Genomic DNA, 57249 nt, shown 5'->3' on the forward strand with positions numbered 1-57249 from the left:
ATGGTACTTACAATCCCACCTCGTATGACTCAAACTTTGATACTCTTTCATCTTGAAACTCCTTCTTTTGGTAGAGATAGAAGTTTCAAACCGACCGCCGTATAGGTCAAACCTTGAGGAGTCCCCCCGGCAGAGCCGGGGGATTACCTTATTTATTTAATGAAGCGATCAGCAATTTCTTGAAAACCGTGGAATAAGCTGCCATCATAAAAAATCCCTTACATTTTTTGTGTAAGGGATTTTTTTGCAATGAAAACAGCTTAGTGATGGTGCCCGGTCTCTGCTTTTTCCTGCACCTCCAACACTGGCGCCGGTGTTTTCAAGCCCTTGGCAGTCTGGCCATCTGCCGGGATTTCCACCCAGTCCAGCCTGCCTTTTTCACATAACTGCGTGACCTTGAAATACACCTTGCCTGCTTTCTCTGGCAATTTCACCTGTATCGAAAACTCATCGTAATAAGCATCAGGCAAGGGGCCGCCTGTCCAGCTTACTTCACGCACATCTTGAGTGATGGTCTTGCCGTGCGAGTTATAAGGCACGCTAAGCACTTGTATACTGGTATCGATTTTCCAGCCCGCCTTGGGCATGGGTTTGGCACCACTGACGTTTTCAGGGATGCTGACCCTGACCGCATTAGTAGCACTGCCCTCACAACCATGGCCGATTTTGAATGTCAGCTTATGGTAGGCGCCTGCGGCGGCAGTAGCCTGCTCCAGTGTGACATGGGCATGAGCAGCCTGTGCCAGCAGGCTGCTTGCGGTGAACATGCTGATAAACATAAATTTTTTCATGTGATTATCCTCGGGGTAGTTTGCTGATGTTCAGGCAATGGCAAAAACTCTATCACGGCTGGTCTGGCTACGCGCGACATGGCCTGATGCAAATAAAATGCATAGGCATGCCACACTGCCAGCGCGCAGATTGCCGCAACATTAAAGCACTGCAGCAATTGGATAAAACTGTTACGCCCTGCTCTTCTGCTTGTACTCATATTGCCTCCATCAATGTTGCGTTGCCTGGTTCAGGGGCTTGGCGATAGCCTTGATCTCCAGGGTTTCACGCTTCTTGTCCTTGCCCTCGACGACCAGGGTCACAGGCACCATATCCCCTTCCTTGACCTGTGCCTTCAAATCCAGCAGCATGATGTGGTAAGAACCGGGTTTGAGTTCCACCAGCTTGCCTGCAGGCAGGTCCAGGCCATCGACGGGGCGCATCTTCATCATATTGTCGGTCATTTCCATTTTATGGAGTTCTGCCACACCTGCGACCGGCGAGCGCACTTCCAGCAGACGTGCATCTTTGACGGACTTGATCTGCATGAAAGCACCTGTCGCCTTTTGCTGCGCAACAGTCGCACGCACCCAGGCATCACTGACTGTGACCTGTGCCTGTGCAGAGATTGCAATTACAGTAGTAGCTACCGCCATCATGATTTGATTGATTTTGTTCATCGTGTTTTTCCTTTAATGTAGTTCAGGCAGTCATCAGTGCGCGCAAATCTGCTGCACATTGCTCTGCGGTTTGTTCGTGCTTCAATGCCAGGCGTATCTTGCCTTTGTCATCAAACACATAGCTGATTGCGGTATGGTCCATGGTATAAGAGCTGCCGCTGGGCACCTTCTGGTAAAACACCTTGAAGGCTGCTGCTGCTTCCTGCGTCTCTTTCATGTCGCCATACAGGCCCAAAAAGCTGGGGTCAAATGCTTTCATGTATTGTGCCAGCAATTCAGGGGTATCTCTTTCCGGGTCTATGGTAATGAAAATAACCTGCAATTGCTCAGCCTTGTCTGCCAGCAATTTGCGTATATGCACCGCACGGCTCAGGGCCGTTGGGCAAATATCCGGGCACTGGGTAAAACCAAAGAATATCAGCAGATGCTTACCCTTGAAACTGGCAAGGCTGTAGTCCTTGCCATCATGCCCGCGCAGATGAAAATCATTGGCATAATTGGCACCCGTAATATCAATGCCGGTAAAAGTCACAGGCGTGCGGCTGCAAGCCAGCAAAGACAGGCTGCCCAGCAGCGTCAGTACAGAACGACGTTTCATGTTGATGTCTTTTCTTCATTCATCGCCATTAATCATAATGAGATGATGGATTGATATCGTCTTACCTGCTCACGAACAAAGCCGGTGAACAAAAGGTAAAACAGCAGAGAGAATCAAACCAGATCGAGAGGTGGGCCACGCGGCTGCGCCGCCGTCCAGATGAATAAAACGTGAGGAGATTGATAAAACAACAAAGGCGCTGCCTCTGCCAGCTTACCCTCTGGCAGACAGGACAAAGCACCAGGCAAAACAAAATCATGGCCTGCATGCGGCACACAATAAGCACAATGCGCCGCCATATGCTGCTTGTCTTGCGCAGACTTGCCCGCAATCAGTTTGATCAGCTTGCCCGTGACGGCATCCACCAGCTTGACACCCTCGACACTACAAACCTCGACAACCCCAGGCGCAACGACAACAGGCACGCCCGCCCCCATCCCGCCAGCCATGGCTGGCAGCAAACCATTGAACAACAGGGCAAAACATGCAAGCCATATCGTCAGGTGCCGGAATGAGGAAGAAATGCGCATGGGCAGATTATAACCAATGCAGAGCTGATTAACCATGCATGAGAATTCTTGCTCTCATGTCTATAAAAAAATAATTTCAGAAAAACTGTAAATTTCTCTTATCCCCTGCGAATAACAGAGCAAGGGTTTAGCGAAGCTGTGCATCAAGCTCGCTAGACATGAACTCATTATTTCTGGGAGATATCATGTACGGTTTGATTTTAATGCGCAGTTTTATACTTGTCTTATTTTATGCATGCGGGTCTTGCAGCGCACTTGCGCAGCCTGCAAAAACCAGCTTGCCAGCGACTGTCGATATGACGCTGGAGCGCGTCATGCAAGCGCATCTGGCGGCGCTGGGGGATGTGAGCAAGTTGCAGTCGCGCCGCGTTAAATTGCGCATCATAGGGATGGCACCATTTGACATACCGGTAACAGTAGAAGCAAAGCGCCCGAACCTGTTACGACGGGATGTGCTAGTGCAAGGGCAAACACAGGTATCGGCTTATGATGGTAAGGATACGTGGAAGATAGACCCCTTTCTGACTAGCGGCAAAAAGGCGGTTGATTTATCAGCCGAAGAATTACCTGCCATGCTGGAAGAAAGTTATTTCGACGGCATACTGGTGGCGGCGCAAAAGCTCGGGTTCCCCTTGCAATATGCGGGTATAGAGAAGCTTGATGGTCGGCGTGTGCATGTGCTGAAGGTCAGCATTCCTGCTACGGGTGAATCGACTATCTATCTGGATGCCGACAGTTTTCTGGAAATCAAGCGTCTGCAAAAGCGCCCTGTCATGGGCCGCATGACTGAGCTGGAAGTCTATACCAGTGATTATCGCCTGCATGATGGCCTGATGGTGGCTTATCGTTTTGAGATAGGCACCAAAGGTTCTGCGCAGCGCATGAGCATGGTGGTGGATGCGGTGGAAAATAATCCGGCAATTGCTGCCAGCCGGTTTCAACGCGCTGCGAATTTGGCGAACTGAGCCATCATGCAAAACGATGTCACTATTAATGCAGGTAATGCAGGCATTCCTGCAATCTCACTCACGCATGCCCAAGCCACGCAAACCGCAGTAACTAGCGAACGCCTGCATGGCCTGGATGCCTTGCGTGCCGGGGCTTTGCTGCTGGGCGTGCTTTTGCATGCGAGCATTTCTTTTTTGCCTGGCGCCAAATTCTTTTGGATGGTCAGCGACAATCAAAAAACCGCATTGCTGGGGCCGGTATTTTTTGTCATCCATATGTTCAGGATGCCTTTGTTCTTCATGCTGGCTGGTTATTTTGCCCACCTGGTTTTGCAAAAGAAAGGCTGGGCGGGTTTTATCAAGGACAGGTTCAAACGCATCACCCTGCCCTTGCTACTTGGCTGGCCTGTGATATTTGCAGCGATCGTTGCCGCCATCGTGCTGGCTGCCTGGGTGCGCAATGGCGGCAGCCTGCCGCAAAAGTCACCGCCCCCACCGGCTTTTACGGCTGACAGTTTCCCGCTTGCGCACTTGTGGTTTTTGTATATGCTGACACTGCTGTATGTGGTCTATCTGAGTCTTTGGGCTGTCTGCAGGCAACTGGGTATCTTGCCGCAAATGAGGCGCTGTGCAGACTGGCTCATGCCCGTAATATCAGGCTCGTTTGGCCCCATGTTGCTGGCACTGCCGGTGGCGCTGGCCTTGTTTTATACGTCTTACTGGGTGAGCTGGTTTGGCGTGCCTACACCAGATCAGTCGCTCTACCCTGGGCGAGCAGCCTGGCTCAGTTTTGGCATGGCGTTTGGCTTTGGCTGGATGTTGCAGCAATCAACTGCTACATTGCCACAGTGGCAGCAACGCTGGGCCTGGCATCTGGGCATTGCACTATTGATGACGGCTATCTGCCTGTATCTGGGAGGGCTGGTACCAAGACTGGTTCCGGCAGTGCATGATGAAAGCAAATTGATTTTTGCCTGGCTATATGCGGCGGCTGCCTGGCATTTTTGTTTTGGCCTGACTGGTCTGGCCTTAAGCTGCATGAGGCAGGCAAACACCAGGGTACGCTATCTGGCTGATGCATCTTACTGGATTTATCTGGTACACCTGCCCTTGGTGATGGCTTTGCAGGCTTTGGTATCGCGCAGTGAGTGGCATTGGGCCATCAAACTGGCAGCGGTCTTGCTGGGGACGCTGGCTGTGGCTTTACTCAGCTATCACTATCTGGTCAGGTTTACCTGGATAGGCAAGCTCTTGAATGGCCAGCGGCCTGCGCGGGCCCGGGGTGTATGAACGAGTATATGAACGGGCATATGGACGAAGAACTCTTCTTGCAGCAACTCGCCGCACATAAACGCCTGCTGTATAAGCTCGCTTATAGCTATTGCCGCCAGGCAGAAGACAGGCGTGACCTGGTGCAGGACATGGTCATGCAGTTATGGCGATCTTTTCGCAGCTTTGATCAGCGGGTACTGTTTTCTACCTGGATGTACCGCATCGCCATGAATGTCGCTATCTCACACTACCGCAGTGAAACGCGACAGGTACGCGATACCCTGCCGCTGGAAGAGTTTGGTCTCGACATTGCCGAGGCAGACCAGCTCTACAACGCCCAGAGCGACAATATGCGCACGCTTGATAAACTCATCAGCGAGCTTGATGAGCTTAACCGCGCCCTGATCCTGTTGTTCATGGATGGCCACAGCAATGACGAAATCGCCAGCATCATGGGGCTAAGTGCCGCCAATGTTGCCACGCGCATGACGCGCATCAAACAGAAATTGCAAACCCGCTTTGCAGAAAGTAACTGACATGAATCTCGATCTCTTGAAAGCCGAATGGCAAGCCCGCGACCAGCGCCTGGAACAAGCCGTCAGAATGAATACCCAGATGCTGCGCCTATCCTTGCTGGAGCAGCACAGGCGCGATATCGCCAAATGGAGCTGGACCGATAAATATGAAATCATCGCTGGCACACCAGTCTTGATTTACCTGATCTGGTTTCTATCGCACCACATCAGTCACTGGCAATTTGCCTTGCCTGCGTTTGCCCTGCTGGCATGGACCATCGCCATGCCGATATGCAATCACCGCTTGCGGCATGCCTTGCAGGACATGGATTTTGGTCAGCCCGTCACTGTCGTGCAAAAGCAGCTGGCAGAACACAAGGCCAGGCGCCTGAGCCTGCTGAAGTGGGCATTTTTACTGGGACAGATAGTCTGGTTCATTCCTTTCATACTGGTGCTGTTCAAGGGTGTGTTTGGCGTGGATCTGTACCTTAAAACCTCTAACTTCATCGGCCCCAGCCTGTTAGGTGGTTTCTTGTTCATCCCGCTGGCGATAGGCATGTCCAAATTGTTGTCGGGCCGCTTGCAACACTCTGCCCGCTTCCAGGCTTTTACCGATATGTTGGCAGGCAATGACATTATCCGGACACGCCAGTTCCTGGCCAGGATTGCGCAGTTTGAAGAAATGCCTGAAGAATTCAGCACACACGCCAGCAATCAAGGCAGCTGATTTTTAAAGTCAGTTTCGATAAATTATGTCACAACAGTGATGAGACGATTGCCGATGCAGGCCAGCCGTTTGAATTGCAATTAATCAGTGACAGTTATATCCGTGTGCCTTTGGGGCAGGCTGGCAAATAAATTAGTCGCATTAATGTGCTGAAATATGCTGAGTAATTAATTTAATGTATTTCACCAGAATTTTTTCTGTACTCTGCTATCAGCCTGAATGTATCAGGCAAGTTATCCATCCCCGCGAGTGCATTAATCGCTTCTTCATAAGCGGGATTAATCTGTAGTGCACTTTTAAAACAGTCGATTGCCTGTTCATACCTGCCTTGTGCGCGGTAAGCCAGACCCAAATTGAAATAGGCTTCATCTTTCAAGTCATGGTCTTCACGCAAGGCTGTCTCGAAGCAGATGATCGCTGCATCAAATTCCTCCATGTACATGAGGTTTGCTCCCTTGAGTATCCAGGGCCAGCCATTATCAATATCGGCATGCTTGCAACCAGCCTCAAACCAGGCACATGCATCTTTGGGGGACTGAAAATCCTGCACCAGTATGGCAATCTGCATTGCGACGAACCCCTTGTAAGTTTCGGGTGCCAGTTCATAGGCGGTGATCAGGGCCTGAAAACTCTCCTTATTCCGGCTCAGATCCTTGAGAGCCACACCATAGAGTGACCAAGCCCTGCCATGCTGCGGTCGTGATTTTACATATACTTCCAAAAGCTCTACCACATGGCTGGGATGAATATCTGTCTTTGACAGATATTCTGCACGTTTATAAATCTCATCGAGGAGCTCACTGGTCATGATAGTCATTGTCCTTTTTGACCTTGGTATGTGTACCGCAAATTAATAATCAATTTAGCGCAATATGCAAAAGCAAATGCACCCGATCTGATCAGGCACTGCCATGCACTTTAGGTATATGAGTACTGGGTAAGAGCAGGCTATGCAAGAACTTGTTCTTTTTGACCAGCATCAATAACAACAGGGGTAGCAATAGTCCAGCCACAAATGCCAGGCTGGCGTTCAGGTAGGCATACGTGCTCACCCGCGACAGCAGGCCAAATATTTTCCATTCTATCCATGAATGAAAAATCATGATGAATAAACTGCTGATACCCAGATATGCCAGTGCCCTGCCCGGCTTGCCAGCATATTGCAGGCAGCTTGAGAACGACAGCACCAGGTAAATGCCCAGCAAGGCCTGGGCAGTTGAAACCCACCAGTTGCCATACAGGCGCATGTTGAGGTCTATGGTTTCATCAAAAAAGAAATGGAGAGCAGCGAACAGGAGCAAGGTAATCGCAAAAACCCAGGGCTGGAAACGAAAGCGCATGACATGCTCATGCATGACATAACCAAGCAAGATGAAAGCCGTACTGATACCCGCCAGATCCAGACTCCACGGCCAGCCGGGGAAATTATGCTGCTGGTTACCCAGTACAAGATTGAGGCCTTCAAATTTCTGGGCATCCATCCCGGCAAATTGCTGAGTCATGATGATGCCCACGGCTAACAGGATGGCAATACTAAGAGTGGGCAGCAACATGCCGGGCCGCAGACGGTGCATCAGGCGCAAAAGTATCCAGGCCAATATGATGGCCAGAAACAGATGGGGTAAATACCATAGCGGCACCCATTCTATGGTATTGCCTGTGCCATACAACATACCCAGAAAATAGCTGCGGGCATCGATACCCGACCAAAGTATGCGCGCCAGGCCCCAGGCTGACAGCACGACGAAAAAGGGTTTTAACAGCGCATCAATCTTGAAGGCCAGGAAGTCTTTGAAACCAGTATCCTGATGCAGGACAGCCCCGGACAAAAAGAAAAACAGGGGCATGTGAAAAGAAAAAATAATCCGGAACAGCTCGCCATGATCATGCGCGATGATCCAGTTATGTCCAAAGACAACCAGGATGATGCCTATGCCTTTGGCAATATCAATGCTGGTGTTGCGCTCTGACATGGATCTCCATAGATGGAAGCAAGCGGGCTGCGGCCTGTAAGCTGCTGCCCGCAAGCTTTTATTTTTGTACCAGATAATTCAAGTCGGCCTGCCAGTCTTGCGGCAATAATGCATGTACGGCAGCAGTCACTGGTACACCACCGACCACCAGGCGGTTACGTGCCATGCATTCCAGTTGCGCACCAATTTTTTTTGCAACGGCAATGCTGGCGACATTGCCTTCGGCAGCGACAATCTCTATGCGGTGAAAACCCAGTTGCTTAAAGCCTGCATCGGCCAGTAATATCGCCGCCTGACTGGCAATGCCCCGCCCTTGCTCAGACTGCCTGACCCAGTAACCAAGATTGCAGTAATTATGCAGCTTGCTGATCATGTTCAGGCCTGCACCACCGAGCAATTCCTTACCATCTTCATTGAAGATACCAAATTCATAGGCTGTGCCTTCTTCCCGCGCTTTGTCGCATACCGCAAACCAGTCACGTGCGTGGTCACTATTGAAGTCAGCATGACACCAGCTCATCCAGCGACCAACGCTCGCTACCGATTCACGTACTACGGCAGCAAACATGTCCGCATCGTCAGCTTCATAAGCACGCAGGCAGATACCGGGGGCAGTGATTTTTTTCATTATAAATCGTTAATACGTACACAGCACGAGTATAGCCTGAGCAATACAGCCGGTAGTCAACTGGATCAATGAAAAAAGCCCTGTTGTTCAACAGGGCGTTAATTTATATCCAGACGGCGAAAGAAAGTAGTAGTAGCAGCAGCATCCACAGCAACAGCGCCCGCCACACCAGGCCGACTGCACTTTGCAAGGCGCGGGGTGAGGCTTCTGCACCTGGCTGGCTTTCCAGTTCCAGACTATCGATATCAACGGCGGTGGCATCTGCCTGCAAGACCATGGCTTTTTCTTCTGGCTCGCCCAGGCGCACGCCAAGGGCACCGCCTCCGGCAGACAGGATAATACCGACCAGTTCATCCGACCAGCGGTCAGCATAATTACGCCAGGAGTAAACCGCATCTTCAAAATTGCCGACCACGGCAAAGGCGACAGCGGTCAGGCGGGCTGGCACCCAGTCTATCCAGTAAAAGACTTTGGCTGCATAGATACCAAACTCTTCGTTTTTCATGTGTTCAGGCTCGTTCCAGGCGCGTGACAGATATTCAGCCGCACGATACATGACAGCACAAGCGGGGCCGACAGGCATGAGAAACCAGAAGAACACGCCAAATACATTGCGGTGGGTGGCGATCAATGAACGTTCGACGGCAAGGCGGGAAATTTCTGAGACCTCCATGCCGGTGGTATCCAGATGGGTCCATTCAGCCAGGTAACGTCTGGCGGTATCTTCATCGCCTGAGCTCAAGGCCAGTTGTATCGAAGTGAAATAATGGCTATAGCGACGGAAACCCAGGGTCAGATAGACGATGAGCACATTCCACAGCAAGGCGGCAATCGGGTTCAGGCGCAGACACAGCCAGTAGATAAGTGCGGTTGGCAGCGTCAGCGAGCCGATGACTATCCACCAGCCCAGGCGGCCATGCTTGACCTTGCCTGCATTGAAGGAGGCTTCGATTTTGTCAGCCAGCGTCTGGATTTGCGTATAGATGGGGTTATCTGCCCGCAAGGGCTTGAGCTGCTCAATCAACAGCGCTAACAGGATGGAAATAAAGGTCATGGTAGACTGGGCTTATGTTGCAGCGCAATGCTGCAAACAATCAATTTGCAAATGCGGCAAGTGTAAACCGATTTGCCCAGATTATGAAGCTTTGTTCTTCAAGGCAAGAACTTAAGACTCATGCACGCAGGAAATGAAACAGATTGCGCAGCATGCCCGCCGTTGCGCCCCAGATAAAATGCTGCTCGTATGGCATAGCATAAAAATGCCGTTTGCCTGCATTGTCAGGTAAATCAAAGCTGCGGCGCTGGTGATTTTTGCCATCCATCAAAAAATCCAGCGGCACTTCAAAAACCGAGGCGACTTCTGAGGGATCGCTACGCACCGGAAAACCAGGCATGATCAATGAAACGATGGGACTAACCTGATAGCCAGTACCTGTCTTATAGTCTGGCAGGCGTCCCAGAATTTCAACATATTCGCGTTGCAGGCCTATCTCTTCTTCTGCCTCACGCAGAGCTGTAGTCACCGGATCAATATCCTCCTCCTCAAAACGCCCTCCAGGAAAGCTGATTTGCCCGGGATGATGGTTCAGGTGTGCAGCTCGTTCAGTGAGAAGCACAGTCAAGCCGTCATCATGCATGACGATGGGTATCAAGACCGAGGCCAGCCGGAAAGGCAGGTTTTTGGAGAAAAAACTTTCATCGACAACTTCTGGCGTCCATTCATGCTGTTGCGAAAAATGCTGACGCAACCAGGCTGGTGACAGATGTGCCGCAGGCACAGCCGTTTCTTCACCCAAGGAATGGATAGGAAAAGTCTGAGGGTCAAAAACCGGTTTACTCACAATGACAATTAACTTTATTGTTGGTCTGGCTATTTTTTGCTGGCATTGCAAAAAGCATTTGTCGCCTATTTTCCAATAAAAAAAGGATGCCGGAGCATCCTTTTTCAATACGGCTAGAACAGATATTACTCTGCTTTTGCTGCAACAACTTTACGTGCTGGCAATTTCTCTTTGATACGAGCAGATTTACCAGAGCGTTCACGCAGATAGTACAGTTTTGCACGACGTACATCACCGCGACGTTTCACTTCGATAGAAGCGATCAGTGGGGAGTACAACTGGAATGTACGCTCAACGCCTTCGCCGGAAGAAATCTTACGGACGATGAAGTTGGAATTCAAACCACGGTTACGACGGGAGATAACTACACCTTCGTAAGCCTGTGCACGTTTGCGAGTACCCTCAACAACGTTGACGCTCACAACTACTGTATCACCTGGCGCAAAGTCAGGGATGTTCTTGCCGAGGCGAGCAATTTCTTCTTGCTCTAATTTTTGGATCAGATCCATTTTTTACTCCTATGACCATCTTGCCGACGCTGCAGAATCTGGTTCTGGCTGATGCCCGGTAGAGGATGGGGTTTAACATGTGAATCATTGAAGATTCACGCTTATTAATTCCCGCCCGAGAGCAGGAAGATACTACAAACTGCTTAAAAACTTTTCGTCGGCACGACTCAACAAGCCTGCCGCACGCGCTGCGATGATTAAATCCGGACGCTTTAACTGACTGGCTTCGAGTGCACGCTGACGCCGCCACTTTTCGATTTCAGCATGATTACCACCCATTAACACGGCTGGCACAGCCTGATCTTCAAAGACTTCTGGCCTGGTGTAATGCGGGCAATCCAGCAAACCATTGACAAAACTATCTTGCACTGCCGAGGCGTCATCATGCAAGACGCCAGGAATTTGCCGTATGACAGCATCCATCAGGGCCATGGCTGGCAATTCACCGCCAGACAAGACGAAATCGCCGAGGCTGATTTCTTCATCGACGTAATTATCCAGCAAGCGCTGATCAACTGCCTCATACCTGCCACATAACAAGACCAGACCCGGCGTTGCCGCCAGTTGCATGACCTTTTCATGTGTCAGCGGCTTACCCTGTGGTGACAGATAGATCACTTTGGGTGCCACTGCAGACAAGACAGCCTGACGTGCCTTGGCAGACTCGATTGCGGTCTGCAAGGGTTTTGCCAGCATCACCATACCCGGGCCACCGCCATAAGGCCGGTCATCCACAGTACGATGTCTGTCAGTCGTAAAATCACGCGGATTCCACAGCTTTAATTCGCATTTTTGTTGCTCGAAAGCCCGCCTCGTTACACCTGATTGTGTAATGGCAGCGAACATTTCGGGGAACAGTGTAATGACATCAAACTGCATGTGCATGCCTTCTGAGTTCATCACCTTAATAATCACTACCCCAGTCGACCTGGATTTTGCCTGCTTTTTGATCGACTTCCTTGACGAAAGCTTCTACAAAAGGGATCAGGCGTTCGTGTTTCGCCAGTTCATTTTCAGGTACATCCGCTGCCGCCACCCGTAAAATCGGATGCGCACCGTTGTCCATCAAATCCCTGACCACACCTAAATTCTCACCCTGAAGATTATCTACCTGCAAACCTATCAGATCGAGCCAATAGAATTCACCGGACGCCAAGACAGGAAAATGCTTGCGAGAAATGTGTACAGTTGCACCTTTCAGTGCTTCTGCGGAATTTCTGTCAGGCACACCCACCAGCCGCGCAACTACGTCTTCGCCCTGGATTTTAACTTCCAGACGATCGACATCACGCAACTCAGGCTTATCCAACCACCAGGTTTTTACTGACATCAATGCGTCAGCATCAGCAGAATAAGGACGTATCCTTACCCAGCCGTGAATACCAAATGCTCCCGAGATATAGCCAACCAGGACCAGATCATCAGGAGCATGGACTGCAGCAGTCATGATACAGCTTGCAGCGATTAAGCTGCTGCTTTACCGGACTGAGCTACCAGGCGAGCAACTGCTGGAGACAATTGAGCGCCAACACCTTGCCAGTAAGCCAGGCGATCAGCTGCAACGCGTACTGTTTCTGCATTGCCAGTAGCTACTGGATTGTAGAAACCGATGCGCTCGATAAAGCGACCATCGCGACGATTACGGGAATCAGTTGCAACGATGTTGTAAAAAGGGCGCTTTTTTGCGCCACCACGAGCTAAACGAATAACGACCATAATATTTCCAAAAAATGTCTGAACGCGGAAAAAGCTGTAGATTATAGCCCGCTTCTTGAGTAAGTCGCAAGGACTATCCCACTTTTCCCTTGCCGAAGGGTGATTTTATTGATCAGCGTGACTATTGAGACACGCTATACCGTCATCGCATACAATCACAGCTTCAACTTTGATGGTTTTTGCAATGACACCGACAAATACAAGCAACGATATAAGCAATCATATAACGCCACATAAAAATAAAACCCTGGCAACTTTACTGGCCGCTTTATTTGGCGCCATAGGCTTGCACCGCTTTTACCTAGGTGGCAAAAAAGACAAATGGGGCTGGCTGCATTTCATCACGCTGCCGATCAGCATGGTGATCCACTATTTCTATTTTGGCAAACCCGAGATTGTTCAATACAGCTTTTTGCTAGTGTCTTTTTTGATTGCCATACTGGAAACGCTGGTGATGGGTCTGACGCCAGATGAAAAATGGGATGCCCGCCATAATAGCAAATCCGGCAAAACCAGTGAATCCAACTGGCCGCTGGCATTGCTGCTGGTATTGACATTGGCCGTAGGCGCGTTTGCACTGATTGCCACCATCGCACGTACCTTTGATTTGTTATATACGGGTGGTGCCTACGGCTGATGAATGTCTAATGCAGCACCCAAAGAAAATGGCTCATCGTAAAGATGAGCCATTTTTATTTGAACGCCTGCAATCAGATTGCAGGCATTTTTTTAACGCACAAACAAGGCAATCAAAATAACGATAGGAAGGGGTATGCCAAGTAACAAAAGCAGGATTGAACGCATGATAGGCTCCAGATATTAATAATTTTTTGTTTGCCCCTGCTCCGCTATGGAGCAGGGATGAGTTTTAAGCAGATGTTTTTGCTGACTTATTTTTGCTGACTTATACAATCACATGTGCTTCGTCACGTTGACGACCACCCAGTGTTGCTGCCAGGCTGGCGACGAAAGCACCCAGCAGCAAGGCCACGAACATCCACAGCGCAGAGTTTGCAGCAGCTTTACGGGCCTGGTCAGCGGCGGTTTTAGCCGTATTTTTTGCGTCGGTAACTGACTGGTTCAGTTGATTAAATACAGTATCAACGCGTTTTGTCGCATCTATCTGTGTCATGTCGGTGCGCTTGGCAACCAGCTTGGCCAGGTAATCACGGTCACCTGGTGACAGCGAACCGTTGGCGATACCCGTCGCCAGGATGCGGCCAACTTCCATGCGAGCTCCGCTGCTATTGCCAGTGCCAGCACTAGCGCCATCGGCAGGTGCGGTCGCCGTTTGCTCAGTACGCAAAAGCATATCCGTAAAATAATCTGCCGGATTGACCTTGGCATTACCCACTACCGCTGCTGTTGCAGTCACAGCAGTGCCTGCGGCATCTGCTGCGCCACTGAGCATGCTTTGCGCTGCACTGGCGAGCAAGCCCACCGTCAACAACGAGGCAACTGCCCATGCCAGCATGCCGTGCGCTGTGTCACGGAAATACACTTCATTGTCATGCACATTACTCCACTTGGTACGCAAGCGGCCCGCGATATAACCACCAATGCCAGACGCTGCAAGTTGCGTGAAGCCTATCCAGGCGATGGTGGAAATACCCATCACCGTCGCATTATAAGACCACGGTGATACTGCGGACAGGCCAAGGCCAGCACCCAGCATCAACAAGATTAGCGACAGCGCCGCTGCCGCCACCGCGCCACCAATCACTGCACCCCAGGACACACCAGAAGTGCCTGTACGGGATGCATTTTCTTGAGTGACTACCAACATGTTTGCTTCAGTAGTATTGTTATTCATATAGGTATCCATCTGCTTTCAATTGGTTAGGACTTACGCAATAAAATCTCAGGCTTTTTCTTGATTAAAAATGACCAGAGAACAGCTTCAGAATAGGTCACGCCAGCTTTTACGTCTGTGTGTTGCTTAACACTGGGAAATGATTTTTTGCAGATAAAACAGGAGATGAAAGCAGGAGATGTATTTGCGCAACAGCGTTCAGAATTGATCAGGATGAATAAGCAAACTGCTTGCTGGCAAAAGCCCAGATCATGGCTGTGGCATCTGGCCCTTTGGGATCACTGTAAGCAAACCCCTTGGCACCGCCACTCCAGGCATGCTCCAGCCCATTTACGTCACACAAACTGACGACGACTTGCCCCTGTGCACGATAGTCAGTAATGGTGGATGGATAACGCGCACCGCGCTGCACAGTGCGCGGCTTGCCTGCTTTCGCACCGACCTGCATAGCCCATTGCTGCGCGGCCAGTGTGCCATTGACAGGAGAGACTATGCGGTCCTTACTACCCTGTATCACCAGCAAGGCAGGCAGCTTGATACCAGCAGGCAAAGGCGCTGGAAGCAAGCGCCGCCCGCGCATTGCCATGATGGCAGTCGCAGAAGAATGGGCAAGCCCTGTGGCGATGCCTGAATGCATGATTAGCGCGCTAAAGCGCCTGGGGTGACTCACCGCCAGCAAGGCTGCCATGCTGGCACCGGCAGACAGCCCTGCTATTGCAATACGTTGCTGATCTACAGGCTGCAACAGGCATACCTGATCAATCACGGCATCAATGGACGCCGCCTCGCGTTGCGCGCGGCCAGAACGGGTGTCATACCAGTTCCAGCATGCCTGGGCATTCGATAGTTTTTCTTGCTCTGGGTAAAGGACGAGAAAGCGCTTGCGGGCAGCAAGCTGATTCATCTTGCTGCTGGCCGCCAGTGCCCCGGCATCTTGCAAACAACCATGCAACATGACCATGAGCGGCAGACGCTCCGTACGCGTGATACCGGGTGGCCGGTACAGGTAATAGCGCCGCAAGCCAGCCATGCCAGGTGTCATACCAGAGGTCAAGCTGGCAATTTGAACTGCGCCTGAGCTTGGCACTGGCTTTGTGGTTTTTTTTGTTTTCGCTGATGCGCGTGGCTTGGCACTCTTAAGCAAGCTGGCTGGCTTGCGCTTGGCTGCCTTTGGTACAACTGCTGCCAGTGTTTTTTTGATCGCACTGGCACCAGTCCGCGTTGCCGCTTTTGTCATCTTGTTCAAGATGCTTTTGAAGGATTTGCTCCATACTGCCTTGCTGGTGCGCTTGGTCATTTATCCCTTAGTGACTTAATGGCTTAGTGACTCAGTTGCTCAGCCACCGCGCAAAGCGAGCAAAGCTTCTTTCACCCGCGCCAGGCCAAACCGCCAGATCTGGTCCAGATGAATATGCGGCATGGATGGCAATTCTGAAGGATCGATAAACACATTCAAGACCGCCGGGCCGCTGGTGGCCAGCAACTGACGCAAGCCATCTTCCAGCTCACTTGATTTCTTCACCGTGAATCCAGATGCGCCACAAGCGACTGCAAAGGCAGCAAAATCCATATTCGGAAATGTGCTGCCCTTATCAGCAGGCAAGCCTGCCTCTTCCATTTCAATATGCACCAGACCCCATTGCTGGTTATTGAATACCACCACTTTCACGGGCAGGCGATGTTCTACGCTGGTCATGAATTCGCCCAGCAACATGGTAAAGCCGCCATCACCCACCGCGACGATGACTTGCCTGTCGCGGTTCAGGGCCTGTACGCCATTGGCCTGGCCAAGGCTGGTACCAACTGCGGCATTATTGAATGACGCAAGTATCCTTTGCTGGCCGGATTGTTGCAGCCAGTTGCCACACCACAGTGTCACTTCACCAGTATCAATAATGATGGCAGCATCTGCTTTCGCGTGCCTGCTGATACTACGCGCCAGGGCTTGTGGATTGACAGGCTCATTGCCGTTTTCCAGCTCTGCTTTCTTGTCCAGCATCTCATCCCACTTTTTGCGAGCTTCTGTCACAGTTTGCAAAAAATCTTGTTCTTCGCGCTGTGGCAATTGTTCAAGAAGCTGCATGAGAGTGGGCTTGATGGCACCGACTATGCCGAGCTGCACACCAGTGCGACGCCCCATTACCTCAGCACGCAAATCGATTTGTATCACTTTGCCGTTCTTCGGTAGGTATTCGGTATAGGGATAGTCTGTACCCAGCATCAATACCATGTCTGCATTTTGCAGGGCATCAACACCAGGTGCACCACCGATCAGACCGACCCCGCCTATCCACAGCGGGTGATTGTGTACCACCATGTCCTTGCCGCGAAAGGTGTGCATCACAGGCGCCTGCAAGCGTTCTGCCAGTTGCAGCACTTGCGTGACAGCCGAGCGGCAACCAGTGCCGGCAAAAATCGCGATTTTCTTTGATTGCTTGATCAGGTGCACTGCCACGGCCACGTCTTCAGGATCAGCCGCCATTTCTGGCGAAGCGCGCAAAGTGGCGAGGCTACCCATTTTGGCATCGGTTTTTGCAGAAAATACGTCTGGCGGAATATTCAGATGGGCCACGCCGTGCATGCCATAAGCATGCGCAATCGCCTGGTGGAATATATGCGCGGCCTGCTCGGCATTTGTCAGGGTTTGGGTATACACCGCAACATCGCGGAACAATAAATCAGGTGTATTTTCTTGCAGATAGTCATTACCCCTCTGGGCAGCAGGAACGCCGCCAGAGATCGCCAATACCGGCGCATGGTCTTTATGCGCCTCATACAAACCGGCAATCAGGTGATTGGCACCTGGGCCAGTGGTGCCGCAACAGACGGCCAGTTTGCCAGTTAATTTGGCCTGGCCTGCGGCAGCGAGGGCAGCACCTTCTTCATGTCTTACGCCTATCCACTCTATGTCTTTGTGGCGGCGTATGGCATCAGTAAAGGGATTGAGCGCATCACCCACGACACCAAATATCTGACGTACACCAATGTCATATAAGGTAGCGACCAAAAATTCAGCGACTGTTTGTTGCATAAGATACTCCTCATCAGGGACAGCCACACGATCTTGGCGGGCAGCATTAATAATGGCAAAAGATGCCGATTAATGATAATAGAGACGATCGCGACAATGCTCTATGCGCTAACGCACACAGGATTCAGGGAGGATAAAAGAAAAAATAGACTGGATACCGCCATAAAAAAAATGGCTCATTCAGATAAATGAGCCATTTTTTACAACAGGCAATTTAACTTGCTAGCGTTTTACTACAACAACCATCAGAACTGGTCTTCAGACAAAGCCATGACACCAGCACTACCATCGACAATCGCTGAACGCAAACCTTGTGCTGCCGACAGGATATGGTCAGCAAAATAGCGGGCAGTTGCGATCTTGGCTTTCAAGAAAGCGGCATCGCCCTCACCTGCATCCAGTTTTTGCTGAGCGATGATGGCAGCACGCGCCATTTGCCAGCCGCCGAAAACGATGCCTGCTAGTTTCAGGTACAGGACACTGCCTGCAAACACGCCCTTGATGTCTTGTTTGAAATTGGTGACGACGTAGTCAACAACGTCTTCCAGCGCTGCAGTACCTGCTGCCAGTTGGCGCTGTATAGCCAGCATGTCGACAGAACCAATAGCCGTCAATTGTGCTTCTGTCGCGCGCATGTCAGCGATAAAGGCTTTTGCAGTCGCGCCGCCATCGCGTGAAGTCTTGCGGCCTACCAGGTCATTTGCCTGGATGGCCGTGGTGCCTTCATAGATAGTCAGAATCTTGGCATCGCGGTAGTGTTGTGCGGCTCCGGTTTCTTCGATGAAGCCCATGCCACCATGCACCTGCACGCCAGTCGATGTGACATCCAGCGACATTTCTGTTGACCAGCCTTTGACGATAGGTACCAGGTATTCATACTTGGCCTGGTTGGCCTTGCGTACTGCAGCATCTGCATGGTGATGGGCAAAGTCACTGATACCGGCAGCGACGTAGGCCAGTGCGCGCGCACCCTCGGTCTGGGCACGCATGGACATCAGCATGCGGCGTACGTCAGGATGCTTGATGATGGCAACCGGGCCAGCAGAACCTGCCAGGTCACGCGATTGCACGCGGTCTTTGGCGTATTGCACTGCCTTCTGATAAGCGCGTTCTGCCACGCCTATGCCTTGCATGCCAACACCAAAGCGGGCAGCATTCATCATGATGAACATATATTCGAGGCCGCGGTTTTCTTCACCAACCAGCGTGCCTATCGCGCCGCCGTTGTCACCAAATTGCAGTACAGCAGTCGGGCTGGCCTTGATGCCCAGCTTGTGTTCTATCGATACGCAATGTGCATCATTGCGTGCACCCAAGCTGCCATCGGCATTGACCAAAAACTTGGGCACGATGAACAGGGAAATACCTTTGACGCCTTCTGGCGCATCAGGTGTACGTGCCAGCACCAGGTGGACGATATTTTCTGCCATATCGTGTTCACCATAGGTGATGAAAATCTTGGTGCCATAGACTTTAAAGCTACCATCGCCTTGCGGCACGGCACGGCTGCGCACCATCGCCAGGTCAGAACCGGCTTGCGGTTCCGTCAGGTTCATGGTGCCTGTCCATTTACCGGAAATCAGGTTTTCCAGATAGATGGCTTTTTGCTCGTCACTGCCTGCAGTCAGCAGAGCTTCAATCGCGCCATCGGTCAAAAGAGGACACAGGGCAAACGAGATGCTGGCTGCATTGAGCATTTCTATGCACGGCGTTGCCACCAGCTTGGGCAAGCCCTGGCCGCCAAATTCTTGCGGATGCTGCACACCCTGCCAGCCTGCCTCACCAAACATCTTGAAGGCTTCTTTAAAGCCCTTGCTGGTGAAGACTTCGCCATCTTTCCAATAGCTTGGTGCCATATCACCCGGGAAGTTCAAAGGGGCAACCACTTCGCCAGCAAACTTGGCGTTTTCTTCCAGCACAGCTTCTACGGTTTCTGCTGTCGCATCTTCACAGCCAGGTAAGGCATTGACTTCCGCCAGACCAGCCAGTTCGTTGATGAGGAACAGCATGTCCTTGACAGGGGCAACATAGCTCATTTTTGTATCCCAAAAAAAGAAAAAGGGGCAGGTCAGAAGATCGCTTAAATATTGCGATAAACCGCTTACCTGCCCCCAGTCAGATCACTAAGGTGACCAACAAATTACGTGAATCAAGGAATCCCTGAGGAAGCGTAGCGAGCGGCGTTAGTTTGGCTCATTGAAAACCCGGAAGCGCTTCGTACGACTGTACGGCGAGCATCGCAGGCCCAAAATAGCGTAGCGCAGTAGCTTAATCAGGGGTTCCTTTTTAGCCCAGCTCAGCAACCAATTGTGGAACGATATCAAACAGATCGCCTACGATGCCATAGTCAGCGACCGAGAAAATTGGCGCTTCTGGATCTTTGTTAATCGCCACGATGACTTTGGAATCTTTCATACCGGCCAGATGCTGGATCGCGCCAGAGATACCGACGGCGATATACAGTTGCGGAGCAACGATCTTGCCGGTTTGTCCAACTTGCCAGTCATTCGGTACGAAGCCAGCATCCACCGCAGCGCGGGATGCACCCATGGCTGCACCCAGCTTGTCAGCCAGCGGTTCCAGAATCTTGAAGTTGTCGCCAGAACCCATGCCACGGCCACCGGAAACGATGACTTTGGCAGCTGTCAGTTCAGGACGGTCAGACTTGGCCACTTCGCGCGAAACAAATGCAGATTTGCCAGAGTCAGCAACAGCAGCAACAGTTTCCACAGCAGCAGAACCACCAGTGGCAGCAGCATCAAAACCTGTAGTACGTACAGTGATGACCTTGATCGCGTCTGTCGATTGCACAGTCGCGATGGCATTACCAGCATAGATAGGACGCTCGAAAGTGTCAGGACTGTCTACCTTGGTGATTTCAGAGATTTGCGATACGTCAAGCTTGGCAGCAACGCGTGGCAAAATGTTTTTGCCGTAGGCAGTTGCTGGTGCCAGGATGTGGCTGTAACCAGAAGCGATTGCCAATACTTGCTCGGCAATGTTCTCTGCCAGGCCATCTGCAAAATGCGCTGCATCTGCATGCAATACTTTACTGACCCCAGCGATTTGCGCAGCAGCTTGTGCAACTGCGCCAGCATTGTGGCCAGCAACCAGTACGTGTACATCTGCGCCGCATTGTGCAGCAGCAGTAACAGTGTTCAATGTGCTGCCCTTGAGGCCAGCGTTGTCGTGTTCAGCGATGACGAGTGTAGTCATGATGTCTTCCACTTGATGTGTTGTCAGGATCAATATCCGGGCAACAAAAATTATTCTTAAATTCTGTCTTTATGAAAGCTGAAACCTATCAGCCAATAACCTTGGCTTCATTGCGCAGCTTGGCAACCAGAGTCGCTACGTCAGGTACTTTGATACCGGCGCTGCGTTTTGGTGGTTCAGTGACTTTCAAAGTCTTGACACGGGAAGCAACGTCCACACCCAGGTCTGCCGGTTTGACATTGTCCAGTTGTTTTTTCTTGGCCTTCATGATGTTAGGCAAAGTCACATAACGTGGCTCATTCAAACGCAAGTCTGTCGTGATGATGGCTGGCAGTGTCAGGGACAATGTTTCCAGACCGCCATCGACTTCACGGGTGACTGTGGCTTTACCATCTGCAACGGTGACTTTGGAGGCAAAAGTCGCTTGTGGCCAGCCCAGCAGGGCCGCCAGCATCTGGCCAGTCTGGTTGCTGTCATCATCAATCGCCTGTTTGCCGAGGATGATCAGTTGTGGTTGTTCTTTGTCAGCCAGTGCCTTGAGCAATTTGGCGACGGCCAGCGGTTGCAGTTCTGCATCGCTTTCGACCAGGATGCCGCGGTCAGCACCAATCGCCATAGCAGTACGCAGGGTTTCCTGGCATTGCGCCACGCCGCAAGAAACAGCGATCACCTCTGTCACAACGCCAGCTTCTTTCAGGCGGGTCGCTTCTTCAACAGCAATTTCATCAAATGGGTTCATGGACATTTTGACGTTGGCGATATCAACGCCAGAGCCATCAGATTTGACGCGTACTTTGACGTTGTAATCGACGACGCGTTTGACTGGTACCAGGACTTTCATAGTTCTGCCTTTATGAGCTAATTGGGGAATACCGAATTTAATACCGATTTATACGAAACTTGCTACGAATGTTAAAGCTTGATACTGAAAACTTGCTGCCTTGACGTATTTTGCATTGCGGGACGAACTGGGTGGCGTGCACCGCACTGCTGCACCAAACGTCTCATCTTACTGCGCTTTCGCGTCTGCAAATTGACGTATACGTAAATTCTATTGATTATAAAACGAAAACATCAAGATTTTGCACAATTTAGCACGAGCGTTCTTTTTAATCCACTTTACCACTAGAGCAGAATGCCTAATCCACCATGCTTGAGACTGGGCCAGAGATGCGTCAACTATGAAAAGTGCATTCCTTAATACAAAAAACCCGCAACAGGTTGCGGGTTTTTATTTGCTGCTTTGCCGATGGGTATATGCAGACTGGAAAGACTTATTTGCGCTTGATGAAATACTCAAACTCTTTGCTGCCTTCCTGATGCGACAACAGCTCATTGCCGGTTTGCTTGGAAAAGGCCTTGAAGTCCCTGACCGAACCAGGATCAGTCGCCAGCACATGCAACACTTCACCAGTGAGCATTTCGGCCAGCGCCTTTTTAGTCTTTAAAATTGGAAGAGGACAGTTCAGTCCGCGTGCATCCAGTTCTTTATTGAATTGCATGATTTCCCCAGAAATACAAATTGAGTAAGCTAATTCGCCCGACAATTGATGCACCAATTCTACCGGAATTTTCATTCGCATGGTGCATCGCAGCAGACTAACAACAAAAGACCAAATATTTTAAAAAGTTTTCGCACGGAAATGGTGCAAAAAACTAAAAATCTTCGTTTAAAGCCTACATTCTCATCTTAGACAATAAACTTACTGCTGGCTTACTTAATGGAGATATTTCACTAAAACAATTGTTAAACTGGTTTTTTTATTGGCAATTGCACATAAAATCCTGCGCTTCCGGGCATTTTTGTGTCTTCATCGTTTTGCATTGCAAAAGACTCAAGCTATTTATTTTCCCATTCCCGGTAAACCGGTTCCAGGCCTCGCGTACGCATCCAGTCAGCCATGGCATGGCCGGTACCGGCATTCCAGGGCCTGAGTTTTTCGGGTTCGATGAGACGATATTCCAGCAATTCTGGCGACAGGCTGACTGTGCCGGATGCCTTGACGTGATAGGCGATGATGAGTTCGTTTTTACGGATGAATTCATAAACACCAATCAGGGTGATTTCATCCGCATCAAGATCGGTTTCTTCCTTGAGCTCGCGGGCCACGCCCTGCTCCGGGGTTTCGCCACGCTCCATAAAGCCGGTGATCAGGGCGAAAGTGTTTTCTGGCCAGGCAGCATTGCGCGCCAACAGTACCTTGTCTTCAAACTCGACCAGCGCAGCCAGTACAGGCAAGGGATTGTCCCAATGGGTCCAATGCCCTTCAGGGCAAACCAGCCTGAGCTTGCCTGCTTCCTGTTCATCGGGACGTTCTATCAGGGATGTTGCACATACTGGGCAAAACTTTAATTCCATGCTGACCTCAGGTTTCCCTCAACGGTATCATCGCCTGCTTGGGATGCAGGCGCGCCATGGCATAACTATCGACGTACTGGCCATTGCGAAAAGCATAGGCACGCATGGTGCCCTCTTTTTCAAAGCCAAATTTTTTATACAGATGGATGGCCGCAGTGTTATCGCAAAACACCGTCAATTCCAGGCGCAGGAGATTGAGCCAGTTATCCGACAAATTCAGCAACTCGGTCAGTAGTGCCGTGCCTATGCCGCGCCCGGAAAAAGAGTCAGCTACCCCCATGCCTAGCGAGGCAACATGACTACGCCTTTGCTTTTTTTCCATATGCAGGCTGGCCATACCCACCACCACACCATCATAGATAGCGACCAGGCGGGTATCATTGGGGTCAGCCTTTTCCAGCCGCTCTTGCCATATCTCTGTTGTTGGGTGAGGCAATTGCAAAGTACCTGCATAGGTGCCACCACTGGCGAACACCCTTTGCAGTTGGGCCGCATCTGAAACTTCAGCGCGGCGTATATGTATCATAGACGTGAAGTTACCCATTCAGTCACACCCTCCAAGGCTTTTGTCAGACCACTGGCATCAGTACCACCCGCTTGCGCCATGTCAGGACGGCCACCACCTTTGCCGCCAACTTGCTGCGCTACAAAGTTAACCAGGTCACCCGCCTTGACTTTGGATGTGGTATCCGCTGTCACACCAGCAATCAGGCTGACCTTGCCATCATTAACTGCCGCCAGCACGATGGCGGCAGTTTTCAGCTTGTCTTTAAGTTTGTCCATGGTTTCACGCAGAGCTGTCACGTCAGCGCCTTGCAACGTCGCAGCCAGCACCTTGATACCTTTGACATCAACAGCCTGATTCACCAGATCATCGCCCTGGCTGGAAGCCATTTTTGATTTCAGTGTTGCCAGCTCTTTTTCCAAAGCCTTGACGTGATCCTGCACCTGACCGATACGAAGGGTCAATTCTTCTGGCTGGGTTTTCAGGGCGGCTGCAGCTTCATTGATGCGGCTGTTCAGGTTTTGTACCAGCGCCAGCGCGACTTCACCAGTCACCGCCTCAACACGACGGATACCGGCAGCAACGCCACCTTCAGCAACGATCTTGAACAGGCCGATATCGCCAGTACGGGATACGTGAGTACCACCGCACAATTCGCGGGAAGTACCGATGTCGAGCACGCGCACTTCATCGCCATATTTTTCGCCAAACAGTGCCATCGCACCATGCTTGACAGCATCGTCATAGCCCATGACTTGTGCCTGGGTAGCGACGTTGGCCAGAATTTCACGGTTGACGATGGTTTCTACCTGACGGATTTCATCCGCAGTCATAGGGCCATTGTGGCTAAAGTCGAAACGGGTTTTTTCCACATCCACCAGAGAGCCTTTTTGTGCGACATGGCTGCCCAGTACTTCACGCAAGGCCTTGTGCATCAAATGCGTGGCAGAGTGATTGCGCATGGTTTGTGCGCGGATTTCTGCATTCACTTCAGCCTTCAGGCTTTGTGCCACACTAAGGCTGCCGGACTTCAGGACGCCATGATGACCGAATACATCAGCCTGTACTTTCAGCGTATCGCTGACTTCAAACACGGCACCATCGGCTGTCACCAGTACACCGGAATCGCCAGCCTGACCGCCGGATTCAGCATAGAAAGGCGTGGTATCAAGAACGACGATTGCCTTTTGGCCTGCCTTGATTTCATTGACAGCAGTACCATCAACATACAGGGCTATCACTTTGGCTTCATGTTGCAATTGATCGTAACCAACGAATTTGGTTTTTTCACCGGAGTACTCGACACTTGCACCCATTTCAAACGTACTATTTTTGCGAGACTTGTTTTTTTGATCTTCCATTGCTTCTTGAAAACCAGCTTCATCAAGCTCGACTTTACGTTCACGACAAATATCGGCAGTCAAATCAATAGGGAAGCCATAAGTATCGTATAAGGCGAATGCTGTTTTGCCATCCAGATACTTGCTATCTTTTGCCAATGCAGCTTCCAACAACTTCATACCATTTTCCAGCGTTTCACCAAAGCGCACTTCTTCTTGCTTGATTACATCCGCAACCCGCTCAGCAGCTTCTGCCAACTCTGGATAGGCAACACCCATTTCCTTGACCAGATCAGGTACCAGCTTGTAGAAGAAAGGCTGGCTTTGGCCCAGCTTGTGGCCATGACGCAAGGCGCGACGGGTAATGCGGCGCAGCACATAACCACGGCCTTCATTGCCAGGGATGATGCCATCGACAATCAGGAAGCCGGCACAACGGATATGATCAGCAATCACGCGCAGGGAATTGTTTTCCAGATCCGTACAGCCGGTTTCACGCGCTGCTGCCTTGATCAGGTTCTGGAAAGTATCGATTTCATAGTTGGAATGCACATGTTGCAAAACTGCAGACAGACGCTCCAGGCCCATGCCGGTATCCACGCATGGTTTAGGCAAAGGGTTCAGGACACCCGCTTCATCTTTATTGAACTGCATGAATACGAGGTTCCAGATTTCAATGAAACGGTCGCCGTCTTCATCTGGTGAACCTGGAGGGCCGCCCCAGATTTCCGGACCGTGGTCATAGAAAATCTCGGTACAAGGGCCGCAAGGGCCGGTGTCAGCCATTTGCCAAAAATTGTCGGATGCATAGCGCGCACCCTTGTTGTCGCCGATGCGGATGATGCGCTCTACCGGTACGCCGATTTCGTTTTTCCAGATATCGTAGGCTTCGTCATCTTCCTGATAGACGGTGACGGTCAACTTGTCTTTTGGCAAGCCATAGACCGTCGTCAGCAATTCCCATGCATAGTGAATCGCGTCTTTCTTGAAATAATCGCCGAAAGAGAAATTGCCCAGCATTTCAAAGAAAGTGTGGTGACGCGCGGTGTAACCCACATTTTCCAGATCATTATGTTTACCGCCAGCACGTACGCTGCGTTGCGCTGTCGTGGCACGGGTGTAGGCACGTTTGTCCTGGCCGAGGAACACATCCTTGAACTGCACCATACCGGAGTTGGTGAACAGCAGGGTAGGATCATTGCCGGGTATCAGGCTGGAAGAGCGCACACGGGTATGGCCCTTGGATTCGAAAAAGCTAAGGAATTTATCGCGGATTTCTGACGAGTTCATAAATGATGGTTCTAAGCTGAAAAATGGGTGTAATAAGGGTTGTAACCACCGATTATACGGTATAAATTAAGCCGGATATGCTAGTGAGGTGATGGTAAGTAGGCAAGCTTGCCTGAAAATGACTTCAAAACTTCAAGACCTCTCAACACTGAGACACAGAGTCACAGAGAAAACCAGGAGGGGACGTAGAGAAGAAGCAGGAAAAAAAGCCATGGTAGCAGTGTTGCAAAAACACCATCCAACTACGTCTAACAACTGTTAGATAACACCACAATCCGCACCGCAGCAAAGAAAAAACCGCTGGTATCTACCAGCGGTTTTGCTTGCCTGTTCAGCTTTGGCTCTTAACTTAGTTAGTCGTCGTTGCCGCACTGGCATTGTGCTTTTTATTACGGATTTTCTTGCTGGCGCGGTTTTCTTCGTGTTCGAGTTTGGCGCGCTCAGCCGGTGTCACTACGCCATCTGCCTTGGCAGCCTGTTTATCACCCTCTATCTTGGCTTCACGTTTTTCCAGATTGCTGGCTTCTTTTGCTGTCAAAGCACCGCTTTCAACGCCCTTGGCGATGCGTTTTTGTTGTCTGTCCTGACGTTTTTCTACATTTGGCGTTGCCGGGTCCTGGGCAAAAACAGAACCGGCAACCAACGTCAGGGCAAGGGTAGTAGCAAGGGCGGCGGCGAGCTTGATGGATTTCATGAGTATTCCTTTGATTAAAAGTAGGCTTCCTGGGTCGATATGAGCACGCTGCCCATGCACCTATAACGAAGTCGCTGCTTTTTCCGATGACGGCAAAAAATGTAATCGATGTAAGTGCTGGTAACCACCACCGCAGTCTTGTAACAGACTAAAAATCCTTGTAACAGGCTAAAAATAATAACGCGCAAGCAATTGCCAGCTTTGCATTTGCGGTGCAGCGCCGTAATTGCTCAGGCTCTTGCCGCTGTTGCGCTGCCATTGCAGCGCGAACTCTGTGTGCTTCAGGTGGTAGCGCGCCTCCATCCATGACATGCGGCTGGAATCTGCTAGGTCATAGCGGCTCATCGCTGTCAGGTCCAGGTGATTGATCAGCGCATCTTGCCAGCTTGCATAGACAAAGACTGTGCGCTTGGCAGGTGTCTCTTGCACACCCTGCAGGTAACGGCGGTAAATGCCATAACTTTGTAGGGAAGCCTGCCCCAGACTATTCCATTTTTCCTGGTCCAGGCCACCGCCGTTGTATTCGAGTTCGGCTGTCAGCGATATCTTGTTGCTGGTGGTATAGGTCAGGCCAGTCGCGCTATGATTGCGAAACACACTGTCATCAGGATAAGTTATTCCGATTTGTCGCATGGCTTGTGCAAAGCTGGACTGGCTGCGCCCGCCCGACCATTCGGCAAACACGACGGTGGAATCATTGAGCAAGGCCGTGAGGTTCAAGCCGATTTGCACCGGCTGTTTTTCTGCCTTGTACAGCAAAAGCTGTGGCGTAATGCCGTCCATCACTTGCTGGCTCAAAGTCAGCAACCAGCGGTCTTGCCCATTGGTGGCGGCAACATCAGGGCTAAAGCTGGAGTAATTGCGCTCGTCAGCCAGTTTGGGTGAATACAGCGCAGTCAAAGAACCGCCACTCCACAGTTTTTGCCCCCGCAGCATGATACTGCCCTGACGGTTTTCCTTGAGACTCGCAGGATCTACCGACACCACAGACCGCAATGCAGATGTGCGGAAATAGTCGGTAGGGTTATAACCGAGCGCCACGCCATTGCGTGCGTTGATGCGTCCGAGGTCCAGTATCTGATCGGTCTGCACTTGCCAGCTCAGGTAGGCTTCTTTGATTGTATTAATGTCATGCGGCAACCCGATGGCCTGTGGCGGCCAGCTCACATCAAGACGATCAGACAGTACCGCGCGCCAGCCTGGCGCAAAGGAATTGTCATATTGCAGATCCAGCGACAGGCGCTGGAATTGTTGGCTGCTGCCGTCAAGACGCGCACGATTAGCGCCAGCCCCTGCCTCAACAAACAGACGCCAGTTGCGGGGCTGCTCAACCGTATTGGGCATCTGATCCGCAACTTTCAATGCATCTAGGTCGGGATCTTGCTGGGCATAAGCGTTCATTGCCAGCAAACCCATCAAGGCACAAATACCGGGTTTGAATGAAGATGGTTTGCGGCGCATCGTCATTCCGGTTTGAAGCGTGGCAGATAATCGCGCTGCAACCACTGGTCAGGCACTTCACGCTTGACCAGGCTGGAGTAACGCATCACCGTCACCCAGCTTGGGTCCAGGCCATCAATGATGACGGTCTCTGTCGGTCTGTCTATCCCTAACTGTTTTTCATAACGGCGGTAGTAGGCCGTCTTGAGCAGCTTGCCGCTTTCGGTATAAAACTTGGCCTTGACCGGGTGATTATTACCCACCTCTATCCACATGTCGATGTGATGATAAGTGGCGTCCGGCGTGCTGGCATTCATGCTCAACTTGTTGCAATGTTTGGTCTGGCGGTCGCCGTCCTGAGTGTCTTCTTCTACCGCACTCACGGCCTGGTAATCCTTGGCCAGGTTGACTGTCACCACATCACCATTCGATGCCTGGCCCAACAGGCGCTGTTGCGGTGACATGCGTATGCTGGCCTTGCTGCTGGGGTCGTAAAACCACAGGTCCTTGCCGCTGAAGAGTATCAGCTTGTTGGCGTCCCTGGTTGGCGCAACATAGCGTATCAGGCTGCGGAACTGGCCGCTGTTAGGATCAGCCTTGGAATAGATGGACAAGGTGCTGGTATCCGTCTGTTTACCGGCACGGTATTCGATGAGGGTATTGGTCAGGCCAAACGGATGATCAGGATTGCGCACCACATCACTGGCAGCCAGTATCTCTTGCGGGCTCTGAGCTGCCTGTACTGCCTGCGCGGCACCCATCATCAGGCCAGCCAAGGCAAGAAAAACTGCGTAAGTCTTCAAAGTTTTCATCATCATTCCTTATCCTTATACATGCCTCAGTGCATCAACAATCATGAGTCTCGATGCCCGGTTAGCTGGCAACCAGGCCGAGATCACCGTCACCAGCAAAAGACCAATAATACTGCCTATCAGTAAAGGGATATCTTGCCATACCCGCACCTGTATCAGGTAGGCATAGGAGTAACCTGGCGGTGTCCACGCTGCACCGCTGTTGTTGATCAGATAAGCGATCACCAGTGAGCCAAGCAGACCGCATACCGCACCTATCGCGCCCAGCAACACACCTTCACACAGGAACAGCCTGCGCAAGCCAGAACGACGCAAACCCATGGCGCGCAAGGTGCCTATTTCAACCGTGCGTTCTACCACGGCAGTGCTCATGGTATTGCCGATAGTGAAGAGGACAATCACGCCTATCAGTATGGAGATAAAGCCGAACATGGAATTCATGAATTGCACCGTCTGGCCATACATGGGGTTGAGTACCTTGAAATCCAGCAGCTCCAGCGCCTGCCCCTTGACATTCTGGTCCAGCAATTGTTGCAGACGGGCGCGCGCTGCTGGCATCTGCGATGTATGTTTCAACTGTATCTGTATCGCGGTTACCTGTGCCGTGCTATTACCATAAATCAGCTTTTGTGCCTGACTCAAATGCATGGCCATGTACACATCATCGAGTGCCTTGATGCCCATGTTCCTGGCGGTGATGACACTGAGGCTGGCAACATTCGGCGCACCATGTGAAGTTGCTGCCAGCATTTCTATTCGGGTGCCCTCTTCCTTGACGGTATTGCCCTGCTCCAGTGCGGACAGCGCTGCGATATCACCGGGGGCCTGGGCGCTATTGTCGGCGGGAGCGACAACTGTGTCATCCTGCTTGCAGTCTGGTACCTGCAAGGCCTTGCACAATTTGATCTTGCGCGCGACGCCCTCTCCTATGACCACTGCATCGGGGTTGCTGCCATTCAAAGGCAGGGGCTTGGCATAGCTTTGCATGCCGTAGTCATTCCAGTTCAGCATCTGGTTGCGCTCAGGTACAACGACGCCTAAAGCCAGTACCGAACGTGAAACACCTGCAGAAAAATTACCGGCCAGACCACCAAGCTGCAAGGTTGGCGTCACCACCACCAGCATGGAGGCCAGTTCCTTATCCTGTTTGACGAGATCAATGATGTGCTGATAATCAGCGATACCATAGGCGGTAGGATTATCGCCACCTTCGAGGAAATAACCCTGACGCTGGATTTGCAAGTGGCCGCTGCCCTGGATAAAACCGGTTTCCATGCCATAGGTGATATTCGAGCGGTAACCGCCAAACAACAGGATAGCAGTCAGGCCCACCACCATGGCCAGCAGGGTTGTCAATGAACGGCGGCGGTTCCTGAGCAGGTTGCGCAGGGCTAAGGAAAAAGTCTTCATACATGCAACTCCATCGCTACATTTTTTTGTTCTGCCTGCCGTTCTATATTCACGATGCGGCCATCGCGTATGAATATCGTGTCATCTGCCTCGGCCTGTACCTGCGGATCATGAGAAGAAAATACGAAGGAGACATGGCGCTCACGCTGCATTTTGCGCATCAGGCTGATGATGGCAGCACCGGTCTGGCTGTCGAGATTGGCAGTTGGCTCATCAGCCAGTACCAGCCTGGGTTCAGTTGCCAGTGCACGCGCAATCGCCACACGCTGGCGCTGGCCACCGGATAATTGACCTGGCAGGTTTTGCGCCCGGTCTGCCAGCCCTACTGCGTCCAGCAGGTCAAGCACGCGCTTCTTGCGTTCCCCTGCGGCGACCTTGGCCAGGATCAGTGGATATTCGACGTTTTCATAGGTATTCAGAACAGGCAGCAGATTGAAATTCTGGAAAATAAAACCCAGGTGACGCGCCCGGAAATCTGACAAGGCATCATCAGACATTTGATGCACCGCCTGGTCAGCGACGATCACTTCGCCACTGTCTGCCCTGTCTATGCATCCGATGAGATTCAGCAATGTGGTTTTGCCGCTGCCAGAAGGGCCAGAAATCACAGTAAAACAATTAGCCCGCAATTGTAGGTTGATATCGACCAGTGCGGGCACATCGACCGCATCGAGGTGATAGGTTTTCATGACTTGCTTCAGTACTACGGGATACATAGTTACTCCAGTATGAAAATTAAATGATGGAATTCTTCCAGGTCGTTGTCAACGGGCTGCATGGTCCGGCAGATTGGCAGACATATCGCTGACCATCAACGCCAGCATGCCTTGTTCGACAAATTGCTTCATGTCTGCTGTATAGCCACTGCCAGCCAGCATCTCTGGATGCTGCTCGTGAGCAGTCTGGACTTTTGCATGCGTAGCGGGGTTCGTACCCCAGGTGTCAGCAATCAGCCATTGCCAGTGGCGCATGAGTTTCATGATGTCGGGATGGCCGGGTGCGGGCTTGCTTTCCATCAGTTGCCTGGTCTGCGCAAATGTGTTCAGCCATTCCTGCATATTCTTTTGGCCATGTTTGCGGTAATGCTGTAATTCATCCTGATCCAGGTAGTTTGCAAAGATATCGCAGCGTATTTCATGCAAGGCATGCAAAATAAAATCGAGCAATTCACCGTCTATGCCGGTGATGGCCTGGGCAGAAAAATCTGTCCTGTGCATGTTGCTGAGTTTGACGAAGAAACGCGGATCATCCCCCATGCTGGTCTTGCATAAGTCCATCCATGCACGCGCCAGATTTTTGGCTCGTATATCAGTGGCAGATATGCTGTTCTCCATGAGGCTGCGCACAGCGGTCACTAGTTTGGGCCATTCCTGCCTGAAATTGTTTTGCGCTGCCCGTTTTTGGAAAATGGCAATTTCTTCTGCACTGAAATACTGACGCTGTGTCGTCATCAGGCGCAAAGTGTTGAGCCATTCATCAAGCTCCGGCTCTTTTTCTGAAGACAGTTTTTCTTCGAGTGTAGCCAGGCGCTCGCGTAAATCATTCGCATCCGCAATTTGCCTGTCTATTGCGCACATCTGCTGGCGTATCAATTGACGCAAGTCTGCGCCGCCACCATTGAGCATATCGCGTGTCTCTGCCAGTGACAGCCCGAGGCCTCGCAACGCCTGCACGCGGTGCAGACGGGCGACATCATCCCTGTTGTATAAACGATAACCTGATGCCGTGCGCGAAGACGGCTGCACCAGCCCTATTTCTTCATAATGATGCAGCGCACGGATAGTCAGGCCTATGCGTTTTGCCAGTTCGCCTATCTTGAGTAACATTGCTTGCCCTTTTAGAAAGGCCCATCTTAAAGTCTGACGTAACGTTAGAGTCAAGCAATTTCAAAAAGATTTATAGGGTTTTCTACAAATTTACTTATTGGCAAGTTAAAAATCTGCCGGTATCAAATCCAGCCTGTCTGTACAAAAGGCATCAACACCCCAATGCAGTATTTCCGTCGCCCTTTCAGGTGTGTTGACGGTATAGCAGAACAGGCCATATCCGGCGTCTTTGATCTCGCGCGCCGTGTCTGCCGTTAAATGTTTGTGATTTGTATGCAGGGCTTTTGCGGCCAGCTCTTGCAAGCTGGCCTTCCAGTCAGGCGTGACCTTGTCCATCAAAAAACCGCGCGGGATGGTAGGTGCTGCATGCTTGGCGGCCATCAGGGCAGCAAATGAAAATGAAGAAAACAGGGGCAGATGCAGGGCATCGACTACGGCAACATCAGCGAACAGGGTTTGCGTCTGTTCTGCCACAACCCGCCCGGTTTCTTCCTCCGCTCCTGGTGATGGTTTGATTTCGACATTCATCCAGATCCCATGTTGGCGGCAAAAGCGCACTACATCTGCATACAGGGGCACTGGCTCTCCCTTGAAATTATCCGCGAACCACTTACCGGCATCCAACTGCTGCAAATCTGCTGCCAAAGTATCGGCCACACGGCCACTGCCAACCACGGTTCTGCCAAATTCAGGATCATGCATGAGCACAGGAACGCCATCCTTTGATAACATGACATCAAATTCCACGGCAGCAAAACCGTGCTCTTGTCCGCAACGCATCGCAGCCAGGGTATTTTCTGGCGCCAGGGTTCCTCCACCACGATGGGCGATGACTTTGGGATAGGGCCACATTTTGCGCTCCGTATAAGCTGATAAGTAATGTTAATAGGATAATCGAAGATGCCGACACCGTCGCTACAAAAAACCTCTCTGGGCCATATCCGCGTGCTGGACCTGACGCGGGTGCTGGCAGGCCCCTGGTGTGCACAAAACCTGGCCGACCTCGGCGCAGAAGTCATCAAGGTTGAACGACCAGGCAGCGGCGACGATACCCGTAGCTGGGGGCCGCCTTATTTGCGCGATGCGGAAGGCAATAACACGACAGAGGCAGCATATTACCTCGCCGCTAACCGTGGCAAACAAGCCATTACGGTCGATATTGCGACCGCAGAAGGCCAGCAAATTATCCGTGAACTGGCAGCAAAATCTGATGTCGTGCTGGAAAACTACAAGGTTGGTCAGTTAAAAAAATACGGCCTTGATTATGATTCCTTGAAACTGATCAAGCCTGATCTCGTCTATTGTTCCATCACCGGCTTTGGCCAGGATGGCCCTTATGCCCGTCGTGCCGGTTATGATTTTATCGTGCAAGGCATGGGCGGTTTCATGTCGCTGACGGGTGAACGTGATGACTTGCCTGGCGGCGGCCCGCAAAAGGCCGGTGTGGCGATTGCTGACCTCATGACGGGCATGTACTCCACGATCGCCGTCATGGCCGCCCTGACGCACAGGGACAGGACAGGCGAAGGCCAGTACATAGACATGGCCCTGCTGGATGTGCAGGTCGCCATGCTGGCCAACATGAACATGAATTACCTGTCCAGCGGCAATGCCCCCAAACGCTGGGGCAATGCCCATCCAAATATTGTGCCGTACCAAACCTTTGCGACTTCTGACGGCCATATCATCGTCGCTGCAGGTAATGACGGTCAGTATAAGAAATTTGTACAGATAGGTGGCCTGCCAGAGCTTGCAGATGACCCGCGTTTCAACACCAACCCCAAGCGCGTAGAACACAGGGATGTGCTGGTGCCGATACTGGCCAACATGGTCAGGCTCAAGAGCAAGCAGGAATGGATAGACCTGCTGGAAAAAGCTGGCGTGCCTTGCGGCCCGATCAACCGCCTGGACGAAGTATTTGCCGACCCGCAGGTCGTGGCGCGTGGCATGAAGATCAAGGTTCCTCATCCTGCTGCCGGCAGTGTTGATCTGCTGGCCAGCCCGATGAAGCTTTCAGTCACGCCCGCCATTACCCCCGGTGCCCCGCCCCTGCTGGGCCAGCATACCCAGGCCGTATTGGGTGAATTGCTGGGCTATGGGCCAGCGCAAATTGAGGAATTGAAGGGCAAGAACATCATCTGACGGATGGCAGCAAGGCAGCAGGCGTCGTTTTTGCAAACCCTGGCGACAAAAAACCGGGGCTTCATCTTAAAGCGCTCCGCAGCCTGCGCCAAAGTCGCTAAGCTTATGCCCATCACTATTTCCCTGGCAAAACAATGATCAAACAGTATTATCAGCGCACAGTATCTGCCCTGTTATCAAGCCTGACACCGGCATGGCGCGAGCGCATCTACAAGATTTTGTCGGATATGCCGCGTCTGCTGGGTATCAATCTGGCCTGCGGCTTTGCAGTCACCTACGTGCTGCGCACCGGTGGCAGCCTGCTCGTGAACGTTACCGTTTCCATGTTCATAGGCTTTTCTGCCTATACCCTCATCAACGGTACAAAGCAGTTGATCTGGCGGGACAAGGAACCCCATGTCATCGGCTTTTACCTGATGTGCCTGCTGGTCGCGCCACTGGCTTTTTTCGTCGGTCTGCTGATAGCGTCCTATCTGCTCAATTTTTCTATCAATGCCTTTTCGCATTTCCAGTGGAATCATGTGAGCAATTTTGTCATCATGACCTGCATCGTCAGTCTGGTGGCAGCCTGGTCTTTCTGGAACCGGGGAAAAATGGCAGAACTGGTCGCCGCTGCCGAGGCAGAAAAAGCCAAGAATGCCGCCATAGAGAAGCAGGCCCTGCAAGCGCAATTACAAATGCTGCAAGCGCAGATAGAGCCGCATATGCTGTTCAACACCCTGGCCAATCTGCAGGGCCTGATCGCGATAGACCCTGACCGTGCCCAGCACATGCTGGCACAACTGATCATTTACCTGCGTAATACTCTTAGCTCTTCGCGTGCAGAACATACCAGTTTGAAGCAGGAGTTCACTCTTATGCAAGCCTATCTGGAACTGCTCGCCATACGCATGGGCAAGCGCCTGCGATACACGCTGGACTTGCCCGATGCCTTGCAGCAGACCAGCATTGCCCCCATGCTCTTGCAACCATTGGTGGAAAATGCCATCAAGCACGGTCTGGAGCCAAAAATGGAAGGTGGCAGCATCCATGTCGTCGCTGAAGCCGTGACAGGGCAATTGCACCTGAAAGTCATAGACACTGGCCTGGGCCTGCCTTTCAATTACGATGATACTCATATCGTGAGCGCTGATGGACTACATGTAGGCAACGCCAACATCCGTGACCGCCTGCTTGCCCTGTATGGCCCACAAGCCAGCCTGACGCTGACGGCCAACGCGCCTGAAGGGGCGATTGCCCATTTGATTATTCCCTTAGCACACTTAGCACAATAACCATGACAAACAAACGCGCCCTGATCGCTGAAGACGAACCCATACTTGCCCTTACCCTGCAAAAAATGCTGGGCAAACTCTGGCCGGAACTGCAAATCTGCAGCATGGCTGAAAATGGCGTTGAGGCCGTGCAGGAAGCCCTGACACAATTACCTGACATACTCTTTCTTGATATCAAAATGCCGGGCAAGACCGGGCTGGAAGTGGCGCAGGAACTGGCAGAAGAATGGCCGGACCAGAAACCCTTCCCCCTGATCGTGTATGTCACTGCCTATGATGAATATGCTGTTGAAGCATTCGAGCACTCAGCCTCGGACTATGTTCTGAAACCCATCAGTGAAGACAGGTTGAACAAAACCGTACAAAGATTGCAGGCCCGCCTTGCTGACGGCCCACAAAGACCGAATGAGCTTGAACGTGTGCTTGAGCAACTGCGCCATCTCGTACCTGGCCAGTCTGCCCAGTCTGCCCAGCCTGCCAACACTGCGCAGCCAGAACGCCTGCGTATCATACGCGCCGCCGTCGGCAACCAGATACGCATGATCAATGTCGATGATGTACTGTATTTTGAAGCGACTGACAAATACATCAATGTCGTCACCAGAGAACATTCATCCCTGATACGCAGCAGTCTGCGCGAACTCTTGCCGCAGCTCGACAGCAGCATCTTCTGGCAGATACACCGCAGTACTGTCGTCAATACCCTGCACATACAGATCGCCAACAAGGACGAGACTGGCAAGATCACACTGAAGCTCAAAGGCAGTGAAGATAAATTGCAGGTGAGCCGGGTATATGCACATTTGTTCAGACAGATGTAATCATGACTTACGCAAAACCGCCCCAGCTGCGTTGCAGCTCCCGCTTTAATCTTTCCTTGTACTAAAGTACTGTCTTCGTCGCTACGGTGCAGTCGGGGTTTCAGGCAACACGTTGTCTGCCAACGCAACGAACCACCCTTGCAAGGGTGGTTTTTAAAGCGTTAGCCTTGCTGGGACAATTTTGCGCAAGTCCTGATAAGATGTTTTCAAAATACAGAAAATCGACTATGACAAACCCAAAAAACTTAAACGATTTACAATGGAAGTGTGCCAGCTTTGCCGAATTAAGCAATATACAGTTGCACGCGATTTACCAGGCACGTTCTGCCGTATTTGTCATTGAACAAAACTGTGTGTATCAGGACGTCGATGGCAAAGACCCAATTTCACATCACCTGACGGCCTGGACGCCGGAGGGCGAAGTAGCGGCTTATCTGCGCATAGTCCCAGCTGGTATCAGTTTTGATGAGGCTTCACTGGGCCGCGTCATCAGTACCCACGACTGGCGTGGTACTGGTGTTGGCAAAGCTTTAATTGCAAACGGTATCACATCCCTGCATGCGCTCTACCCCGCCGCCAATATCCGCATTGGTGCGCAGGCTTACCTTGAAAAATTCTATGGCAGCTTTGGTTTTGAGACGGTTTCTGACATCTATCTGGAAGACGATATTCCCCATATCGAGATGCTGTTGGTCGCAAAAGCCTGATTAAATCGCTTATAATGTTGCCAAATCAATGACTTACTGAATTTCATCATGCCCGCTGTAATACAAACACCCGATAAACCCTACGTCAATATTTCTGCCTACAAGTTCATCACCTTTGATGACACTGCTGAAAAACGCCAGGTCTTTTTGGATAAATGCAAGGAACTGAATCTGAAAGGCACGGTACTGCTGACGCCAGAAGGCATCAATATGTTCCTCGCTGGTTTGCGCCATGAGATTGATGCCTACATGGACTGGCTGCACCAGGACCCGCGTTTTGCAGATGTGGTCGCCAAAGAGAGTTTTTCTGACCACCAGCCCTTCACCAAAATCCTGGTCAAGCTGAAGGCAGAAATCATCACCATGCGCATGCCATTGATCAAGCCTGAAGAAGGCCGCGCTCCTGCGGTGGATGCTCACACGCTAAAGCGCTGGCTGGACCAGGGTCATGACGACAATGGCAAAGCCGTGGTCATGGTCGATACCCGTAATGATTTTGAAGTCGATGTTGGCAGTTTTGATAACACCATCGACTACCGCATTGCCAAGTTCACAGAGTTCCCGGCTGTTATTGAAGCCAACCGCGATGCATTGAACGACAAGACTGTCGTGACTTTCTGCACCGGTGGCATACGTTGCGAAAAAGCCGCCATTCACATGCAGAATGTTGGCTTTGACAGTGTCTATCAGCTCGAAGGCGGCATCCTCAAATATTTTGAAGAAGTCGGTGGCGATCACTACCATGGCGACTGCTTTGTGTTTGACTACCGCACAGCACTGAACCCACAACTGGAAGCTACAGACACCAAGCAATGCTTTGCCTGCCGTGCCGTTGTCACGCCACGTGAGCAATTGTCTCCCTGGTATATCTCTGGCAAGTCTTGCCCACATTGCAAGAAAGAATCGACAGGGGCAACTGGCGCAAGTGAAGCTGAGGCTGCTGCTGCATGATTGACCCAGCAGATTGCTGAAGTAAATTTTCAAACGAAAGCATTATTGTTTATACAGTAATGCTTTTTTTATTTTCCGAACTGAACTTCAACTGCTCCAGGCAGTCAATTGAGATTCAAGCACTTTAAAATAAACTACCCATCCTGCATTGCATTGCTGCCCGGGTAAAACATCTTATTCCAGAGACTCCCTATGAAACGCTTATTACTCAGCGCACTCGCCCTCAGCCTGCTGACCAATGTTGTTCACGCCACAGAGCCTGCACAGACAACGACAGTTGCCACAGCATCTGCCCTGGGGTCAGGCATACATCCTGAAGACATGGACAAGGCAGTGCGCCCGCAGGATGATTTTTATCGCTATGCACAAGGTGCGTGGTTGAAGGCGAATGAAATCCCGTCCGACAAATCAGACTGGGGTACTTTCATGAAAGCGCGTGAAGATGTGCAACAACAATTGCGTACCATCGTCGAAAGCGCCGCGAAAGAGAGCAACAAACTGGCTGGTTCGGACAAGCAAAAAATCGGTGATCTTTACACCAGTTTCATGGATGAGAAAAAACTCAATGCCCTGGGCATCACCGCACTAAACAATGAATTGGGGCTAATTACCAAAATACAAAACAAGCGTGGCATTCATGGTCTGATTGCCCATTTCCATGAGATAGGTGTCAACACCCCGATACGTTTAAGCATAGGCCAGGACGACACCAACTCCAGCCAATATGCCGTGACTGTATCCCAAGGTGGGCTGGGTTTGCCAAACCGCGATTATTATCTGTCGCAGGATGACGCAAAAATGGCCGACATCCGTGCCAAATACAAGACACATATAGAAAAAATACTGACACTGGCTGGTAAAAGCAATGCAGCAGCACAGGCCGACAATATCATCGCACTGGAAACCGCACTGGCCAAGGTGCAATGGACAACCGAACAAAACCGCGATCCGGTCAAGACCTATAACAAAATGTCCGTTGCTGAATTGAGCAAGATGACGCCAGCCTTCAACTGGGCCGTGTATCTGAAATCAGCCCACATGCAAGGCAAAATCAATGACCTTATCGTATCGCAGCCGAGTTACATCAAAGGTTTTGACGATGCCATCAACAACTTCAACCTCAACATCTGGAAGTCGTATTTCACCTGGCACCTGATCCGCTCCTACAGCCCTTTCCTGTCGTCTGATTTTGTGAATGAAAACTTTGCCTTCTATGAAGCCACAATTGCAGGTACGAAGGAAAACCGTACACGTGAAAAACGCGGTGTAGCACTGACTGACCAGTTGCTGGGTGAACCCGTAGGCAAGATCTATGTAGAAAAATACTTCCCGCCTGAAGTCAAACAACGCACAGAGAAAATGGTGGGCTATTTCCTTGAAGCTTTCAAACAAAGTATCGAAACTCTGGACTGGATGAGCCCCGAAACCAAGAAACAGGCGCAAATCAAATTATCCAAGATCAGCGTCAAGATAGGTTACCCAAGACAATGGCAGGATGATACTGGCCTGACGATCAAGAGTGATGACCTGGTCGGCAACCTCATGCGCGCCCGCAAAGCACGCCACGACAGAGAAGTTGCCAAGCTGGGCAAACCCATAGACCGTGAGGAGTGGCATATGACGCCACAAACGGTGAATGCCTATTACAGCGAGACAATGAATGAAATCGTCTTCCCCGCAGCACGCCTGCAATCACCTTTGTTTGATGTCACTGCAGAAGATGCTTTCAACTATGGTGCACTGGGCATTTCCATCGGCCATGAAATCAGTCATGCATTTGATGACCAGGGCGCGCAGTATGATGGCGACGGCAATTTGCGCAACTGGTGGACAGCCGAAGACAAGGAAAAATTCAAGAAAAAAACTGCCAGCCTGGTTGATCAATATGCGACGTATAGTCCAGTTCCAGGTTATTTTCTGAATGGGAAAACCACCCTAGGTGAAAACATTGCCGACAATGCGGGCATCGTCATGGCATTGCGTGCCTACAAGCTCTCATTGCAAGGCAAGCCTGCACCTTTGATTGATGGCTGGACAGCCGAACAACGCCTGTTCATGGGCCTGGCACAAGCCAGACGCGGCAAGTCACGCGAACAGCGCGCCATCGCTCTTGTCAAGACCGACCTGCATTCTCCTGGAGAATTCCGTGTCAATGGCAGCCTGGTCAATCATCCTGATTTTTATACTTCGTTTGACGTCAAACCTGGCGACAAGATGTATCTGACGCCAGATAAGCGTGTCAGTATCTGGTAAATCACTTATCACCCCACTACCTGCCATCGTTTGATCAAGAGCCATGGCAGGTAGCATATACAGTATCCAATTTCCTCAAAAATCGTCGTACCGGTATCAAATTCCACTACCTCTTCTGTAACTATTTGCTACTGATGACAAATAGCTTGTGATTCTATGGTCTTATATTATTGTAGAGTCACTTTCTACATTTAAGGACACATGATGACAACACCAATTCGCAAAATCGCCCTGATTGCCGCTCTGTGCGCCAGCAGCCTGTTGCCACTTTCTGCACACGCTGGTCGTGGCTGCATCTCTTGCGGCCCCTCTGGTGGCTCTGAAGCCCTTTCAATGGGTGTGGGCATCATCATGCTCGGCGGTTTTTCCATGGTGGCTGGTTCAGGCGAGATGATAGTTGATACCGTCAAGGCGGGTGCCGATGGTGTGACTGTCGTGCTGAAGGGTTCTACGCAAGCGGTCAGCACTACTGTCAGGTTATCTGGCAAGGGCATAGAAAAAGTTGGTCTGGTCAGCGGTGCCGTGGTGGAAGTCAGCGCGACGACAACTGGTTATTTGCTGGTCAGTGCAGGCAAGGTGCTGGCGTTTATTCCGAATGAAATCGGCACTGCCCTGATGCATCACAACAAAGTCTGATCAAATTTAATATGCGCACACGCTCACTGGCTTCCTCCAAGGTTCTGATAATAATTCAGCGTCTATTCATCGTCACCGCTCTCGCCTGTACGGCACCGGCTTTTGCCGGTCGCCCTTGCGAGGAAAATAGTTACGATCCCAAGAAAGTCATGCAGGCGCTGGAGTTTGCGCACAAGACCCAGATCAGGCTCGACGAAAGTCAGGCCAATGTTGCCATCATCGCCCGCGTCGGCCAGGATTTGTCCAAGTACAATTTGCGCTATTCCCATCTGGGCCTGATAGAACGCCTGCCAGATGGCACCTGGTCTGTCATGCATGAGTTGAACCAGTGCGGCACTGCCAATTCAGAATTATTCAGGGAAGGTCTGGGTAATTTTTTCATGGACGACATGTTCGCCTTTGAAACCCTGGTCCTCATTCCCAACACCGAGCTGCAACAGAAAATACAACAGGTGATGGCCGATGGCCGCGCGAAGAACCTGCATGCGGCGCGCTATAACATGCTGTCCTATGCCTACTCCACCATGTACCAGAACTCGAATCAGTGGGCTCTGGAAGTTCTCGCCGCAGCGCAAGCCAATGATGTGCGCATAGAAAACCGCACTCAAGCCCAGGCATGGTTGAAGTCAGCATCGTATAAACCTGACACCATCTACATCCCTTCCCTGACACGCCTGGGAGCACGCATGTTCCGCGCCAACGTCGCCTTCGACGACCACCCATTCGATCGCCGCATGGCCGGGCAAATCGATACCGTCACGGTTGAATCCATAGTTCGATTCATGATGTCGCGAGATAGCAAGGCTGAGAAATTCGTGCTGAAGCAATAAACTGATTTGCAAAACCTTCTGCAATCGAACTCCAAAATCTCTACCGGAGCAGCATAGAACTGCTCTCAAAAAACCACAAAAGCATTTTTTAGAAGGCTTATTCAAATGTCATGAATAAGCCTTGCCTCCTGCTATTACCTGCATTTAGCATGGACAAAAACAATAATAAGTTTGCCAATATCAGTACGCAGGCGGTATCCACTGCCGCCATGCGTCACCCGATTTTTATAACAATGAGACAAAAAAAGGTAAAGCATGGAAAAGTTTTGGCTGCAATCCTATCCCCAAGGTGTACCCGGAGAAATCGACTACACACAATACACATCACTCGTGCATCTGCTGGAAGAGTCATTCCAGAAATACGCTGACCGCAAGGCCTACGTCTGCATGGACAAATACCTGAGCTATGCGGAAGTAGATGACTTGTCGAAAAAATTTGGTGCGTGGCTGCAAAGCAGGGGCCTGGAAAAAGGTGCCCGCGTTGCCATCATGATGCCTAACGTCCTGCAATACCCTGTCGTCATCGCCGCAGTCTTGCGTGCGGGCTATACCGCCGTCAACGTCAACCCCTTATATACACCACGTGAACTTGAGCATCAATTGAATGACTCAGGCGCAGAGGCTATTGTCATCCTTGAGAACTTTGCCACTACGCTGCAGCAGGTACTCAGCAAAACCCGCATCAAGCATGTCGTCGTGACCAGCATGGGCGACCTGATGGGTGGTGTCAAAGGCATGGTCGTCAATTTTGCCGTGCGCCATATCAAAAAAATGGTGCCAGAATTTTCCTTGCCGACTGCTGTCAGTTTCAAGCAGGCTCTGGCAGATGGTTCGCGCCAGCCATTAAAAGCGGTCACGATCACGCATGATGACATCGCTTTCCTGCAATACACCGGTGGTACGACAGGCGTCTCCAAGGGAGCAACGCTGTCACACCGCAATGTCACTGCCAATGTCTTGCAAAATGATGCGTGGGCACAACCGGCGCTGAACAAGGCTCCAAAAGTAGAGGCCATGACCATCGTCTGTGCCCTGCCCCTCTACCATATTTTTGCACTGACCAGTTGCTGCCTGATGGGCACGCGCCTGGGTGGTTTGAATATCCTGATCCCCAATCCGCGTGACATACCAGGACTGGTGAAGACGCTTTCCAAACATAAAATCAGCATGCTGCCAGCCGTGAATACGCTTTACAACGGCTTGCTGAATAATCCTGATTTTGCAAAACTTGATTTCTCTGAACTCAAGGCCTGCAATGGTGGTGGCACGGCGGTGCAACAGGCAGTTGCCGAGCGCTGGAAAAAAGTCACTGGCTGCGCTATCGTTGAAGGCTATGGCTTGTCCGAAACCTCACCTGTCGCGACCTGCAACCCATCCAATGCAGAAAACTTTAGCGGCACCATAGGCTTGCCATTGCCATCAACAGAAATAGCGATACTTGACGATAGCGGCAAGCGCGTACCATTGGGTGAAGCAGGTGAAATTGCCATACGTGGCCCGCAAGTCATGGTGGGTTACTGGAATCGCCCTGAAGATACAGCCAGTGTCATGACTGCCGATGGTTTTTTCAAATCAGGTGATGTCGGCATCATGCAGGAAAATGGCTATATCCGCGTAGTCGATCGCAAGAAAGACATGATACTGGTGTCAGGCTTTAATGTTTACCCGAATGAAATTGAAGGCGTAGTGGCGGCTCACCCCGGCGTGCTGGAATGCGCCTGCATAGGTGTGCCAGATGCCAATTCTGGCGAGGCAGTGAAATTATATGTCGTCAAAAAAGATGCGCAATTGACTGATGAAATGTTGATGACTTATTGCAAGGAACAACTGACATCCTACAAAAAACCCAAGTACATAGAATTCCGTACCGAGTTACCAAAGTCAAATGTTGGCAAAATCTTGCGCCGTGAATTAAGAGACGAAAAGAAAGTGGAAAAGATTGATATCAAGCCAGATGAAAAGAAAGCGGCTTGATGGCTAAATTAAGCCTAGCTTAACCAAGCCAAGCTAACAAAACAGGGCCTGCATCGTCAGGCCTTGTTTTTTATACGTAAATAACTTGTATAGGACTTACGCAAAATTGTCCCAGCAAGGCTATCGCTGTGGGAAACATCCCTGGCAAGGGATGTTCGTTTCATCGGCAAGCAACGTGTTGCTTGAAACCCCGATTACACCGTCAGCGACGAAGACAGTACTTTAGTACGCGGCTCCTAGGAGAGGAGCTGCAACGCAGCTGGGGCGGTTTTGCGTAAGTCCTATTATTCTGATTTGAGCAAAGCTTGCCACCGTGCCGCCTGCCGTGTCAAACGTTTGCCGCGGCCTATATAAGACCAGGGATTGATAAAACGTGTCAGGTAGCGCCATACCATCAATGCAGTGTCACCATCACGGCGTGGTATCACATGCAGATGCACATGGGCCACATGCTGGTTGGCTGCCTTGCCATTATTAAGCAACACTGCAGTGGCATTGCTTTCACCACCGAGGCGCAATGCAGAGGAAAAACGGCTTGCCATGGCAAACAGGTAAGCCACCGTTTCTTCCGGCAAGTCTTCTATATGCTGCTGGTGTTGTTGCGGTATCACCAGCAAATGCCCGCGCGTCAGGGGGAATGCATCGAGTATGGCGATACACTGTTCATCACGATAAACGACCGATGCGGCGCTGCGCCCGTTGAGGATTTCGCAAAATACGCATTCATGCTTTCTGGCCACATTGCCTCCTGTCTTGCCGATTACATCGTATACATAAAAAACCCGCCACACAGGACGGGTTCATCTCCTGCTGCACCTTCCAGGCATCATACGCCAGGAATAAGCTTTTCCACTTGCTGACCATCACTTTCTTTTGCCAGTTTTTGTAAGGCTGGATAATCGATCTTGCCATTCGAATTAAAAGGCATCTTGCGCAATTCAATCACATCCTGCGGCACCATGTAGGCAGGCAAATGCAGGGTACAAGCCTTGAGTATATCTCTTGATGATACGGTAAAGCCGCATCCATAGGCAAGCAAGCCCTGCACGCTGCCATCAGCAGCCACAGGCCAGGGTACTACTGCCACCAGGTCAGAACCGCCCAGGCGGCGTATCACTGCCTCAACCTCTTGCACTTCTACCCGGTAGCCGCGTATCTTGACCTGGTTATCGATGCGGCCACAGTACAGCAAGCCGACCTTTGCATCGACGCAGGCCAGGTCACCAGTGCGGTACCAGCGCTGCGCCTGCCGGCCCTCAAAATGCATGTTCAGAAAGCGCTGGCGTGTCAGTTCAGCATTTTCCCAATAACCCTGTGCCAGTTGTGAACCGCCCAGATACAGCTCACCAATTTCACCGTCAGCAACAGGATTAAAGTGCGCATCCAGGACTATGGTTTCCTGCCCTGGCAAAGGCTGGCCTATGGGCACGACAGGCAAGGCCGCAATGCGCTGATCACCGGCGTCGTAAGGATGCACGGTAAAGGCGATCGTTGCCTCGGTAGGCCCGTATAAATTCTCGATGATGGAATTGGGTGCGGCAGGTTGCCAGTCCTGCGCCAGGCTGGTGGGCAAAGCTTCACCACAAAACAGGCTGTACTTCAGGCTGGGCAAAACACCGGGGCGCAAGGCGTTGTAGCGTTTCAGGCAGGCAGCCAGCGATGGTACCGAGAACCAGTACGTTAATTCATGTTGTTGCACAAATTTAAGCGGCATCATCATGACACGCGCAGGCACACTATACAGGCAGGCACCAGCACTCAGGCAGACGAAAATATCATGTACCGACAAGTCAAAGGTAAAGTCAAAAAACTGGGTAAAGCGGTCGCCCTGCCCCGGTTGATAGCGTGCGATGATACTGGCGACATAGGTAGCAGCATTTTCATTCGTCACTGCCACGCCCTTGGGCAAACCCGTGCTGCCAGAAGTGAACAGGATATAGGCAACAGGGTTGGCCTTGACAGGCAAGCTCAGGCTGGCGGTATCGGCCTCGGCCATCTGGCGTTTCAAAATATAAGTGTGCTGGCTGGCGCTGGCAGTCCAGGTAGGCAAAGTCTCAGTCTCGGGCATCAGCACGGTCAAAGGCTCGGGATAAGCTTGCAGCAATTCTTTGGCTGCATCCATAGAGCGTTCATCCACCACAATCGAGGTCGATGCAGACAGCTCCACCATGCGCAAATTGCGCTGCACGGGGAACTTGGCATTCAGTGGCACATAGGCCATGCCTGCCATCAAAGTGCCAAGCACAGAAGCATACGCAGTAATGCTGCGATCGACCAGCAAGGCACAGCGCTGACGGCTGCAATCCTTGTTTTCGCGCGCCAGCGTGCGGGTAATCCTGGCTACACGCAACAGCAATTCTGCATAGGTATACACCTGTTCATCAACCCACAATGCATTGCTGTTAGGCTGGGCTTTAGCCGTATTGAAAAAACTGGCAATCAATAATTTTTGTTCTTTTTTCATGAAAATGTCTCCTCCCGGCCATGGTGATGGTCATGACCATGGCCGTCATTTCGCTACGACAAAAACAGCCGGGCAATGTCCGCAGACTTTCATGACGCGGACATTGCCATCAACATCAATTCAGGCTGGGTATCACTTGCTCCTGATGCTGCGCGACAAATTGCCTGATCATGGTCGCCAGGTCTTCATCATAGAAATGCGAGAAATGATCACCGTTTTCATCAAAGGACAATACCCCCTGCTTCAAGCCTGCGACCAGGAAACGGCCCACATCGGCATGCGTGACAAGATCCTTACCACCGACATGTACGAGCACAGGATGCGGGATATCGGCAGTCCAGGCGTCGTCTCTTTCATTGAACAGGCCGTTCATCATATTGGCGTAGCGGAACAATGATTCCGGCGTGCGGAAAGGTACGCTGGTCATGTACAGCAAGAAGGGGTCGGTACTGGTCAGTATGGTAGAAATCATCTTGCGGTCTTCACCATCATCTGAGGTTGCATGGGCACCATAGATGAGATCGCAGTACTTTTGGGCGAAACGATAATTGGCAGCAATCTTGGGGAAGAGTGTACGTATATTCTTTTCAAAATCGGTGATCTTGATTTCATTCGAAGCAGGTAAAGAGACGCCGCCATTCAGCAATACTGCCGATGAAATACGCTCAGGGAAAGCAGCCATGCTGCGCAGGCTGACCCGGGCACCGCTGCTCCAGCCAGCGATTGCTGCCTTGGCGATGCCAAAGTGGTCGAGTATCGCCACCATGTCTTTGGCATGGGTCAAGGAATGACACTTTTCCAGATCAAATTCATGGGTGATCGCTGGTACCCAGCGGCTTTCCCAGGTGATGACGTGAAACTGGTCAGACAAGCGCTGGGCCAGCGGGAACATGAAGTCAGATGGCATGCCATAGGCATTTGCCAGCACCAGCGCAGGCTTGCTCTTATCACCCAGTGTCAACACACATAATTCAGTACCATCTTCTGCCGTCACCTGAGTGCGGTTGAAAGTAGTGCCACTTTGTTGCTCATCGAGTTCCTTGATAAAGGCAGTCAGGTAAGTACCGTAATCAGCCCAGCTCAAGCCCACATGTTTGGGCAGGCTGCGGGCAAAGTTCTTGATGGTGCGGTAGTAGCCGCCATAAAACACGGTACGTTTATCGAATAATTCTTCTATCGCCGTCGCTGGGGTGTCGCGCTCAGGTACGAAATTGATGCTTTTCATGCCGAGTGCAGTATCAATTTTTTCCAGCATGGTCTTGACATTGAGGTCGCTGGAATTGGTCAGGTGATACACCTTCTGATCACCAAAGCCGATATTGCTCAGATAGATCATGTCGAACACGCATTGATCGACCGGCACCAGATTGCCCGCAGCAGCGAGGTCACCGATGAGGCGCAAAGGTGTCTGCAATTTGCTCAGTGTTTCGCGCAGGCGGTACATTTCCTGCGTCAGGCCATAGATACCAAAGCGCGTGCCACCGCTGCGGCGTGATGCCAGCGGCCCCATGATGATGGCAGGACGCAGGATACGATAATCCAGGCCGTTGGCATCGCAGTATCTGGCGACTTCATGCTCGCCTTCATTTTTACTGCTCTCGTAAAAATTGTTGTAGGCAATATCAACGGGATGCAGGCTCTCCGGTATTTCACCAGCCACACGACCAGAAGTATAGGCAGTAGAGATATGCAGGTAGTGCTGGCAATGCACACGCCGCGCCAGATCCATCACATTCTGAGTGCCGTTGATATTGTGATGGTAAATTTCTTCCTTGTGGCGGTCTTCAAACTTCAGGCTGGCCGCACAATGCCAGAATTCGCTGATACCCGCCGCTGTGAGTTTTTCCAGGTCATTCTTGCTGATCGCACACATGGTCTCGGTCATATCGCCGAGTATGTATTCCAGCTTGCTGTCGATGTCGGCTTTGGGGATGGGTTGGTTGTAGGCAGAGGCGCAGACAGCCAGCGCATCATAAACACGCTGCCTGGCATGTTCCTGCGATTCTCCCCTGACCAGCACATAAATCTTGCCACTCTGGCGCAAACGCCAGAACAGGAAATTACTGCCGAGGAAACCGGTAGCACCGGTGAGGATAATATTCTTTGTCGTATTGCGGTGACGGTTGGTCAGTTCCAGCAAATCGCCATAGCGATAGTCAGTCAATTGGTGTTCCATGGTTTTTTCCTAGTCTAAGTTTTCTGTATTTTTTCTGTATGGGTGGTGGAATGGAATGCCCTATTCCATATAATGCTGTTGCACCCTGTCCAGGGTTCTGACCTTGTCGAGCACGGTGTCATCGACGACAACTTCCCTGCCGCTGATTTCTTCTATGAGGAGTACGTATTCCACAAAACTCAGGGAATCGACGACATCGTTTTCTATGAGATCAAGGTCGAAGGGAATATCGGACAGATATTTTTTCTTTGACAGCAACCACTGTTTAACTTCATTGATCTTGTCAAGACTGATAAGCTGGTTCAAGACTGGTCTCCTGTTTTAATAAATTGGTGTAGCCCAGCAGGGCCAATACTTTTTTCAGCAATTCACGTGCGTGAAAATCCTGCCGCGCCGGGTCAGCCAGCAGTGCACTGCGGATTGTCATGCCGCTGGCAAAACCAGCATCGCGGTACATCGCCGGGTTGTAGAGGGACTCGATGGTCACCTGCACATATTTGCGCAAGTGTCGCGAAACTTTGTCCAGCACTTCTGGCGCATAGTCATTGCTGATGCCATCTGCCAGCCTGGCCAGCAAGGCACGGCCAAAGGTGATGTGGCGCGACTCATCGTTGCGGTGCGCCTCATTGATCTCGCGGATGAAGGGATGCACGCGCTCATCAAGTGCAATCTTCAGGTTGTAGTAATGGCCGACTTCTTCAAAAATAAAAATCTGTGCAAAGCGGACGAGGATAGTCAGCCTGGGGTCAAGCTTCAGTTCAGTCAGTTGTATTTTCTTGTTGCCATAAATCTTGCCCCCGTAGTTTTCGCAGAATTTGGCGAAATACCACATGTGCTGGTTTTCTTCGTCAATGAAGTGATGCAGGTAATCATTGGCTTCTTTCAGCATGGGAGTGTGCAAGAGCTCTGCCACACCTGCTATCAGCTCCTGCTCACCTGTCACATTCAGGCTGAAGAGGTTGATGCATTCCCATTTACTGAGCAGTTTGCGTTGTGCCTCGCTGGCCTGCTCGTAGTAAGCTGTGCCATGGATGGTCAGCAGTTCAGGGCTTACCCACCAGTCCTTCTCACTGATATCATCCACCCAGTCAAAGCGGGTGAAGCTGAAGACGTGCCTGTCACGTGACAATTGCACCAGTCTGGCGAGCCGGTCGGTGTATATACTTTCGGCACTTTGGTTCATGCTCATCTTTCTTTGTCTCCATTGATGCAGATCAATACGTTAAAATTTAGTCTAGCTATTTTTAGATGTCGCTTTAACTACATTAATAAAAGTCCAACATCAGCGTCCATGGAATTTGATAGAATTTTTCATCTAAGTTTCTGGCACAAAATTTGATTTACAGAAACTTTGCAGACATACAAAAATAGCGGGAAAACACCTTGTTTGAGACGGGGCAGACGCGTACCAACGGGGCTTGCCAGAGGGTATTTTTGTATTCTGGAATTGATCTCAGGCACGACCAGACCACTTATCAATTAGTGGTAAAAAAAGCACAATCGATCTTTTTTTAAAATCATGAAAACATTGACGTGATGGAAATTTGCCTGGAATTCATGTTTTTAAAGCATTGCTCTCCAAGAGTGCGCTAGAATCAGCCAACTCTATTTCTGGTACGGAAAATGCAGAATTTATCGATTCTTCAGGCTTTTTATGTAAGCCGGGCCAGTATTCAGGTAATCATCAAAGCTTCAAACCGCAATTAAGCGCATGACGACTTCCGTTAGCGATAACACCCGGCAATTGGTGGAAGGCATATACCAGCAAGAGTCGCGTCGGGTCTTTGCGACCCTGGTACATCTGCTGGGTGACTTTGATCTGGCCGAAGAAGCCCTGCACGAGGCCTTCAAGGCAGCGTTGGAGCAATGGCCGGACAAAGGCGTACCTGAATATCCCCACACCTGGCTGGTATCGGCAGGACGCTACAAGGCCATCGACAGCATACGCAGGCAAAAACGCTTCGACCCGCTGGACCAGCACACAGAAACCGTAGAGGCGCTGGTAGACGAAACATCCCAGCCTGGTGAAGCTACGCTTGAAGCGACAATCATGGAAGACGACAGGCTGCGCCTGATCTTCACCTGCTGTCACCCGGCACTGGCAGCCGATGCTCAGGTTGCGCTGACCTTGCGTGAAGTCTGCGGCCTGACGACGGAAGAAATCGCCCATGCCTTTTTGACCCCCGCCCCTACTTTGGCGCAGCGCATCGTGCGTGCAAAAGCAAAAATACGTGATGCCAGAATCCCTTATCAGGTACCAGAAAAAGAAGAATTGCCAGCGCGCCTGCATAGCGTGCTCAGGGTCATTTATCTGGTCTTTAATGAAGGCTATTCCAGTTCTGCCGGTGACTCAGCCTTGCGCCTGGATCTGGCGGCAGAAGCCATACGGCTGACACGACTGTTACAGGAATTATTGCCCGAGCCGGAAGTCAGCGGTTTGCTGGCGCTAATGCTTTTGCATGAATCGCGCCGACCTGCCCGTACTGATAGCCAGGGTGAATTGATCGCACTGGAACAGCAAGACCGGCAATTATGGAATCAGGCACTCATAGCCGAAGGCTGTAAGCTGGTAGAGCAGGCTTTACGCTCTGGCCGCTTTGCGGCCTATACACTGCAGGCGGCAATATCTGCGGTCCATGCAGAGGCTGTTACTTATGCAGAGACTGACTGGCCACAGATTGTTGGCCTGTATGATGCGCTGCTGCGGGTAGAAACCAGCCCCGTCATAGAACTGAATCGCGCCATCGCGATTTCCATGTGCGATAAGGGATTAAAGACAGGCTTGCAACTGGTCATCGCCTTGCTGGAAAAACAGGAAATGCAAAACTACCATCTGGCACATGCAGCCAGAGCTGACCTGTGCCGCCGCAATGGTGACCTGGTACAGGCAAAGCTGTCCTACGAACAGGCACTGAAGCTCTGCAAACAGGAACCTGAAAAACGCTTTATTGAACGCCGCTTGCAGGCACTCATAAGTTAGAGTTTTCATCTGATACTCATCAGTTTTTACTAAAATCAGTTTTACTAAAAAATAAAAACGACCGCCCCCACCTTAGGAGATATATGGCAAAACTGCATCACGTCCTTCCCACTTTGTTCATGAGCCTGCTACCTGCACTATGCCAGGCGCAAGCAACACCAATTTCACCAGGCCTTGCCTGCAAGTCTGCAACGCAAGCCATCAATGAGGAAGGTTTTGTAGAGCTGGGCGGCATACCCCAATGGGTAACCATCAAGGGCCGGCATTGCAGCAACCCCGTCATCCTGATCGTGCATGGCGGGCCTGGCAATACCATGAGCCCGTATGGCACGGCGATTTACGGTGCATGGGAAAAAGATTACACCGTCGTGCAATGGGACCAGCGTGGCGCGGGCAAGACCTTCGGCAAGAACAAACCCGATGAAGAAACGCCTTTGACAATTGCACAAATGGCTGATGATGGCACCGCCCTTGCGGCTTATCTGACCCAGCATCTTGGGAAGAAGAAAATCATACTGACGGGCAGTTCATGGGGTTCCATACTCGGTGTGCAGATGAGTCTGTCGAAACCTGAATTATTTTATGCCTATGTTGGTACTTCTCAGGTTGTCAGCTACAGGGCAAACCAGGCTAGTAGTTATAAGCAGGTGTTACATCTGGCGCAGGCTGCCGGTGATCAGGAGACCGTCACAAAAGTAAGCGCACTGGGTCCGCCACCGTGGACCAATCCGCGTAACTTCGGCATTTTGCGCAAGGCTATCCGCAAATATGAAGCACTGCGCACAGACCCTGCGCCCAAAACATGGTGGGCATCTGATCCGGCCTATGCCACCCCCACAGCGCTGGCAGATTACGAAGCTGGCGAAGATTATTCCTTCCTGAAATTTGTCGGTTACAAGGGTGACGGCATGTTCAGCACCGTGGATTTTCCTGCCACGGCAAGCAAATTCGCCATCCCGGTCTTTTTTGTACAGGGCGCAGAAGATTTATTGACCATGCCTGAGATCACCAAACAGTATGTGGATAGCATTAGCGCACCGCAAAAAGAATATATCGTCGTGCCACGCGCCGGGCATGATCCAAATTTGCCATTTATTGAGGCACAATTAAAACTGCTCAATGAACGTGTGCGAGCCTTGAGCAATTAATGCTCACGGGCAATTTTTCAGATATCTAAAAAAATTAAATATTTTTTTGAAGTAGTGTCGATTTACTGTCAGGCCATTCGACTATCAGATGTGGAGACGCTTTCACACGAGAATCCAACCAATTGATAATTGATAAAAGGAAATGACCATGCCACATCCTATCGCTTACCTGTCCTTCAATGGCAACTGCAAGGAAGCCATGTCTTACTATGAGCAAGTCCTCGGCGGCAAAATCACCGTCATGATGAGTGGTGCCGACTCTCCCATGGCTGCGATGATACCGCCAGAATCTGCCCACCGTATCCTGCATGCACGTCTGGAATTGCCAGATGGTGGCTTGCTGTTTGCAGGTGATTGCCCACAGCAAATGCCATATGACGGTATCAAGGGCGTCTCGTTCACACTGAATTACGACACCACGGAAGAAGCCGGCAAGATTTTCAATGCGCTGGCAGAAGGTGGCCAGGTGACCATGCCAGTGCAAGCTGCATTCTGGGCTAAGTCATGGGGCATGCTGGTTGATAAATACGGCACTCCCTGGATAGTCAATGGCGAACCACTGCCACTGTAATCAGACCACCGTTAATCCATCCTTGCCGGAGTTCCTATGAAATACCTATGCCTGGTTTATCTCGACAATGAACACTGGAATGCCTGCCCGGATGAAAAATGCGGCATGTATGCTCAGGGCCTTATTGATAGCGGTCATATGCTGGCGGCAGAACCCCTGCATCCTGTCCATACTGCCACCACGGTCAGGGTAAGGAATGGGCAATTGTCGGTCACAGACGGCCCATTTGCCGAAACCAAGGAAATGCTGGCTGGTTTTTATCTCATCGATGCACGAGACCTGAATGAAGCCATACACCTGGCTTCCAAAATCCCGCCAGCCCAGCATGGCAGCATAGAAGTACGCCCCGTGCGAGCCCTGAACCTGCCTGCTGAGGCAGTAAGTGCAAATTAAAGGAGAACGACATGCATAAGCAATTTTTTGTCAATCTGCCAGTCAAAGACCTGGCACGTTCCAAACAATTCTGGAGCAGCCTTGGTTACAGCTTCGATCCCAAATTCGCCAGCGACAATGCTGCCTGCATTATCTTCGGTGAAAACATCCTGGTCATGCTGTTGACAGAAGAACTCTTTGCCAGCTTCGCCCACAAACCCGTCTGCGATGCCCATGAGCGTGTCGAAGTCTTGCATGCCATGTCCTGCGATGGCCGAGAGCATGTCGATACCCTGATTGCCAAAGCTAAAGCTGCCGGAGCCATCGTGCCTGATGAGCCTGAAGACCATGGCTTCATGTATGCACAGGGCTTCTATGACCTTGATGGCCATGGCTGGAATTGCTGTGCATGGGTACCTGAAGCTGAATGCAAACAAACAGCTTGAGGGCATGACTCACTGAGCCTGATCACACTAGTACAACAAATTAAGGAAGACAAAATGCATAAGCAAATTTTTGTAAATCTGTCTGTCAAAGACCTGCCCCGTGCCAAGGAATTCTGGAGCAGCCTGGGTTATAGCTTCGAAGCCAAATTCACCAATGACCAGGGCGCCTGTATGGTAATGGGCGAAAATCTGTTCGTCATGTTACTGGTGGAAGAATTTTTTGCCGGTTTCACTAACAAACCCATCAGCGATGCACGTGAACGCACCGAAGTATTGAACTGCCTGTCTTGTGATAGCCGCGAACATGTCGATAGCCTGGTCGCCAAGGCAAAGGCTGCGGGTGCCACCGTACCTAAAGAGCCAGTAGACCATGGCTTCATGTATGGGCATGGCTTCCACGATATCGACGGCCATGGCTGGGAATTGGTGTACATGGTAGCTGAAGGCGAGTGTAAATAAATCACTGTGTAAACTGAACTGAAATTGCCAAACCGCCTGCTTAAGCTACTTAAGAGGCGGTTTTTTTTATGCGCATACACTTTCAATTCCATGCAATTCATCACTGCAGACTCAAGCTTGGTCACACTGTCTGTCACATCTTCTTGCTGGCGCGGCATACTAGGATATCCCTATGTAAGACTCTTCATGCCGCAGGAAATATCAAATGCAATATTTTGGCCAGCCAATTAATCTGTTTAGATTCACATCCTTTTTATATCGCCTAATAAACTGTATCGCCCTAAGTCTGCTGGCAGCAGTTTCTGCAAACGCAGCCATGCCAGATGCTGCTTATGATATTCAACAAGGCATCATCTATCAGCGTAGCGGTGATGAAGTATTGACGGGTGATCTATACCGTCCCAAGGGAGACGGGAAATATCCGGTGCTGATTGCAGTGCACGGTGGTGACTGGCGTTTTGCTGATGCCAGCCTGTATAAACACTGGGGACCGTATCTGGCAAAAAATGGCTATGCCGTATTTGCCATTAATTATCGTCTGGTGAAGGAAAAGACAAATCTCTATCCAGCAGCAGTACATGACGTGCGCGCCGCCGTGCAATTCTTGCGCCAGCAGGCAGCAACTTACCAGCTTGATCCTGAACGCATGGGTTTGATGGGCGACTCAGCCGGAGCACAACTTGCCACTATCGTCGCACTGGCTGGCGATCAGCCGCCGTTCTCAGATGGCATGCAGCCGACTACCAGAGTCAAGGTTTGCATAGGCATTTATGGCAGCTATGATCTGACGGCAAAATGGGAACATTCGAATCGCCACTACCCGGACAATAATATTGCCCAGGGATTCCTTGGCAGCAGTCTCATCGATAACCGCAAAATCTATGTTGAGGCATCACCGTTATCTTATGTGACGCGGGATAATAACCAGACCCAATTCTTGTTGAGCTGGGGAGCGAAGGATAAGTTTGTTGATCCTGCTGGGCAGTCGATTGCCTTCATGCATGCATTGAAGCAGGCAGGGTTTTCTGTGCGTTCAGTCGTTTTGAAGAATGCGGGGCATTATTGGGCGTCTGAGCCTATCAGAATTCCGGGGACGGATTCTGGATATCTGGCACCGCGATTATTAGAATTTTTGAAGGAGAAGCTGTAGTGGCCTTAAGCGCGCCGGCTCATGATTTCAGGCTTGTATGTCATGGTTAGTCAGTAATTCGTTTTGCTTGAGCAACATGATATAGATTGAACGACCGCCCCCTCAAAGTCGTCATTCCTGCGTGCTTTTGGCAGGAATCCATCGGGCTGGCGCTCCAGCGGCGTTCTGGGCATCCGGTTATGCTTCATTAATTTCAGAATCGTTGTGTTTAAATTTCCTGACTTTAAGCACCTGCACACGTCATTTACGATTGCCAGTCGGGGGTAGCCCGACAGCTACATACCTTTCTTGCGTCGCCAAGAAAGGTATGCCAAAGAAGGCGACCCAGGCGTAGCCGCCCCTAAAGGGGTTCCCGTTTGTGCAGTACAAAAAATGGGAAGATCCGAAACTCGCTTCGCTCAGACAGCGGCTCTTCTTAATCCATTTTCTGTACAGCGCAAACGGCGGCTACACATAGAAACAGCAAAAAATCAAAAACAGCCCCAACGTCAAAAGCAACGTCACCACGACCTGTTTTTATATTTTTTGAGCCAGGGACTACTCGCAGCCTTAGTTTCACATAGAAAAAACCCGCCAATCAATCCGGCGGGTCCTCTTACTTCAACAACTCATCTCACTTAAACTTCGTAGCAACTTCCGCAATACGCTTACCAAACAATTTCGCCGTTTCCAGATCACCTGGCAGCGGGCCTTCTTCTGGTGAAGAGTCGGATGGGGATTGTGTCATCAGGCCGCTGAAGCTGGCGATGTAGTTGATGTCATTGCGTTGTGCAGCCTTGCTGTTGGATGGCATCAGGCCTGTACCTACCCAGATCATGGAGTGTTGCTGGGACAGGGTGAACAGGTAATGCAGCGTCGATAATTTGTCGCCATTCATGGAAGCAGAATTGGTGAAACCTGCGGCGATCTTGTCTTTCCAGACTTGGCTATACCATGGTTTGGAAGAAGCATCGGCGAATTTCTTGAATTGCCAGGATACTGTGCCCATGTAGGTTGGGGAACCAAAGACGATGGCATCAGCAGCAGCCAGGGTTTCCCATTGGGCGTCGGTGATATTGCCTTCGGCGTCAATCTTGATGAGTTCAGCATCAGCACCTGCAGCGGCTGCGCCTGCGTGTACTGCTTCTGCGGCCTTGGTGGTGTGGCCATAACCTGAGTGATAAATAATCGCGACTTTAGACATGTTTTACTCCAGTGTGGATATTGAGTTTTTACGTAAAAAGACAAATCACTGACGCGTTTTTGTGTCAGTGATTTGTCAGTATTTACTACTTAATGCGGCAGATCAAATACCAGTACTTCTGCCTGTTTGCCCTGCTCCAGCACGAGTTTTTCTTCGGCTGACATCATCACGGCATCGCCCTCTTTAAGGGACATGCCATTTACCTGCAATTCGCCACGTGCTATGTGGACATAGGTCAGGCGATCCTTTGCCAGTGCTACTTCCTGCTT

59 protein-coding genes (1 of these 59 only partly in view) are annotated in these 57249 nt (G+C 51.0%); 21 read left to right on the forward strand and 38 right to left on the reverse strand.

Going from position 1 to position 57249, the window contains the following annotated elements:
- Positions 1-260 precede the first annotated feature (260 nt).
- The 5 genes from ACO0LL_RS22185 to ACO0LL_RS22205 form a co-directional block, all read right to left on the reverse strand.
- Positions 261-791, reverse strand: a complete 531-nt coding sequence (locus tag ACO0LL_RS22185; protein ID WP_422952996.1) for a YcnI family protein — start codon at positions 789-791, stop codon at positions 261-263.
- Positions 788-991 (reverse strand): hypothetical protein, encoded by a 204-nt coding sequence (locus tag ACO0LL_RS22190; protein WP_422952997.1) that lies wholly within the window; start codon positions 989-991, stop codon positions 788-790. The genes ACO0LL_RS22185 and ACO0LL_RS22190 overlap by 4 nt, the downstream gene beginning before the upstream one ends.
- A 10-nt stretch (positions 992-1001) precedes the next feature.
- Positions 1002-1451 (reverse strand): copper chaperone PCu(A)C, encoded by a 450-nt coding sequence (locus tag ACO0LL_RS22195; RefSeq protein ID WP_422952998.1) that lies wholly within the window; start codon positions 1449-1451, stop codon positions 1002-1004.
- Between the two features lie 22 nt (positions 1452-1473).
- Entirely contained in the window at positions 1474-2049 is a 576-nt protein-coding gene (locus ACO0LL_RS22200) for an SCO family protein (RefSeq protein WP_422952999.1), read from the reverse strand.
- Positions 2050-2162: 113 nt separating this feature from the next.
- Entirely contained in the window at positions 2163-2579 is a 417-nt protein-coding gene (locus ACO0LL_RS22205; RefSeq protein ID WP_422953000.1) for a DUF2946 domain-containing protein, read from the reverse strand.
- Positions 2580-2764: 185 nt separating this feature from the next.
- Here ACO0LL_RS22205 and ACO0LL_RS22210 point away from each other — a divergent pair, with 185 nt between their 5' ends.
- From ACO0LL_RS22210 to ACO0LL_RS22225, 4 genes are read left to right on the forward strand one after another with little or no spacing between them, the layout of a single operon-like run.
- Positions 2765-3544 (forward strand): hypothetical protein, encoded by a 780-nt coding sequence (locus tag ACO0LL_RS22210; protein ID WP_422953001.1) that lies wholly within the window; start codon positions 2765-2767, stop codon positions 3542-3544.
- A 6-nt stretch (positions 3545-3550) separates the two neighbouring features.
- On the forward strand, positions 3551-4816 hold the full coding sequence (locus tag ACO0LL_RS22215) for an acyltransferase family protein (RefSeq protein WP_422953002.1): 1266 nt from the start codon (positions 3551-3553) through the stop codon (positions 4814-4816).
- 20 nt (positions 4817-4836) lie between these two features.
- On the forward strand, positions 4837-5334 hold the full coding sequence (locus tag ACO0LL_RS22220; protein ID WP_422953003.1) for an RNA polymerase sigma factor: 498 nt from the start codon (positions 4837-4839) through the stop codon (positions 5332-5334).
- A 1-nt stretch (position 5335) separates the two neighbouring features.
- The gene (locus tag ACO0LL_RS22225; protein WP_422953004.1) at positions 5336-6040 is read left to right on the forward strand and encodes a hypothetical protein; all 705 of its coding nucleotides are present in this window, start codon (positions 5336-5338) and stop codon (positions 6038-6040) included.
- A 172-nt stretch (positions 6041-6212) separates the two neighbouring features.
- Here ACO0LL_RS22225 and ACO0LL_RS22230 read toward each other — a convergent pair whose 3' ends face one another.
- The 9 genes from ACO0LL_RS22230 to rpsP form a co-directional block, all read right to left on the reverse strand.
- Complete coding sequence (locus tag ACO0LL_RS22230) at positions 6213-6848, reverse strand: tetratricopeptide repeat protein (protein ID WP_422953005.1); 636 nt, start codon at positions 6846-6848, stop codon at positions 6213-6215.
- Positions 6849-6939: 91 nt separating this feature from the next.
- The gene (locus ACO0LL_RS22235) at positions 6940-8013 is read right to left on the reverse strand and encodes an acyltransferase family protein (RefSeq protein WP_422953006.1); all 1074 of its coding nucleotides are present in this window, start codon (positions 8011-8013) and stop codon (positions 6940-6942) included.
- Between the two features lie 58 nt (positions 8014-8071).
- The gene (locus ACO0LL_RS22240; RefSeq protein ID WP_422953007.1) at positions 8072-8641 is read right to left on the reverse strand and encodes a GNAT family N-acetyltransferase; all 570 of its coding nucleotides are present in this window, start codon (positions 8639-8641) and stop codon (positions 8072-8074) included.
- Positions 8642-8744: 103 nt separating this feature from the next.
- Positions 8745-9695 (reverse strand): CobD/CbiB family protein, encoded by a 951-nt coding sequence (locus ACO0LL_RS22245; RefSeq protein WP_422953008.1) that lies wholly within the window; start codon positions 9693-9695, stop codon positions 8745-8747.
- A 118-nt stretch (positions 9696-9813) separates the two neighbouring features.
- Complete coding sequence (locus ACO0LL_RS22250) at positions 9814-10482, reverse strand: CoA pyrophosphatase (RefSeq protein ID WP_422953009.1); 669 nt, start codon at positions 10480-10482, stop codon at positions 9814-9816.
- A gap of 125 nt (positions 10483-10607) precedes the next feature.
- Positions 10608-10991 (reverse strand): 50S ribosomal protein L19, encoded by a 384-nt coding sequence (rplS, locus tag ACO0LL_RS22255; protein ID WP_186947495.1) that lies wholly within the window; start codon positions 10989-10991, stop codon positions 10608-10610.
- A gap of 132 nt (positions 10992-11123) precedes the next feature.
- The gene (gene trmD, locus ACO0LL_RS22260) at positions 11124-11870 is read right to left on the reverse strand and encodes a tRNA (guanosine(37)-N1)-methyltransferase TrmD (RefSeq protein ID WP_422953010.1); all 747 of its coding nucleotides are present in this window, start codon (positions 11868-11870) and stop codon (positions 11124-11126) included.
- A 25-nt stretch (positions 11871-11895) separates the two neighbouring features.
- Positions 11896-12438, reverse strand: coding sequence for a ribosome maturation factor RimM (gene rimM, locus ACO0LL_RS22265; RefSeq protein ID WP_422953011.1), 543 nt, complete (start codon positions 12436-12438; stop codon positions 11896-11898).
- A 17-nt stretch (positions 12439-12455) separates the two neighbouring features.
- Positions 12456-12707: a 30S ribosomal protein S16 gene (gene rpsP, locus ACO0LL_RS22270; protein ID WP_110255824.1), complete on the reverse strand. Its 252-nt coding sequence runs from the start codon at positions 12705-12707 to the stop codon at positions 12456-12458.
- 184 nt (positions 12708-12891) lie between these two features.
- Between rpsP and ACO0LL_RS22275 the strand changes: the two genes are divergently transcribed.
- Entirely contained in the window at positions 12892-13344 is a 453-nt protein-coding gene (locus tag ACO0LL_RS22275; protein ID WP_422953012.1) for an NINE protein, read from the forward strand.
- Between the two features lie 267 nt (positions 13345-13611).
- Here the strand turns inward: ACO0LL_RS22275 and ACO0LL_RS22280 are convergent, their stop codons facing one another.
- The 17 genes from ACO0LL_RS22280 to ugpQ form a co-directional block, all read right to left on the reverse strand.
- Positions 13612-14520: a hypothetical protein gene (locus tag ACO0LL_RS22280; protein ID WP_422953013.1), complete on the reverse strand. Its 909-nt coding sequence runs from the start codon at positions 14518-14520 to the stop codon at positions 13612-13614.
- A 208-nt stretch (positions 14521-14728) separates the two neighbouring features.
- The gene (locus ACO0LL_RS22285) at positions 14729-15817 is read right to left on the reverse strand and encodes an alpha/beta hydrolase family esterase (RefSeq protein WP_422953014.1); all 1089 of its coding nucleotides are present in this window, start codon (positions 15815-15817) and stop codon (positions 14729-14731) included.
- Positions 15818-15856: 39 nt separating this feature from the next.
- The gene (locus ACO0LL_RS22290; protein ID WP_422953015.1) at positions 15857-17551 is read right to left on the reverse strand and encodes a thiamine pyrophosphate-binding protein; all 1695 of its coding nucleotides are present in this window, start codon (positions 17549-17551) and stop codon (positions 15857-15859) included.
- A gap of 245 nt (positions 17552-17796) precedes the next feature.
- Entirely contained in the window at positions 17797-19587 is a 1791-nt protein-coding gene (locus tag ACO0LL_RS22295) for an acyl-CoA dehydrogenase (protein ID WP_422953016.1), read from the reverse strand.
- Positions 19588-19837: 250 nt separating this feature from the next.
- The gene (locus tag ACO0LL_RS22300) at positions 19838-20767 is read right to left on the reverse strand and encodes an electron transfer flavoprotein subunit alpha/FixB family protein (RefSeq protein WP_422953017.1); all 930 of its coding nucleotides are present in this window, start codon (positions 20765-20767) and stop codon (positions 19838-19840) included.
- Positions 20768-20855: 88 nt separating this feature from the next.
- A complete protein-coding gene (locus ACO0LL_RS22305; protein ID WP_422953018.1) occupies positions 20856-21608 on the reverse strand; it encodes an electron transfer flavoprotein subunit beta/FixA family protein in 753 nt (250 codons plus the stop codon).
- Positions 21609-22041: 433 nt separating this feature from the next.
- Complete coding sequence (locus ACO0LL_RS22310) at positions 22042-22269, reverse strand: sulfurtransferase TusA family protein (protein ID WP_162042138.1); 228 nt, start codon at positions 22267-22269, stop codon at positions 22042-22044.
- A gap of 338 nt (positions 22270-22607) precedes the next feature.
- Positions 22608-23126, reverse strand: a complete 519-nt coding sequence (locus ACO0LL_RS22315; RefSeq protein WP_422953019.1) for an NUDIX domain-containing protein — start codon at positions 23124-23126, stop codon at positions 22608-22610.
- Positions 23127-23133: 7 nt separating this feature from the next.
- Positions 23134-23652, reverse strand: coding sequence for a GNAT family N-acetyltransferase (locus ACO0LL_RS22320; RefSeq protein WP_162059640.1), 519 nt, complete (start codon positions 23650-23652; stop codon positions 23134-23136).
- A complete protein-coding gene (gene alaS / locus ACO0LL_RS22325) occupies positions 23649-26261 on the reverse strand; it encodes an alanine--tRNA ligase (protein WP_422953020.1) in 2613 nt (870 codons plus the stop codon). The genes ACO0LL_RS22320 and alaS overlap by 4 nt, the downstream gene beginning before the upstream one ends.
- A 349-nt stretch (positions 26262-26610) precedes the next feature.
- The gene (locus tag ACO0LL_RS22330) at positions 26611-26955 is read right to left on the reverse strand and encodes a hypothetical protein (RefSeq protein WP_422953021.1); all 345 of its coding nucleotides are present in this window, start codon (positions 26953-26955) and stop codon (positions 26611-26613) included.
- Between the two features lie 168 nt (positions 26956-27123).
- A complete protein-coding gene (locus ACO0LL_RS22335) occupies positions 27124-28416 on the reverse strand; it encodes a hypothetical protein (protein ID WP_422953022.1) in 1293 nt (430 codons plus the stop codon).
- 2 nt (positions 28417-28418) lie between these two features.
- Complete coding sequence (locus tag ACO0LL_RS22340; protein WP_422953081.1) at positions 28419-29210, reverse strand: outer membrane lipoprotein-sorting protein; 792 nt, start codon at positions 29208-29210, stop codon at positions 28419-28421.
- Positions 29211-29222: 12 nt separating this feature from the next.
- Complete coding sequence (locus tag ACO0LL_RS22345) at positions 29223-30617, reverse strand: ABC transporter permease (RefSeq protein WP_422953023.1); 1395 nt, start codon at positions 30615-30617, stop codon at positions 29223-29225.
- Positions 30614-31333 (reverse strand): ABC transporter ATP-binding protein, encoded by a 720-nt coding sequence (locus tag ACO0LL_RS22350; protein ID WP_422953024.1) that lies wholly within the window; start codon positions 31331-31333, stop codon positions 30614-30616. Before ACO0LL_RS22350 ends, ACO0LL_RS22345 begins: the two co-directional genes overlap by 4 nt.
- 48 nt (positions 31334-31381) lie before the next feature.
- Positions 31382-32443, reverse strand: coding sequence for a MerR family transcriptional regulator (locus tag ACO0LL_RS22355; protein ID WP_422953025.1), 1062 nt, complete (start codon positions 32441-32443; stop codon positions 31382-31384).
- 105 nt (positions 32444-32548) lie between these two features.
- Positions 32549-33295: a glycerophosphodiester phosphodiesterase gene (gene ugpQ, locus ACO0LL_RS22360; RefSeq protein WP_422953026.1), complete on the reverse strand. Its 747-nt coding sequence runs from the start codon at positions 33293-33295 to the stop codon at positions 32549-32551.
- A gap of 48 nt (positions 33296-33343) precedes the next feature.
- On the opposite strand from ugpQ, the gene ACO0LL_RS22365 reads away from it, so the two are divergent.
- From ACO0LL_RS22365 to ACO0LL_RS22405, 9 genes are all read left to right on the forward strand, one after another.
- On the forward strand, positions 33344-34585 hold the full coding sequence (locus tag ACO0LL_RS22365; RefSeq protein WP_422953027.1) for a CaiB/BaiF CoA transferase family protein: 1242 nt from the start codon (positions 33344-33346) through the stop codon (positions 34583-34585).
- A 134-nt stretch (positions 34586-34719) separates the two neighbouring features.
- On the forward strand, positions 34720-35859 hold the full coding sequence (locus ACO0LL_RS22370; protein ID WP_422953028.1) for a sensor histidine kinase: 1140 nt from the start codon (positions 34720-34722) through the stop codon (positions 35857-35859).
- Positions 35860-35861: 2 nt separating this feature from the next.
- A complete protein-coding gene (locus ACO0LL_RS22375; protein WP_422953029.1) occupies positions 35862-36680 on the forward strand; it encodes a LytR/AlgR family response regulator transcription factor in 819 nt (272 codons plus the stop codon).
- Between the two features lie 227 nt (positions 36681-36907).
- Positions 36908-37387 carry a GNAT family N-acetyltransferase gene (locus ACO0LL_RS22380; RefSeq protein ID WP_422953030.1) on the forward strand — a complete coding sequence of 160 codons (480 nt, stop codon included), beginning with the start codon at positions 36908-36910 and terminating at the stop codon, positions 37385-37387.
- A gap of 48 nt (positions 37388-37435) precedes the next feature.
- Positions 37436-38338: a sulfurtransferase gene (locus tag ACO0LL_RS22385; protein WP_422953031.1), complete on the forward strand. Its 903-nt coding sequence runs from the start codon at positions 37436-37438 to the stop codon at positions 38336-38338.
- 192 nt (positions 38339-38530) lie between these two features.
- Positions 38531-40591, forward strand: a complete 2061-nt coding sequence (locus ACO0LL_RS22390; RefSeq protein WP_422953032.1) for a M13 family metallopeptidase — start codon at positions 38531-38533, stop codon at positions 40589-40591.
- A 204-nt stretch (positions 40592-40795) separates the two neighbouring features.
- The gene (locus tag ACO0LL_RS22395) at positions 40796-41227 is read left to right on the forward strand and encodes a hypothetical protein (protein ID WP_422953033.1); all 432 of its coding nucleotides are present in this window, start codon (positions 40796-40798) and stop codon (positions 41225-41227) included.
- Positions 41228-41238: 11 nt separating this feature from the next.
- The gene (locus ACO0LL_RS22400) at positions 41239-42057 is read left to right on the forward strand and encodes a DUF2145 domain-containing protein (protein ID WP_422953034.1); all 819 of its coding nucleotides are present in this window, start codon (positions 41239-41241) and stop codon (positions 42055-42057) included.
- A gap of 255 nt (positions 42058-42312) precedes the next feature.
- Positions 42313-44031 carry a long-chain-fatty-acid--CoA ligase gene (locus ACO0LL_RS22405; protein ID WP_422953035.1) on the forward strand — a complete coding sequence of 573 codons (1719 nt, stop codon included), beginning with the start codon at positions 42313-42315 and terminating at the stop codon, positions 44029-44031.
- 284 nt (positions 44032-44315) lie between these two features.
- On the opposite strand, the gene ACO0LL_RS22410 is transcribed toward ACO0LL_RS22405, so the two are convergent.
- The 5 genes from ACO0LL_RS22410 to ACO0LL_RS22430 form a co-directional block, all read right to left on the reverse strand.
- Complete coding sequence (locus tag ACO0LL_RS22410) at positions 44316-44771, reverse strand: HIT family protein (RefSeq protein WP_422953036.1); 456 nt, start codon at positions 44769-44771, stop codon at positions 44316-44318.
- A gap of 86 nt (positions 44772-44857) precedes the next feature.
- Positions 44858-46495: an amino acid adenylation domain-containing protein gene (locus ACO0LL_RS22415; protein WP_422953037.1), complete on the reverse strand. Its 1638-nt coding sequence runs from the start codon at positions 46493-46495 to the stop codon at positions 44858-44860.
- Between the two features lie 115 nt (positions 46496-46610).
- Positions 46611-48671 (reverse strand): alpha/beta fold hydrolase, encoded by a 2061-nt coding sequence (locus ACO0LL_RS22420; RefSeq protein WP_422953038.1) that lies wholly within the window; start codon positions 48669-48671, stop codon positions 46611-46613.
- A 60-nt stretch (positions 48672-48731) separates the two neighbouring features.
- On the reverse strand, positions 48732-48977 hold the full coding sequence (locus ACO0LL_RS22425; RefSeq protein ID WP_162059657.1) for an acyl carrier protein: 246 nt from the start codon (positions 48975-48977) through the stop codon (positions 48732-48734).
- Positions 48955-49860: a diiron oxygenase gene (locus ACO0LL_RS22430; RefSeq protein WP_422953039.1), complete on the reverse strand. Its 906-nt coding sequence runs from the start codon at positions 49858-49860 to the stop codon at positions 48955-48957. The genes ACO0LL_RS22425 and ACO0LL_RS22430 overlap by 23 nt, the downstream gene beginning before the upstream one ends.
- A 522-nt stretch (positions 49861-50382) precedes the next feature.
- Here ACO0LL_RS22430 and ACO0LL_RS22435 point away from each other — a divergent pair.
- The 7 genes from ACO0LL_RS22435 to ACO0LL_RS22465 all read left to right on the forward strand — a co-directional run bounded on the left by ACO0LL_RS22435 (position 50383) and on the right by ACO0LL_RS22465 (position 55797).
- The gene (locus tag ACO0LL_RS22435) at positions 50383-51651 is read left to right on the forward strand and encodes an RNA polymerase sigma factor (RefSeq protein WP_422953040.1); all 1269 of its coding nucleotides are present in this window, start codon (positions 50383-50385) and stop codon (positions 51649-51651) included.
- Between the two features lie 83 nt (positions 51652-51734).
- The gene (locus ACO0LL_RS22440; RefSeq protein ID WP_422953041.1) at positions 51735-52799 is read left to right on the forward strand and encodes an alpha/beta fold hydrolase; all 1065 of its coding nucleotides are present in this window, start codon (positions 51735-51737) and stop codon (positions 52797-52799) included.
- 148 nt (positions 52800-52947) lie between these two features.
- Complete coding sequence (locus tag ACO0LL_RS22445; protein WP_422953042.1) at positions 52948-53370, forward strand: VOC family protein; 423 nt, start codon at positions 52948-52950, stop codon at positions 53368-53370.
- Between the two features lie 36 nt (positions 53371-53406).
- Positions 53407-53763, forward strand: a complete 357-nt coding sequence (locus ACO0LL_RS22450; RefSeq protein ID WP_422953043.1) for a YciI family protein — start codon at positions 53407-53409, stop codon at positions 53761-53763.
- 11 nt (positions 53764-53774) lie between these two features.
- The gene (locus ACO0LL_RS22455) at positions 53775-54188 is read left to right on the forward strand and encodes a VOC family protein (RefSeq protein ID WP_422953044.1); all 414 of its coding nucleotides are present in this window, start codon (positions 53775-53777) and stop codon (positions 54186-54188) included.
- A 54-nt stretch (positions 54189-54242) separates the two neighbouring features.
- On the forward strand, positions 54243-54647 hold the full coding sequence (locus ACO0LL_RS22460) for a VOC family protein (RefSeq protein WP_422953045.1): 405 nt from the start codon (positions 54243-54245) through the stop codon (positions 54645-54647).
- Between the two features lie 316 nt (positions 54648-54963).
- Positions 54964-55797, forward strand: coding sequence for an alpha/beta hydrolase fold domain-containing protein (locus ACO0LL_RS22465; RefSeq protein ID WP_422953046.1), 834 nt, complete (start codon positions 54964-54966; stop codon positions 55795-55797).
- A 613-nt stretch (positions 55798-56410) separates the two neighbouring features.
- On the opposite strand, the gene ACO0LL_RS22470 is transcribed toward ACO0LL_RS22465, so the two are convergent.
- Both ACO0LL_RS22470 and ACO0LL_RS22475 read right to left on the reverse strand, forming a co-directional pair.
- Positions 56411-56980 (reverse strand): NAD(P)H-dependent oxidoreductase, encoded by a 570-nt coding sequence (locus ACO0LL_RS22470; RefSeq protein WP_422953047.1) that lies wholly within the window; start codon positions 56978-56980, stop codon positions 56411-56413.
- An 89-nt stretch (positions 56981-57069) separates the two neighbouring features.
- Positions 57070-57249: the end of a pirin family protein gene (locus ACO0LL_RS22475; protein ID WP_422953048.1), read on the reverse strand. 522 nt of this gene lie beyond the right edge of the window; the window shows 180 of its 702 coding nt (coding positions 523-702); its start codon lies off the right edge, out of view; the stop codon is at positions 57070-57072.

The organism is Undibacterium sp. TC4M20W (assembly GCF_049340245.1).
In the GTDB taxonomy this organism is placed as follows: Bacteria; Pseudomonadota; Gammaproteobacteria; order Burkholderiales; family Burkholderiaceae_D; genus Undibacterium.

Excerpts from the sequence above, each read along its gene's own strand:
- ACO0LL_RS22185 (WP_422952996.1), bottom strand. The coding sequence starts at position 791 with ATGAAAAAATTTATGTTTATCAGCATGTTCACCGCAAGCAGCCTGCTG.
- ACO0LL_RS22190 (WP_422952997.1), bottom strand. The coding sequence starts at position 991 with ATGAGTACAAGCAGAAGAGCAGGGCGTAACAGTTTTATCCAATTGCTG.
- ACO0LL_RS22195 (WP_422952998.1), bottom strand. The coding sequence starts at position 1,451 with ATGAACAAAATCAATCAAATCATGATGGCGGTAGCTACTACTGTAATT.
- ACO0LL_RS22200 (WP_422952999.1), bottom strand. The coding sequence starts at position 2,049 with ATGAAACGTCGTTCTGTACTGACGCTGCTGGGCAGCCTGTCTTTGCTG.
- ACO0LL_RS22205 (WP_422953000.1), bottom strand. The coding sequence starts at position 2,579 with ATGCGCATTTCTTCCTCATTCCGGCACCTGACGATATGGCTTGCATGT.
- ACO0LL_RS22210 (WP_422953001.1), top strand. The coding sequence starts at position 2,765 with ATGTACGGTTTGATTTTAATGCGCAGTTTTATACTTGTCTTATTTTAT.
- ACO0LL_RS22215 (WP_422953002.1), top strand. The coding sequence starts at position 3,551 with ATGCAAAACGATGTCACTATTAATGCAGGTAATGCAGGCATTCCTGCA.
- ACO0LL_RS22220 (WP_422953003.1), top strand. The coding sequence starts at position 4,837 with ATGGACGAAGAACTCTTCTTGCAGCAACTCGCCGCACATAAACGCCTG.
- ACO0LL_RS22225 (WP_422953004.1), top strand. The coding sequence starts at position 5,336 with ATGAATCTCGATCTCTTGAAAGCCGAATGGCAAGCCCGCGACCAGCGC.
- ACO0LL_RS22230 (WP_422953005.1), bottom strand. The coding sequence starts at position 6,848 with ATGACCAGTGAGCTCCTCGATGAGATTTATAAACGTGCAGAATATCTG.
- ACO0LL_RS22235 (WP_422953006.1), bottom strand. The coding sequence starts at position 8,013 with ATGTCAGAGCGCAACACCAGCATTGATATTGCCAAAGGCATAGGCATC.
- ACO0LL_RS22240 (WP_422953007.1), bottom strand. The coding sequence starts at position 8,641 with ATGAAAAAAATCACTGCCCCCGGTATCTGCCTGCGTGCTTATGAAGCT.
- ACO0LL_RS22245 (WP_422953008.1), bottom strand. The coding sequence starts at position 9,695 with ATGACCTTTATTTCCATCCTGTTAGCGCTGTTGATTGAGCAGCTCAAG.
- rplS (WP_186947495.1), bottom strand. The coding sequence starts at position 10,991 with ATGGATCTGATCCAAAAATTAGAGCAAGAAGAAATTGCTCGCCTCGGC.
- trmD (WP_422953010.1), bottom strand. The coding sequence starts at position 11,870 with ATGCAGTTTGATGTCATTACACTGTTCCCCGAAATGTTCGCTGCCATT.
- rimM (WP_422953011.1), bottom strand. The coding sequence starts at position 12,438 with ATGACTGCTGCAGTCCATGCTCCTGATGATCTGGTCCTGGTTGGCTAT.
- rpsP (WP_110255824.1), bottom strand. The coding sequence starts at position 12,707 with ATGGTCGTTATTCGTTTAGCTCGTGGTGGCGCAAAAAAGCGCCCTTTT.
- ACO0LL_RS22275 (WP_422953012.1), top strand. The coding sequence starts at position 12,892 with ATGACACCGACAAATACAAGCAACGATATAAGCAATCATATAACGCCA.
- ACO0LL_RS22280 (WP_422953013.1), bottom strand. The coding sequence starts at position 14,520 with ATGAATAACAATACTACTGAAGCAAACATGTTGGTAGTCACTCAAGAA.
- ACO0LL_RS22285 (WP_422953014.1), bottom strand. The coding sequence starts at position 15,817 with ATGACCAAGCGCACCAGCAAGGCAGTATGGAGCAAATCCTTCAAAAGC.
- ACO0LL_RS22290 (WP_422953015.1), bottom strand. The coding sequence starts at position 17,551 with ATGCAACAAACAGTCGCTGAATTTTTGGTCGCTACCTTATATGACATT.
- ACO0LL_RS22295 (WP_422953016.1), bottom strand. The coding sequence starts at position 19,587 with ATGAGCTATGTTGCCCCTGTCAAGGACATGCTGTTCCTCATCAACGAA.
- ACO0LL_RS22300 (WP_422953017.1), bottom strand. The coding sequence starts at position 20,767 with ATGACTACACTCGTCATCGCTGAACACGACAACGCTGGCCTCAAGGGC.
- ACO0LL_RS22305 (WP_422953018.1), bottom strand. The coding sequence starts at position 21,608 with ATGAAAGTCCTGGTACCAGTCAAACGCGTCGTCGATTACAACGTCAAA.
- ACO0LL_RS22310 (WP_162042138.1), bottom strand. The coding sequence starts at position 22,269 with ATGCAATTCAATAAAGAACTGGATGCACGCGGACTGAACTGTCCTCTT.
- ACO0LL_RS22315 (WP_422953019.1), bottom strand. The coding sequence starts at position 23,126 with ATGGAATTAAAGTTTTGCCCAGTATGTGCAACATCCCTGATAGAACGT.
- ACO0LL_RS22320 (WP_162059640.1), bottom strand. The coding sequence starts at position 23,652 with ATGATACATATACGCCGCGCTGAAGTTTCAGATGCGGCCCAACTGCAA.
- alaS (WP_422953020.1), bottom strand. The coding sequence starts at position 26,261 with ATGAACTCGTCAGAAATCCGCGATAAATTCCTTAGCTTTTTCGAATCC.
- ACO0LL_RS22330 (WP_422953021.1), bottom strand. The coding sequence starts at position 26,955 with ATGAAATCCATCAAGCTCGCCGCCGCCCTTGCTACTACCCTTGCCCTG.
- ACO0LL_RS22335 (WP_422953022.1), bottom strand. The coding sequence starts at position 28,416 with ATGCGCCGCAAACCATCTTCATTCAAACCCGGTATTTGTGCCTTGATG.
- ACO0LL_RS22340 (WP_422953081.1), bottom strand. The coding sequence starts at position 29,210 with ATGATGAAAACTTTGAAGACTTACGCAGTTTTTCTTGCCTTGGCTGGC.
- ACO0LL_RS22345 (WP_422953023.1), bottom strand. The coding sequence starts at position 30,617 with ATGAAGACTTTTTCCTTAGCCCTGCGCAACCTGCTCAGGAACCGCCGC.
- ACO0LL_RS22350 (WP_422953024.1), bottom strand. The coding sequence starts at position 31,333 with ATGTATCCCGTAGTACTGAAGCAAGTCATGAAAACCTATCACCTCGAT.
- ACO0LL_RS22355 (WP_422953025.1), bottom strand. The coding sequence starts at position 32,443 with ATGTTACTCAAGATAGGCGAACTGGCAAAACGCATAGGCCTGACTATC.
- ugpQ (WP_422953026.1), bottom strand. The coding sequence starts at position 33,295 with ATGTGGCCCTATCCCAAAGTCATCGCCCATCGTGGTGGAGGAACCCTG.
- ACO0LL_RS22365 (WP_422953027.1), top strand. The coding sequence starts at position 33,344 with ATGCCGACACCGTCGCTACAAAAAACCTCTCTGGGCCATATCCGCGTG.
- ACO0LL_RS22370 (WP_422953028.1), top strand. The coding sequence starts at position 34,720 with ATGATCAAACAGTATTATCAGCGCACAGTATCTGCCCTGTTATCAAGC.
- ACO0LL_RS22375 (WP_422953029.1), top strand. The coding sequence starts at position 35,862 with ATGACAAACAAACGCGCCCTGATCGCTGAAGACGAACCCATACTTGCC.
- ACO0LL_RS22380 (WP_422953030.1), top strand. The coding sequence starts at position 36,908 with ATGACAAACCCAAAAAACTTAAACGATTTACAATGGAAGTGTGCCAGC.
- ACO0LL_RS22385 (WP_422953031.1), top strand. The coding sequence starts at position 37,436 with ATGCCCGCTGTAATACAAACACCCGATAAACCCTACGTCAATATTTCT.
- ACO0LL_RS22390 (WP_422953032.1), top strand. The coding sequence starts at position 38,531 with ATGAAACGCTTATTACTCAGCGCACTCGCCCTCAGCCTGCTGACCAAT.
- ACO0LL_RS22395 (WP_422953033.1), top strand. The coding sequence starts at position 40,796 with ATGACAACACCAATTCGCAAAATCGCCCTGATTGCCGCTCTGTGCGCC.
- ACO0LL_RS22400 (WP_422953034.1), top strand. The coding sequence starts at position 41,239 with ATGCGCACACGCTCACTGGCTTCCTCCAAGGTTCTGATAATAATTCAG.
- ACO0LL_RS22405 (WP_422953035.1), top strand. The coding sequence starts at position 42,313 with ATGGAAAAGTTTTGGCTGCAATCCTATCCCCAAGGTGTACCCGGAGAA.
- ACO0LL_RS22415 (WP_422953037.1), bottom strand. The coding sequence starts at position 46,495 with ATGAAAAAAGAACAAAAATTATTGATTGCCAGTTTTTTCAATACGGCT.
- ACO0LL_RS22420 (WP_422953038.1), bottom strand. The coding sequence starts at position 48,671 with ATGGAACACCAATTGACTGACTATCGCTATGGCGATTTGCTGGAACTG.
- ACO0LL_RS22430 (WP_422953039.1), bottom strand. The coding sequence starts at position 49,860 with ATGAGCATGAACCAAAGTGCCGAAAGTATATACACCGACCGGCTCGCC.
- ACO0LL_RS22435 (WP_422953040.1), top strand. The coding sequence starts at position 50,383 with ATGACGACTTCCGTTAGCGATAACACCCGGCAATTGGTGGAAGGCATA.
- ACO0LL_RS22440 (WP_422953041.1), top strand. The coding sequence starts at position 51,735 with ATGGCAAAACTGCATCACGTCCTTCCCACTTTGTTCATGAGCCTGCTA.
- ACO0LL_RS22445 (WP_422953042.1), top strand. The coding sequence starts at position 52,948 with ATGCCACATCCTATCGCTTACCTGTCCTTCAATGGCAACTGCAAGGAA.
- ACO0LL_RS22450 (WP_422953043.1), top strand. The coding sequence starts at position 53,407 with ATGAAATACCTATGCCTGGTTTATCTCGACAATGAACACTGGAATGCC.
- ACO0LL_RS22455 (WP_422953044.1), top strand. The coding sequence starts at position 53,775 with ATGCATAAGCAATTTTTTGTCAATCTGCCAGTCAAAGACCTGGCACGT.
- ACO0LL_RS22460 (WP_422953045.1), top strand. The coding sequence starts at position 54,243 with ATGCATAAGCAAATTTTTGTAAATCTGTCTGTCAAAGACCTGCCCCGT.
- ACO0LL_RS22465 (WP_422953046.1), top strand. The coding sequence starts at position 54,964 with ATGCCAGATGCTGCTTATGATATTCAACAAGGCATCATCTATCAGCGT.
- ACO0LL_RS22470 (WP_422953047.1), bottom strand. The coding sequence starts at position 56,980 with ATGTCTAAAGTCGCGATTATTTATCACTCAGGTTATGGCCACACCACC.